Origin of the sequence: Limnohabitans lacus (assembly GCF_030053395.1) — a bacterium.
Taxonomy (GTDB): Bacteria; Pseudomonadota; Gammaproteobacteria; order Burkholderiales; family Burkholderiaceae_C; genus Limnohabitans_A; species Limnohabitans_A lacus.
This window is the reverse complement of sequence record NZ_JASGBH010000006.1, coordinates 56,724-111,746: the sequence shown is the minus strand read 5'-3', so window position 1 is coordinate 111,746 and position 55,023 is coordinate 56,724. Positions and strand designations below refer to the sequence as shown.

Below are 55,023 nucleotides of genomic sequence, written 5' to 3'. Positions count from 1 at the left end.
TGGGCAGACCAAGCTGGTCACCCCCCCGGCCACAGCAGCGGCCATTTCGCTCTCGAGCATGCCCTCGTGTTCTTGGCCGGGCTCGCGCAAACGCGAGGCCAAGTCCACCAGACCAGGGGCCACGATGCAGCCTTTGGCATCGATCACGCGGTTGGGGTTGAAGTCAGCGGGCACCTGGCCCATGGCCACAATGCGGCCCGCCGCAATGGCCAAGTCCACCTTTTGGTCAAAGCCGCTGGCGGGGTCGATGACGCGGCCGTTTTGAATCAGGATTTTCATGTTCTTGTTCCCCTCAGGCTTCGTTACCGGCCACGATGCTCATCACCGCCATGCGCACCGCGATGCCAAAGGTCACCTGCGGCAAGATCACGCTTTGCTGGCCATCGACCACGGCCGAGTCGATCTCAACCCCTCGGTTGATCGGGCCGGGGTGCATGACGATGGCGTCGGGCTTGGCCAGTTGCAGCTTCTCGGGCGTGAGGCCAAAGCTCTCGAAATATTCTTGGCTCGAGGGCAACAGTGCGCCGCTCATGCGCTCGTTTTGCAGGCGCAGCATGATGACCACGTCGCAGCCCTTGATGCCTTCTTCCAGGTTGTTGAAGACGCGCACACCCATCTGGGCCATGTCGGCGGGCACCAGCGTTTTGGGGCCGACGACACGCACCTCGGCGCAGCCCAGCGTGGTGAGCGCGTGGATGTCCGAGCGGGCCACACGCGAGTGCAGCACATCGCCCACGATGGCCACGGTGAGGTTGGAAAAGTCTTTTTTGTAGTGCCGGATGGTGTACATGTCCAGCAGCGCCTGGGTGGGGTGGGCGTGGCGCCCGTCACCGGCGTTGACCACATGCACATGGGGCGCCACATGCTGGGCGATCAGGTAGGGCGCACCCGACTCGCTGTGGCGCACCACAAAAATGTCAGCGGCCATGGCGCTCAAGTTGGCGATGGTGTCCAGCAGCGACTCGCCCTTGCTGGCCGAAGAGCGCGCGATGTCGAGCGTGTAGACGTCGGCCGACAGGCGGGTGGCGGCGATGTCGAAGGTGGTTCGGGTGCGGGTGCTGTTTTCAAAGAACAGGTTGAACACGCTCTTGCCGCGCAAGAGGGGCACCTTCTTGACCTCACGGTCGTTGACACTCACAAAGCCTTGCGCGGTGTCGAGGATGTGCGTCAGGATGTCCTTGGACAGGCCTTCGGTGGAGAGCAGGTGGATCAGCTCGCCGTTTTTGTTCAGTTGGGGGTTGTTGCGTTTGTAGAGCATGTTGTTGTCACCTCAATCAGGCTTTGTTCTCCACGTCAAAACTGAAGCGCCCTGCCGCATCGCGGGCCAGCGCCAACGATTGCGTCTCGGGCAGGGCCACGCGGGCGGCGGCAAAGTCGGCCTGCACCGGCAGCTGCCGGCCTCCGCGATCGACCAGGACCGCCAGCTGCACACGGGCGGGGCGGCCGTAGTCAAAGATTTCATTGAGCACGGCGCGGATGGTCCGGCCGGTGTAGAGCACATCGTCGAGCACCAAAATGTCCGCGCCATCGACCTCAAACGGCAAGCTGGTCTGGCCACCAGCGGACAAGCCGCGCTGGGCAAAATCGTCGCGGTGCATGACCGAAGAGACCTGGCCCGCTTCACCGGCCAAGCCCAGGTCGCGCTGCAGGCGTTCGGCCAGCCAGGCACCACCCGAGGTGATGCCCACCAGGCGCGTGTTGGCTTGGCACAGGCTGCGCACACCGCGCAGCAGCTCCAGGTACAAGGCCTCGGCATTCAGGGCGAGTGCGCTCATGGCAGGTTCCTCAAAAATTGATCCAGGATGATGGCCGCCGCCGCCGCATCGGCGTCTTTGGCGCCATAAGAATGGGCTTCGGTGGTGGTGTACCGCTCGTCCACCTCGTACACCGGGAGGCCAAAACGGCCCCGCAACTGGCGACCGAACTTGCGGGCGCGCAGCGTGTTTTCGTGTTCGCCACCATCGGGGTGGGTGGGCACGCCGATCACCAGCGCGTCGGGCTGCCACTCTTTGATTCTTTCGGCGATCTTGGCAAACCGGGCATCACCCTCAGCAGCTATGGTGCCCTGCGGGGTGGCCGACTTCATCAAGCGGTTACCCACGGCCACGCCGGTGCGCTTGAGGCCGTAGTCAAAGGCCAAAAAACTCTGCTGGTTGGCGGGAACGGCGTTATCGGGTGCGCTGCTCATGCGTGGCCCGCCTCTGGCGAGAGCATCCAGCTTTTGAGGCCCAGCAAGTCCAAAGCGCGGTCATAGCGCTCGGCCATGGGCACATCGAAGATCACATCGATCGACGCGGGCACCGTCAGCCAGGTGTTCTCGGCCAGCTCCGATTCCAGCTGCCCCTCGCCCCAAGACGAGTAACCCAGCGTGACCAGCACGCGGCGCGGGCCTGCGCCCGACGACAAGGCTTCCAGCACATCTCGGGAGGTGGTCATCTCCAGCCCCCCGGGCACGGTCAGGGTAGAAGCGTAGATCGAGCTTGCATCTTCCTGCGGATCTTCAAGGCGCATCGGGTCGTGCAGCACAAAGCCGCGCTCGGTCTGCACCGGGCCACCGTGCGAGACGGGGTTTTGCATCAGGTCTTCGCGGCGCAGCGGCAAGTCCACCTTGTCAAACAAGTGGCGCATGCTGATGTCGGCAGGTTTGTTGATGATCAGGCCCATGGCACCGCGAGAACTGTGTTCGCACATGTACACCACGCTGCGGGCAAATGTCTCGTCCTCCAACCCGGGCATGGCGATCAGGAAATGATGCTTGAGGTCAATGGAGGCACAATCGGTCATGCCCCGATTTTAACGGCCCCGCCATCTTGGTGAGGCCCAAGGGCCCACTTATTGATCCAACCGGTCAGGCTGTCATGGAAACCACTTTTTCGAGCGGCTTGGTGTGGCTTCGGCGCGACCTGCGCGTGGCCGACCATGCGGCGCTTTACCACGCGCTCAAACACTGCCAGCGGGTGCACGTGGCCTTTGTGTTCGACACCGCCATTCTGGACAAACTGCCCCGCGCCGACCGCCGGGTCGAGTTCATCCGCGAATCGCTGGTCGAAGTCGATGAACAGCTGCGGCAATTGGCCGGGCATCCCCAGGCGGGCCTGATCGTGCGCCACGGTGTGGCGCAAGACAAAATCCCCAAGTTGGCCCACCACCTGCAGGTGCAAGCTGTTTTTGCCAACCACGACGACGAGCCCGAGGCGCTGGCGCGCGACATCCAGGTGCGCGGGCACCTGGCAGACCACGGCATCGTGCTGCACACCTACAAAGACCATGTGATCTTTGAGCGCAACGAAGTGCTGACGCAGATGGGCAAGCCCTTTGCGGTGTTCACCCCCTACAAAAATGCTTGGCTCAAGAAAATCACGCCTTTTGAATTGAAGGCCTACCCGGTCGAAAAATACGCCCAGCACCTGGCCCCGCGCCCGGACAACCTGGCCCAGCCCGTGATGGCTTTGCAAGACATCGACTTTGAAGCTAGCAACCTCCAGGCCCTGAAAATCCCCACCGGCGAGTCGGGCGGCCAGGCTTTGTTGGCCGACTTTCTGACCCGCATCGACCAGTACGAAGACACCCGCAACTTCCCTGCGGTCAAAGGCCCCAGCTACCTGAGCGTGCACCTGCGCTTTGGCACGGTGTCCATCCGCCAGCTGGCCCGCGAGGCGCATGCCCGTATGACAGCTGGCAGTGCAGGCGCGGCGGTGTGGCTGTCTGAGCTGATTTGGCGCGATTTTTATGTGCAGGTGCTGCACAACTTTGGCCATGTGGGGCGGGGCGAGAGCTTCAAGCCCGAATACGACCACATCAAGTGGGAGCACGGCACGCATGCCCACAAGCTGTTTGACGCGTGGTGCGAAGCCCGCACCGGCTACCCGCTGGTGGACGCGGCCATGCGCCAGATCAACCAGACCGGCTACATGCACAACCGCCTGCGCATGGTGGTGGCCAGCTTTTTGGTGAAAGATTTGGGCATCGACTGGCGCTGGGGAGAGCGCTACTTTGCCCAGCACCTGAACGACTTCGATTTGTCGGCCAACAACGGCGGCTGGCAATGGGCCAGCTCCAGTGGTTGCGATGCGCAGCCTTACTTTCGCATCTTCAACCCGATCAGCCAAAGCGAAAAGTTCGACCCCGAGGGCAAGTTCATCCGCCGCTATGTGCCTGAGCTGGCGGCCTTGCCCACGGCAGCGCTGCATGCGCCCTGGCTGGCCAAGCCGATGGAGTTGCAAACGGCTGAGGTGGTGATCGGCAAAACCTACCCCGCGCCCATCGTGGACCACGCCGAGGCGCGTGAAAAAACGCTGGCACGGTACGCCGTGGTCAAGAAAAAAGCCGCCTGATTCAGGCGGCTGGGTTCTTCAAAGTGCAGGTCGGTGGCTTCAGCCCCGACATGGGCTTGTACGCCAAAAGCATGTCGGAGCTGAAGCTCCGACCGACCCGGGTACAAGGTCTTGTGCTACGCTTAGATTGCCACCATCTCAAAGTCTTCTTTGCGGGCCGCGCATTCGGGGCAGGTCCAGTTCATGGGCACGTCTTCCCATTTGGTGCCGGGCGCGATGCCGTGCTCGGGGTCGCCCTCGGCTTCGTCGTAAATCCAGCCGCAAATCAGGCACATCCAGGTTTTGAGTTCCATCACAGTGTCGCAATCAGAGAGTCGAATAGAATGATTTGCATTGTATCGGGCCGCGCAGCAGGCCCGGCTGAAGACCTTCTGAAGCCCATGGCACTTCGCTTAAATGACCGATCACAAACCCGACACGCCCGACACCGAAGAAGCAGACGCTGAAGAGTCAGCAGGCTTGGCCTGCATTTTGTCCTTCAATGCCAACGACCCCAGCGGCGCGGGTGGCCTGACCTGCGACGCCACCGCCATGGCCTCGGTGGGCGCGCATTGCCTGCCGGTGTGCACGGGCGCTTATGTGCGCGACACCAGCAGCATCACCGACTTCTTTGCCATGGACGACGAGGCCGTCCACGACCAAGCCCGCGCCGTGGCCGAAGACGTGCCGGTGCAGGTCATCAAGGTCGGCTTTGTGGGCACGCCCGAGAACTTGGCCATCATTGCCGAACTGGCCGATGACTACGAGGGTGTGCCGGTCGTGGCCTACATGCCCAACCTGTCTTGGTGGGAAGACGACAAGATCGACGCCTACTTGGACGCCTTTCGCGAACTGATGCTGCCGCAAACCAGCGTGCTGGTGGGCCACCACAGCACCTTGCGCCGCTGGCTGCTGCCCGACTGGTCGGGCGAGCGCAACCCCGGGCCTCGCGACATCGCCAAAGCCGCTGCCGAACTGGGCGTGCCCTTCACCTTGGTGACCGGCCTGCCCTTGCCCGAACAACACATCGACAACGTGCTGGCCTCGCCCGAGACGGTGATCAGCCATGAAAGGTTCGAGCGCATCGAAGCCATCTTTGCCGGTGCGGGCGACACCCTAACCGCCGCCCTGGCCGCCTTGCTGGCCACCGGCATGGACCTGACCGAAGCCACCAACGAAGCCCTGCATTACCTGGACCGCTGCCTGGACGAAGGCTTTCGCCCCGGCATGGGCCAGGTCATTCCAGACCGCCTCTTTTGGGCCTTGCCCGACGCTGAAGACGAGGGCGAAACCCAAGACGATGAAGTGCACCCCGGAGCGGATTACTTTGAAGTGCCCTTCAGCGAAACCAAACACTGACCTGAGAGACAAGCCATGACCGATCGCAACCAAGAACTGTTTGACCGTGCCGCCCAAGTGATCCCCGGTGGCGTGAACTCCCCCGTGCGGGCCTTTCGCGCTGTGGGCGGTACACCCCGCTTTGTGCAGCGCGCCCAAGGCGCTTATTTTTGGGATGCCAATGGCCAGAAATACATCGACTACATCGGTTCTTGGGGCCCGATGATCCTGGGCCACGGCAACCCCGTGGTGCTCGAAGCGGTGCAAAAAGCGGCGCTGGACGGTTTTTCGTTTGGTGCCCCTACAGAACGCGAGATCGAGCTGGCTGAAGAAATCCTGAAGCACGTTCCTTCGATGGAGATGGTGCGCTTGGTCAGCTCAGGCACCGAAGCGGGCATGAGCGCTCTGCGCCTGGCCCGCGGCGCTACAGGCCGCAGCAAATTCATCAAGTTTGAAGGCTGTTACCACGGCCATGCCGATGCGCTGCTGGTCAAGGCCGGCTCCGGCCTGGCCACCTTTGGCAACCCCACCAGCGCGGGTGTGCCCCCCGAAGTGGTGCGCGACACCTTGGTGCTCGAATACAACAACATCCAGCAGCTGGAAGAGGCCTTTGCCCTGCACGGCAAGGAACTGGCCTGCGTGATGATCGAGCCGATCGCGGGCAACATGAACTTTGTGCGCGCCAGCGTGCCCTTCATGACGCGCTGCCGCGAGTTGTGCACACAGCATGGCGCCTTGCTGGTGTTTGACGAAGTCATGTCCGGCTTCCGTGTGGCCTTGGGTAGCGCACAAAGCGTTTACGCCAAAGCCATTCCCGGCTTCAAGCCTGACATGACCGTGCTGGGCAAAGTGATTGGCGGTGGGATGCCGTTGGCCGCGTTTGGTGGCCCGCGCGAGATCATGCGGCAATTGGCCCCCACTGGTCCGGTGTACCAAGCTGGCACACTCAGCGGCAACCCTGTGGCCACCGCCTGCGGCTTGACCACATTGCGCGAGATCGCCAAACCCGGCTTCTGGGATGCTTTGAGCGCCCGAACCCAAAGCTTGGTCGATGGCCTGACGGGCGCTGCCGCAGCAGCAGGTGTGCCCTTCAGCGGCGATTGCCAGGGCGGCATGTTCGGCTTTTTCTTGCTGCCCGAGCTGCCGCAAAACTATGCCAAAGTGATGACCAGCGACAGCCCCAAGTTCAATAAGTTGTTCCACGGTTTGCTGGATGGCGGTGTTTACATCGCCCCCGCTTTGTACGAGGCCGGTTTTGTGAGTGCTGCCCACACCGACGCCGACATCGCCGAGACGGTGCGTGTGGCGGCTGACGTGTTCAAGTCGCTCTGAGCCATGAAGCGCGTTGCCTGCTTGATCTGCTCAGGTTGGGCCACTTTGTTGTGCGCGCCCGCACACGCCGAGTTTGAATCCAGCCGCCTGTGGGTCAACGCAGGCTTTTACTCGGCCCACTTTGACGAAGGCAAAGGCCTGCGCAATGCCAACCCAGGCTTGGGTTTGGAATACCGCATCGACGACACCTGGAGCGCCACCGCAGGTCGCTTCATCAACAGCGACAACGCACGCTCCAGTTATGTGGGGGCCTACTACCAGCCTTGGCGCTGGGGCAGCGTCAAACTGGGCGTGGTCGGCGGCGCATTCAATGGCTATCCCAAAGCCTTCAACGGCGGCTGGTTCCCGGCGGTGATCCCGGTGGCCACCTATGAATCAGGCCACTGGGGCTTGAACATGGCCTTGGTGCCACCGCTCAAAGACCGGCTGTATGGCGCGCTGAGTTTCCAGCTCAAGTACCGGTTTGTCGACTGAGGCGACTGACCCTGGCCCCAAACCGGCGATAATCCGCCCCTGCATTCACGTCCGGACCGGGCGCTTGCCTCTCCCTTTAGGACGATCCATGAAAAAGAATTTTCCCCTGCAAGCCGAAGGCAAGCACCCCGACCGCGTGCTCGAATCCGTCAAGCACGAAATCCGCAAATACTTCAAACGCGAACGCAACCGCGACGTGCCCAAGGGTGCAGATTTTTGGGACTTTGACTGCAAAGTGGGCCTGACCGAAGGCAACGCCGAGGTCGTGCGCGTGAGCGCCGTGATCGAAGCCGTGGACGCTGCCGCCAAGTCGGGCGCAGCTTCGGTGTATGTGGAGATTTTGAGCAAGCACGGGGTGCGGGTGCTCAAGCCCGGCGCCCAAACTGGCGATGACAGCGGCGCGTTCAGCGACTCCGACGACGAATGATGCCAAGGCCCCGTCAGGGGCCTTTTTCATGGACGCTCTTGGGCGGCGGCCGCCCGCAACTTATCTTTTTTGCTAGGCCGCTTGCCCTTGATGCCGCCGTTGCCTTGTGGGGCTGGGGGTTCATCGGTCGGATCAAAGCCTGCGATCTGCTCCAAGGCCAGCTCCAGGCTTTCGCGTTTGCAGATCAGCTTCCAATGCGCAAGCGCTTCGGCGGTGACAAAGCTGACCGCGTCGCCATGCGCCCCGGCGCGGCCCGTGCGGCCAATGCGGTGGGTGTAGTCGGTGGCCGAGCGCGGCAAGTCGTAGTTGACCACCACCGGCAGCATGGCGATGTCGATGCCACGCGAAGCCAGATCGGTGGTGACCACCACGTCCCAGCGTCCGGCTTTGAAGTCGTGCAGCACATCTTGGCGCGCGCCTTGGCTCATCTCGCCATGGAAAGGCGTGGCATAGATGCCCGCTTTGTAGAGCTTGTTGGCCACATGCTCACAAGCGTAGCGCGTGGCCACAAACACCAACACCTGCTTCCAGCTGTTGTCAGCGATCAGGTGGCGCAGCAAGGCGGTGCGCGATTTTTCGTCCACCGCGATGGCCCGCTGGGTGATGTCGGGCTTGTGGCCCTCAAAGGCCTCCACCGTGATGCGCACCGGATCGCGCAGCAAGTTGGCAGCCAGCGCCTCCACTTCGGGGGCGAAGGTGGCTGAGAACAACAAGGTCTGGCGCTTGGGCGGCAGCAGCGCCAGCACGCGCTGCAACTCGTCGGCAAAGCCCAAGTCCAGCAAACGATCGGCTTCGTCCAGCACCAAATGCTGCACGTTGCCCAAGTGCACCGCGTTGTGGTCCACCAGATCGAGCAAACGGCCCGGTGTGGCCACCACGATGTCAGCCCCGCCGCGCAGGCCCATCATTTGAGGGTTGATCGACACGCCGCCATACACCACCGACACCTTGAGCCCTGGCTTGTAGGCCAGGTTGCTGAGGATGTCGCCGACCTGCACCGCCAGCTCACGCGTGGGCACCAGCACCAGAGTGCGGATCGGGCGGCGGAAATTGGTCTGGCGCGGTTGCAGCACATGCTGCTGCACCAAAGGCAAAGCAAACGCCAGCGTCTTGCCCGAGCCAGTGGGCGCGGTGGCCCACACGTCAGCAGACCTCAGGACCGCCGGAATCGCCTCGGCCTGGATGGGGGTGGGGGCAAACAAACCCATGTCACCCACGGCGCGCAAGAGCGCCGGAGCCAGGCCCAGTTGTTCAAAGTTCAAAGCAGTCCTATCAATGACACGGATCAATGGCGGAAATGACGCACGCCGGTGAACACCATCGCCACGCCGCGCTCGTTGGCGGCGTCGATCACTTCCTGGTCGCGCATCGAGCCGCCGGGCTGGGCCACGCAGGTCGCTCCTGCGTCCACCACCACGTCGAGGCCGTCGCGGAAGGGGAAGAAGGCGTCGCTGGCGACCACAGTGTTTTGCAGGCTGAGCTTGGCGGCTTCGGCCTTGATGCTGGCGATGCGGGCGGAGTCGAGGCGGCTCATTTGGCCTGCGCCCACGCCCATGGTCATGCCGTTTTTGCAGAACACGATGGCGTTGGATTTGACGAACTTGGCCACTTTCCAAGCGAACAACAAATCGTTGAGTTCTTCAGGCGTGGGTTGTTTGACGGTGACGATCTTCAGGTCGGCCAAAGCCAACTCGTGGTTGTCAGCACTTTGCAGCAGAAGGCCTGAGCCCACGCGTTTGGTTTCGAGCGCGTTGCGCACGTCACCGTAATGGGCGGGCAGCGCGATTTTCATCAAGCGCACATTCACTTTGCTCTTGAACACTTCCAGCGCTTCGGCGCTGAAGTCGGGGGCCATCAGCACTTCGACAAATTGCTTGCTCACGGCTTCGGCGGCGGCTTTGTCCACAGGGCGGTTAAAGGCGATGATGCCGCCAAACGCGCTGGTGGGGTCGGTTTGGAAGGCTTTGCTGTAGGCCTCCAGCGGGTTCGCGCCCACGGCCACGCCGCAGGGGTTGGCGTGTTTGACGATCACGCAGGCTGTGGTGTCAAAGCTCTTCACACATTCCCAAGCCGCGTCGGCGTCGGCGATGTTGTTGTAGCTGAGTTCTTTGCCTTGCAGCTGCACGCCAGTGGCCAAGGACCCTGCAGCTGGGGCCAAGTCGCGGTACCAAGCGGCTTGCTGGTGGCTGTTTTCGCCGTAGCGCAGGTCTTGCACCTTGACGTATTGCTCGTTGAACTGGCCAGAGAACTGAGCCCGCTCGGGCACGTAGTCTTCGCTGAGTTTCTCGGCTTCAAAGTTCACGCTCGACAAGTAGTTGCTGATGGCACCGTCGTATTGGCTGATGCGGTTGAACGCAGCCACCGACAAGGCAAAGCGCAGTTTGTCGCTCAGTTTGCCGTTGGCTTTGAGTTCAGCCATCACGTCGGCGTATTGGCTGGCGTCGGTGACGATGCCCACGTCTTTCCAGTTCTTGGCGGCAGATCGCACCATGGCTGGGCCGCCGATGTCGATGTTTTCGATCGCGTCGGCCAGGGTGCAGCCGGGCTTGGCCACGGTGGCTTCAAAGGGGTAGAGGTTGACAATCAACAAATCGATGGTGTCGATGTGGTGCGCCTTCAAAGCCGCCATGTGTTCGGGCGTGTCGCGACGGGCCAGCAAGCCGCCGTGCACTTTGGGGTGCAAGGTTTTCACACGGCCGTCCAGCATTTCAGGGAAGCCGGTGACTTCGGCCACTTCGGTCACGGGCAGGCCTTGTTCGGCCAAGAGCTTGGCGGTGCCGCCAGTCGAGATCAGGCCCACGCCCAAGGCGTGCAGTTCTTTGGCCAGATCGACGATGCCGGTTTTGTCAGAGACGGAGATGAGGGCTCTCATGGGGACTTTCTTCAAAAATTAAAAGTAGGCAGTAGGTGGCCGAGGTAAAAGGTTTCGGCCTGGCGTATTCAAGGGCTGCGCATCAGCACAGCTCGGTTCATTTGAGGAGCTCGTGCTCCAGCAACTTCTTGCGCAAGGTGTTGCGGTTCAAGCCCAGCCATTCGGCGGCACGGGACTGGTTTTGACCTGACTGGGCCATGACCACGTCCAGCAAGGGCTTTTCAACCAGCTTGACCAGCATGTCGTAAAGGCCTGCGGGCTCGGTGCCGTCCAGGTCGCGGAAATAGGTTTCCAGGTTGCCCCGGATGCAGTGTTCTATCGATTGTGGTTCGCTCATGCCAATGTCTCCAATACCGGCTGCGCCGCCACGCGGGGCAGCCGGTCCATCTGGCTGGCCAAGCCATCCAGAAATTTCGCCACCGCGTCCAACTGCTGCTGCGCGGTCTCCAGGGTGTTCATGTGCTCTCTGAAGGCGTCGCCGTCAGGCAAGGCGCGCACATACCAGCCAATGTGTTTGCGTGCCGAGCGCACGCCGGTGTATTCGCCATACAGGCCGTAATGGTCTTGCAGGTGTTCCAACAGGGCGCGGCGCACTTCGGCCACCAGCGGGGGGGCCAGGTGTTCGCCCGTGGCCAAGAAGTGGCCGATCTCGCGAAAGATCCAAGGACTGCCCTGCGCGGCGCGGCCAACCATCACGGCGTCGGCACCGGTGATGCGCAGCACATCGCGGGCTTTTTCCGGGGAGTCGATGTCGCCATTGGCCACGACCGGGATCTTGAGTGCGGCCTTGACGGCGGCCACGGTGTCGTATTCGGCGAAGCCTTTGTAGCCCTGCTCGCGGGTGCGACCGTGCACGGTAACCATTTGCACGCCGGCGCTTTCCGCCGCACGGGCCAGGCTCAGGGCGTTTTTTTCGGCGTCGCACCAGCCGGTGCGCATCTTGAGTGTGACGGGCACGCCATGGGGCAAAGCGGCCTCGACCACGGCGCTGATGATCTCCAGTGCCAGCGGCTCGTCTTGCATCAAGGCGGAGCCCGCCCACTTGTTGCAGACTTTTTTGGCCGGGCAGCCCATGTTGATGTCGATGATCTGTGCGCCCCGGTCGATGTTGTAGCGGGTGGCGTCGGCCATCATCTGCGCCTCGGTGCCGGCGATCTGGACCGCAATCGGGCCGGGCTCACCGTCGTGGTTGGCGCGGCGTGAGGTTTTGAGCGAAGCCCACAGATCCGGCCGAGATGTCACCATTTCGCTCACCGCATAGCCCGCCCCGAACTGTCGGCACAGCTGGCGGAACGGCCGGTCCGTCACACCCGCCATGGGGGCGACGAACAGGTTGTTCGGCAAGAGGTAGGGGCCAATTTGCATGAAGGAAGGTGCGCAGGAAAAGGGATTGCTTAAAAAGGAGGCACGATTGTAATTGCTTAATATTTCAGCAACTGAAAGGCAGCTGTGTTAAGCATCAACACCTTGGCTTGAAGCACGTGTCCAGCAAGCGCAGGCCTGTGGTGGGTGAGCGGTCTATCGCCAACGAAGGCTTGCCGCCCTCAAACCGGACTTTCCACCTGCGGCAGTTTGGCATCACCAAACAAGGCGCTTGTGAATTGGCGCAGCCATTGGTGGCCTGGATCGCGGTGCAGGCGGCTGTGCCAGAACTGGTGGATCGCGCTGTCGTCCACCACGATGGGCAAGGCCCGCTTGACCAAAGCAAAGGGCCGCAGCGTTCTGTCGGCAAACCGCTCGGGCACGGTGGCGATCAAGTCGGAGTGGCTCAGCACATCGCCCAAGGCCACATAGTGCGGCACCGTCAGGCGAAAGTGTCGGCGCAGTTTTTGCTGCTCCAGGGCCACGTCCACTCTGCCGTGGCCGGTGCCAGAGGCCAGGATGCGCACATGCTCGGCCTGCGTGAAAGCGGTGAGGGTGAGCTTGTTTTTGCCCGCCAGCGGATGGGCCTGGCGCATCAGGGCAATGTAGTGTTGCCGGAACAGCGCTTGCTGGTAAAAGCCCGCCTGCAGCTGTGGCAACAAGCCCATGGCCAGGTCGATGCGGCCTGCGGCCATGTCGTCTTTGAGCGAAGCCTGAGTGACGCTGACCACTTGCAAAGTCACGCCCGGTGCGGCTTTGCCCAAAGCGTCGATCAGCACGGGCAGGAAGTACATCTCGCCCACATCGGTCATGGCCAAAGTGAAGCTGCGGGTGCTGGTAGCGGGGTCAAAGGCGGCACGCACATTGAGTGCTTGCTGCAAGCCATCCAAGGCCACAGCCACTGGCTCGGCCAATTGCAGAGCATAGGGCGTGGGCACCATGCCTTTTTGGGTGCGCAAAAAAAGCTCGTCACCCAAGCTGGCCCGCAAGCGTCCCAAAGCGCTGCTCACAGCCGGCTGGCTCATCCCCAACAGGTCGGCCACCGCCGAGACGCGCTTGTGCAGCAGCAAATGGTGGAAAACCACCATCAAGTTGAGGTCCAGCTTGGAGATGTCCATATTATTTGATTTTCAAATATTTATTATATTGAAAATCCGATTTACTTAATCTCTGCGCATCCGCATGATGCCGCTTAAGTTTTCACGAGGAGAGCGCATGCAAGAACACCCCATTCATTGGGAGACGGAAGGCACCAGCCGCGTTCCGTTTGCCCTGTACACAAATCAGGACAGCCACCAAAAAGAGCTGGAGCGCTTCTTCTACAAGAAGCACTGGAGCTATGTGGGCTTGGAAGCCGAGATCCCCCATCCAGGCGACTTCAAACGCACCGCCATCGGCGAGCGCTCGGTCATCCTGACGCGCAGCCAAGACGGTCAGATCCACGTCGTTGAAAACGTCTGTGCGCACCGGGGCATGGCCTTTTGCCGCGAACGGCATGGCAACAAAAAAGAACTGGTCTGCCCCTACCACCAGTGGAGCTACGCGCTGGACGGCAAGCTGCAGGGCGTGCCCTTTCGGCGTGGTGTGCGCCAGGATGGCAAAGTCAACGGCGGCATGCCCGCCGACTTCGACCCCAAAGACCATGGCCTGAAACAACTCAAAGTGGCCACCCGCAGCGGCGTGGTGTTCGCCTCGTTTGACCAGGATGTGGCGTCGCTCGAAGACTACATGGGACCGACCATCCTGCGCTACTTTGACCGCCTGTTCAACGGCCGCAAGCTCACCATCTTGGGCTACAACCGCCAGCGCATTCCGGGCAACTGGAAGCTGATGCAGGAGAACATCAAAGACCCCTACCACCCCGGTTTGCTGCACACCTGGTTTGTGACCTTTGGCCTTTGGCGGGCGGACAACAAATCGGAGCTGCGCATGGACGCGCACCACCGCCATGCGGCCATGATTTCCACACGCGGCTCAGCAGGCCAAGCCTCAGGCGACAAAGCCCAGGTCACGCAGGTCAGCAGCTTCAAGGAAAGCATGCAGCTGCATGACCCGAGCTTTTTGGACATCGTGCCCGAGCCTTGGTGGCAAATGGGCGATCAGATGCCCACGGCGGTGATGATGACGCTGTTTCCCAGCGTGATCTTTCAGCAGCAAGTCAACAGCGTGTCCACACGCCACATTCAGCCCGATGGCCATGGTGCGTTTGACTTTGTCTGGACGCATTTCGGTTTTGAAGACGACACGCCCGAGATGACCGAGCGCCGTTTGCGCCAGTCCAACCTGTTTGGACCGGCGGGCTTCGTGTCGGCCGACGACGGTGAGGTGATCGAGTTCTCGCAGCAAGCGTTTGAGAGCAAGCCCGAGCACCGCATGCTGGTGGAGTTGGGCGGACGCGATGTGGGCGAGACCGACCACATGGTGACCGAGACCCTGATCCGGGGCATGTACGAATACTGGCGAAAAGTGATGGAGGATTGATCATGGTGGACCTGCAAACCTGGTTCGGTATCCAGCAGCTTTATGCCGATTACGCCAGCGCCGTGGACAGCGGCCACTGGGACCTGTGGCCGGAATTTTTCACCGAGCAATGCGTCTACAAATTGCAGCCCCGAGAAAACTTTGAGCGCGGCTTTCCACTTTGCACCTTGTCTTTCACCAGCAAAGGCATGCTCAAAGACCGCGTTTACGGCATCCAAGAGACCCTGTACCACGACCCCTATTACCAGCGCCACGTGGTGGGCGCGCCCATGGTGCGTCGCGTTGAAGACGGCCGTATCCACGCAGAAGCCAACTACGCGGTGTTTCGCACCAAGCTCGACAAGGAAAGCACCGTGTTCAATGTGGGCCGCTACATCGACACCCTCGTGCCAACCCCTGAAGGCTTGAAGTTCGCTGAGCGCCTGTGCGTGTACGACAGCGAGATGATCCCCAACTCCATCATTTACCCCATCTGATCATGACCCACTGGATTGACGTGGCCGCCGAGGCCGATTTGTTTGAAGGCGCGGGCATCGCTGTGGCCCCCGAGGGCCAAGACATTGCCGTGTTCAAACTCGAGGATGGCGGCGTGCATGCCATCAACAACCTGTGCAGCCATGGCAACGCCAAGTTATGCGACGGCTTTGTCGAAGGCCATCAGGTGGAGTGCCCCTTCCACCAGGCGCTGTTTGATGTGCGCGATGGCACCGTCAGCTGCGGTCCGGCCACCGAGCCGGTCAAGTCATGGCCGGTCAAGATCGAGGGTGGTCGCGTGTTTTTGAATTTACAAACCTGAAAATCACCTCTGGTTTCAGAGGTACTGCACCGACCGCTACACTGAAGCGCATGGAACTTTGGCTCAATCAACTCCTGCAATGGCTGGCCCTGCCCGAATTCGGTCTGAGCACGGTGTTGGTCGTGTCTTTCATCTCGGCGACCTTGCTGCCCATGGGCTCAGAGCCTGCGGTGTTTGGCCTGGTCAAGCTCAACCCCGAACTGTTTTGGTCGGCCATTGCGGTGGCCACGGTGGGCAACACCTTGGGGGGCATGGTCAGTTGGTGGATGGGCTGGGGTTCGCGCAAAGTCACCAAGCGCTGGCGGGCATCGGCCAACCACCTGCGTGCTTTGGCCTGGCTGGAGAAACTGGGCCCCAAAGCCTGCCTGCTGAGCTGGCTACCGGTCGTGGGGGACCCACTTTGCGCCGTGGCCGGTTGGCTGCAACTGCCGCTGTGGCCCTGCACTTTTTACATGGCCATCGGCAAATTCGGTCGCTACCTGTTCATGACGGCTGGGCTGCTTTGGGTGTTTCCAGGGCAGTTTTGACCGTCCATGAAAAAACCGCTCCTGGGAGCGGTTTTTTTCTGATCAAAACGCGATCAGGAGCTGAACAAGAAGTTCATCACGTCGCCGTCCTTGACCACGTAGTCCTTGCCTTCGGCGCGCATTTTGCCGGCGTCTTTGGCACCTTGCTCGCCCTTGAAGGTGATGAAGTCGTCAAAGGCGATGGTTTGGGCACGGATATAGCCCTTCTCGAAATCGGTGTGGATCACGCCCGCCGCTTGTGGACCGGTGTCGCCCACGTGGATGGTCCAGGCGCGGACTTCTTTCACGCCAGCGGTGAAGTAAGTTTGCAAGCCCAGCAAGCTGTAGGCCGAGCGAATCAGGCGGTTCAGACCCGGCTCGTCCTGGCCCAGCTCCTTGAGGAACTCCAGGCGGTCGGCATCGTCCATCTCGGAGAGCTCGGCCTCGATCTTGGCGCAAATGGCCACCACGGGCGCGTTTTGCGCTTGGGCAAAGGCCTTGAGGCGATCCAGGAAAGGGTTGTTCTCGAAACCGTCTTCGGACACGTTGGCCACAAACATGGCGGGCTTGGCGGTGATGAAGAAGAACTGCTTGAGTTCGGCGCGCTCTTCTTTGCTGAAGTCGATGGTGCGCACGGGCTTGGTGTCGTTCAGCGCGGCTTGGCACTTCTCAAGAATCGCCATTTGCTTGACGGCTTCTTTGTCGCCAGAGCGAGCAATTTTGCTCACGCGGTGAATGGCTTTTTCCACGGCTGCCAAGTCGGCCAAGCACAGCTCGGTCTGAATGACTTCGATGTCGGCAATGGGATCGACCTTGTTGGCCACGTGGATCACGTTGGGGTCTTCAAAGCAGCGCACCACGTTGACGATGGCGTCGGTCTCGCGGATATGGGCCAAGAACTTGTTGCCCAAACCTTCGCCGGTGCTGGCACCCGCCACCAAACCGGCAATGTCCACAAACTCCACAATCGCCGGCACCACGCGCTCGGGCTCCACGATCAGGCTCAGCTGGTCCAGACGGGGATCGGGCACTTCCACCACGCCGGTGTTGGGTTCGATCGTGCAAAAGGGATAATTCTCAGCCGCGATACCGGCTTTGGTCAGGGCGTTGAAAAGGGTGGATTTGCCCACGTTGGGCAAACCCACGATGCCGCATTTGAGGCTCATGAAAGGCTTTCGGTGATTCGGGAGATAAGCGGCGATTTTAACGGCTGGGCCCGCCAAGCTTGGCCCTTCATGCTGCCCGTGGCCAAAGACCTGCGGGGGCTGGGGTGCCAAGGGGTCACCCGAGCGGTCTGGCCAGGTCGGCCACCTACAATGCAGCCATGGCAAACCCTCCCGATATTTGCATCCGTGGCGCCGGCATCGTGGGCCGCACTTTGGCGCTGTTGCTGGCGCGTGAGCGCCTGCGCGTGGCCTTGGTCGATGCGCCATCCCAAGCCAAGGGGCCAGATGTACGCGCCTACTCGCTCAACAGCGCAGCCCAGCGCATGCTGCAGGACCTGCGCTGCTGGCCCGACAGCCCGGCTGTGACGCCGGTGCACCAGATGCAGGTGTTTGGCGACCACGGGGGCGCACTGAATTTCGGCGCCCAAGATCTGGGCGCGGGCGAACTCAACTGGATGGTGGACGTGCCCGTGCTCGAAGAGCGCCTGGCCGCGGCCGTTCAGTTTCAGCCCCTGATTGAAGTGCTGTCCTCTCCCGTGGCCGCGCCACTCACCGTGGTTTGCGAAGGCCGTGCCAGTCAGACCCGCGCCGAGTTGGGCGTGGCGTTTGACATCACCGCTTACGAACAACACGCCCTGGCCACGCGCTTGCGCTGCGAGCTGCCCCACGGCGGTGTTGCGAGGCAATGGTTCACCTGGGGACAGGTGCCTGGCCGCACGCAAGCCCAGGCAGAGATCTTGGCCCTGCTGCCCTTGGGCGGCGAGGGTGGCCATGAAGTGGCGCTGGTGTGGTCCGTTCACCCCTTGCGCGTGCCGCATCTGCTGGGCCTGAGCGAACAAGAGTTTGCCGATGAACTGGCCCAGGCCTGCGGCATTGCCTTGGGGCCCATGACGGTGACCGCGGAGCGCGCCGTTTGGCCCTTGCAGCTGGCCCGGGCGTCGCGCTGGATAGGCGAGATGCCCGGTAGCAGCAAGCAAGCGTTTGTATTGGCCGGTGACGCGGCCCACGCCCTGCACCCCTTGGCAGGCCAAGGCCTGAACGTCGGCCTGGCCGATGTGGCCGAGCTGGTGCGCGTGATCCAAGGCAAAGAGTTCTGGCGCCCGCTGCACGATGCCAAGCTGCTGCGCCGCTACGAACGCGCACGCCAAGCCGATGTGCAGGCCATGGGTTGGGTCACCGACGGCCTGCAACGCCTGTTTGCCCAGCCCGGCCCGGTCTGGCAAAACCTGCGCAACTGGGGCATGCGCGGCTTTGACCGCAGTGGCCCCTTGAAAAACTGGATGACCCGCCAAGCCATGGGCGGCGATGCGCCCAGCGCCCACTGAACACACCACCCTCCTGCGTTTTTGACACGGAACCTGCCCTCATGACACTCATTCGCGCACTGACCCTCACTGTTTTCGCACTGGCCATCAGCCCGGTCTTCGCTCAGGAAGCCACCATCCGCAAAAGCCTGACCGAGCGCCTGCCCAACTTGCCCAAGATCGACGAGATCAGCAAAACGCCCATGAACGGCCTGTACGAAGTGCGCATGGGCAGCGACATCATGTACAGCGATGCCGAGGGCAGCTTCCTGATCCAGGGCAACCTGATCGACGTCAAACAGCGGCGCAACCTGACCGAAGAGCGCGTCGAAAAACTCTCGGCCATTGCCTTTGACCAATTGCCCCTGAAGAACGCCTTCACGCAAGTGCGTGGCAATGGCAAGCGCAAACTGGTGGTCTTTGCCGACCCCAACTGCGGCTACTGCAAGCGCTTTGAAAAAGACCTGCAAAAACTCGACAACGTGACCATTCACCACGTGCTCTACCCCATCTTGGGCGAAGACTCCAAAGTCAAATCCAAAAACATCTGGTGCGCCAAAGACAAGGCCAAGGCCTGGAACGACTGGATGATCAATGGCAGCACACCGGCTGTCGCCAGTTGTGACACAGCAGCAGTCGATGCCAACGTGGAGTTTGGCAAGAAATACCGCATCACCGGCACGCCCACCCTGTTCTTTGCCGATGGCACCCGCGTGCCCGGTGCCGTGCCGATCGCCCAAGTCGAAAAACTCCTGGCGGACATCAAATGAACCCCATCAAGCACCCTGAAGACCCCACCTGGCGTTGGATTCGTCGCCTGGGCTTTGCTGGTCTGATCCCTTTTGTGTTTTTGGCCCTGTGTCTGTGGCTGGTGGGGCCTGAGCTTCACCCATATGTGGCACTGGCCATGCAAGGCTATGGCGCGGTGATCGTGTCGTTTTTGGGCGGCATCCATTGGGGCGTGGGCTTTCGCAACGCACTGATCACCCCCCACGCACCGACGATCCATTTCACCTGGGGCGTGGCCCCATCCATCCTGGCTTGGGTGGGCGTGATGATGCCGGCCTTTGCCGGTCTGCCGCTTTTGGGCTTTGTGTTGATCGGCTGCTACGTGATGGACCGTCGCACCTGGCCTGCCGCAGGCTTGGCGCCCTGGTTGCCCATGCGATTGCAGTTGACCATCGTGGCCAGCCTGAGCTGCTTCTTGGCCGCTGGAGCGACCTGAACCCATGAACGCCTTGCACTACGCCGTGGAAGCGGCCGATCTGAACGCCCACCTGTTTCGCATCACGCTGACCATCCCGCAAGCCGCCGCCGAGCAAACCGTCTCGCTGCCGGTGTGGATCCCAGGCAGCTACATGGTGCGCGAGTTTGCCAAACACCTGCAAAACTTGCGGGCCCAACAAGGCCGCCGCCAACTGGCCTGCACACAACAAGACAAATGCACTTGGCGCATCAGCTGCCGCGCAGGCGAGCCGCTGGTGCTGAGCTACGAGGTCTATGCCTTTGACAACTCGGTTCGCACCGCATGGCTGGACAGCCAGCGGGGCTTTTTCAATGGCACCAGCCTGTGCCTGCGGGTGCACGGCCAAGAGCAGCAGCCGCACCATTTGCAATTGCACACGGTCAAAAGCCAGCCCAAGTGGCAAGCAGCCACAGGCTTGGCTCCGGTCAAGGTCGACAAACGTGGCTTTGGCCTGTATGCCGCGGCCGACTACGACGAGCTGGTCGACTGCCCGGTGGAGCTGGGCGCCTTCTGGTCAGGTGCATTCACAGCCTGCGGCATCCCGCACCGCTTTGTGGTGGCCGGCGCCATGCCTTCCTTCGATGGGGACCGATTGCTGGCGGACACGCAAAAAATTTGCGAAACCGAAATCCGCTTTTGGCACGGCTCGGGCAAAACAGCCGGACAAAAAGCCCCGTACAAAAGATATCTCTTCATGCTCAACGCCGTGCACGACGGCTATGGCGGGCTGGAACACCGAAACAGCACCGCGCTGATCTGCAACCGCAGCGACTTGCCCCGCCAAGGCGGCCCCCGCAGCAGCGAGGGCTACACCACGCTGCTGGGCCTGATCAGCCACGAGTATTTCCACACCTGGAACGTCAAGCAGCTGCGCCCCGATGCCTTCACCCGTTACGACTACACCCAAGAAAACTACACCCCTCTGCTGTGGTTCTTTGAAGGCTTCACCAGCTACTTCGACGACCTGCTGCTGCGCCGCGCTGGGCTGATCGATGACGCCACTTACCTCAAGCTGCTGAACAAGGCCATCCAGCAAGTGCAGCAAACCCCTGGCCGCCATGTGCAAACGGTGGCGCAAGCCAGCCGTGATGCTTGGGTGAAGTACTACCGCCAGGACGAAAACACCCTCAACGCCACGGTGAGCTACTACACCAAGGGCTCGATGGTGGCGCTGTGCCTGGACCTGAGTTTGCGCCAAACCGGCCACACACTCGATGCCGTGATGCGCGGCCTTTACAAGCGCTGCAAGGCGGGCCCGATGCGTGAGCAAGACCTGCTGGACGAGTTGCAAGCCCAAACTGGCCGCAATTGGCAAGCTGAGATCAAGGCCTGGGTGCACAGCACCGACGAACTGCCAGCGGCCAAACTGCTGGAGAGCCAAGGCGTTCAGATCCATGTGGAGTCGTCCAGTTTTGCTGAACGCCTGGGCCTGCGCCACAACGACAGCGCCAGCGGCGTGCAGGTCAAAGCGGTGCTGCGCGGCAGCGCGGCAGAAGCTGCGGGCATGGCCGCACGCGACGAATGGTTGGGCATCGAGGTCGGCGCCAAAGGCCAAGGCGGCAGCTGGCGCGTGAACAAGCTGTCCGACGTGCCTGAGCTCTTGGGCAAAGAGCGCAAGTTCACCGCGCTGGTCTCGCGCGACCGGCAGCTCTTGCGCTTGCCTTTCACCGTGCCGCAGCAAAGCTCAGTCTGGCGCCTCGAAGCGACCCCTGACCGCACAGCCCCCTGGCCCGCTGCCTGAAAAGCACCCCCATGTTCCGTGCATTTTTTGGCAGCAAACGCTGGTGGGTTTGGGCTTGGCTGGGCAGCGCCCTGATCTTGATGGGCACTTGGTACAAGGTGCAGCTGAGTGTGCAGATCAATGATTGGTTTGGTGCGTTTTACGACTCGGTGCAACAAGCCTTGAGCCAACCCGGCTCCATCAGCGAAGCGCGCTATCTGGGTTTGTTGCTGAGCTTCTTCCAAATCGCTGGCATCTTTGTGTTGGTGGCCGTGCTGCAAGAGTTCTTCTCCAAGCACTTCGTTTTCCGCTGGCGCACGGCGATGAACGATTTCTACATCGCCCACTGGGATCGCTTGCGGCAGATCGAAGGCGCTTCTCAGCGTGTGCAAGAAGACACCATGCGCTTTGCGCGTCTGATGGAAACCTTAGGTCTTGGCCTGATGGACAGCATGCTCACCCTGCTGGCCTTTTTGCCGATCTTGTGGACCCTGTCCGAGAAAGTCACCGCCCTGCCCTGGATCGGTCCCGTGTCGCACTCTCTGGTCTATGTGGCTTTGTTGTTTGCGATTTTTGGCACGGTGCTGCTGGCCGGTGTGGGTGGCAAATTACCGGGGCTGGAATACGCCAACCAGCGCGTGGAAGCGGCTTACCGCAAAGAGTTGGTGATCGGCGAAGACGACCCCACACGCGCTGCGCCGCCCACGCTCAAGGACCTGTTCAGGGCGGTGCGCACCAACCACTTTCGCATGTACTTCCATTACATGTATTTCGATGCCGCGAAATGGAGCTACCTGCAAGCGGGCGTGCTGGTGCCCTACATCGCGCTGGCCCCCAGCATCGTGGCGGGCGCCTTCACCTTGGGGGTGATGGAGCAGATTGCACGGGCATTCTCGCAAGTGCAAGAGTCCTTTCAGTACCTGGTGCGCAGCTGGTCGAGCATCGTGGAGCTGGTCTCGGTGTTCAAGCGCTTGCGGGCTTTTGAAAAGACACTGAAGGAAAGCTGAGCACGCATCGCCGTTGTACAAACAGTGATGCGCCTGTCATTGAAAAACCCCGACCGGTTGCCCGTCGGGGTTTTTCTTTGAGCGAAACAAGCTTTACTTGCCGCGCAAATCCACCACGCGTTTGGCCTTGCCTTGGCTGCGCTCCACGCCGCCTTCGGCTTTGAGCTCGATGGCCACGCTCGATCCAATGTAGACCTTGATCTCGTGCTGCAGCATTTTCGCGGCAGCGCGGGCTTCGATGCTGTCGGGCGCCACACCAGGCTTGGTCTCGATCAACACCTTCAGGTTGTCCATCGGTCCTTCGCGGGTCAGCACGCACTGGTAGTGCGGTGTCAGTTCGGCCCGCTTCAAGATCAACTCTTCAATTTGACTGGGGAAAACATTCACGCCGCGGATGATCATCATGTCGTCGCTGCGGCCGGTGATTTTTTCCATGCGGCGCATGGTGCGGGCCGTACCGGGCAACAAGCGCGTCAGGTCGCGCGTGCGGTAACGGATGATGGGCAGCGCTTCTTTGGTCAGGCTGGTGAACACCAGTTCGCCCATCTCGCCGTCGGCCACGGGCTCGCCGGTTTCGGGGTTGATGATCTCAGGGTAGAAATGGTCTTCCCAAATGGTGGGGCCGTCTTTGGTCTCGATGCATTCGCTGGCCACACCAGGCCCCATGACTTCAGACAAACCGTAAATGTCCACGGCATCAATCGCCATGCGTTTTTCAATCGCCGCACGCATGTCGTTGGTCCAAGGCTCGGCGCCAAAGATACCGATGCGCAGCGAGCTGGTCTTGGGGTCGATCCCTTGGCGCTCAAACTCGTCGGCAATCGCCAGCATGTAGCTGGGGGTGACCATGATGATGTTGGACTTGAAATCTTGGATCAACTGGACCTGGCGCTCGGTCTGTCCGCCGCCAAAGGGCACCACCGTCAAGCCCAGTTTTTCGGCACCATAGTGTGCGCCCATGCCACCGGTGAACAAGCCATAGCCGTAGCTGATGTGCACCATGTCGCCAGGCTTGGCACCACCCGCGCGGATGCTGCGGGCCACCACGTTGGACCAGGTGTCGATGTCTTTGAGGGTGTAGCCCACCACCGTGGGTTTGCCGGTGGTGCCGCTGGACGCATGGATACGGGCGCAGTTCTCGCGCGGCACGGCGAACATGCCAAAGGGGTAGCTGTCGCGCAGGTCCGACTTGGTTGTGAAAGGGAACTTGGCGATGTCGCTCAGGCTTTTGCAGTCGTCGGGGTGCACGCCTGCCGCATCGAACTTGGCGCGGTACACCGGCGAGTTGGCGTAGGCATGCTGCAGGGTTTGCTGCAAGCGCTTGAGCTGCAGGCTGCGCAACTCGTCGATGCTGGCCTTTTCAATCGGCTCGAGGGGAAAAACTTTTTGACTCATAAAAACTCCAATGGATCAGTTGGGACAGTTGAAAAAGACTGCCTCGTTCATTTATTCAGGGACCACACTGCCTGGGATTTGCGCACTCTTGCCACGGAACATGGCGATGACTTCGCCGTTTTGGTTGGTGACCTTCATGTCGTAAATGCCGTGCCGCCCGCTCAGGGTCTGCTCGATGCCCTCACAGGTCAGCACATCCCCCAGCTTGCCGGGCTTTAAGAACTCGATGCTGCAACCGGCTGCCACCGCGTTTTTGTTGTAGCTGTTGCAGGCAAAAGCAAAAGTCGAATCGGCCAAGGTGAAGATGAAGCCGCCGTGGCAGATCTTGTGGCCGTTCAGATGCAGCTCCTGGACCACCATGCGCATCAGCGCGCGACCTGGCTCGCAAGCCAGCAGCTCCATGCCCATGGTGTCTTTGGAAGCCACGTCGACCGCGAACATGGTCTCGCCCACCAGGCGGGCGAGCGCTTTGGGATCTGTTGTGCTCATCATTCGCCTTTGAATTGCGCGGGGCGTTTTTCGAGAAAAGCTTGCACCCCCTCGAAATAATCGTGTGTGCGGCCCAGGGCCGATTGGGTGTCGCGTTCTTCGTCCAGGTGCTGCGACAACGTGCGCGTGGTGGCCGACTGCAACAAAGCGCGGGTGGCCACCAAAGCCTTGGTGGGCATGACCGCCAGACGTTCGGCCAGCGCCAAGGCCGCGGCCAAGGCGTCGTCGGCCACATCCCAAATCATGCCCCAGTCTTTGGCTTGCTGAGCACTGAGTTTGTCGCCCGTCATCGCCAATGCCATGGCACGGGCCAGGCCCAGACGCTCCACCAACAGCCAGCTGCCGCCAGCGTCAGGAATCAGGCCGATCTTGCTGAAAGCTTGGATGAAACTGGCGTTGGGTGCAGCAATTGCAATGTCACAGGCCATGACCATGGACGCGCCCGCGCCCGCAGCCACGCCATTGACCGCCGCGATGGTGGGCATGCGCAGCGACTGCAGGCGGCGTGTGCTGGGGTTGAAAGCTTGGTCAATGATGGGGCCCGGGTCGGCACGCTCAACGCGGTTGGGGCCAGGTGTGAAATCGAAGTCCGACAAATCGGCCCCTGCACAGAAACCACGCCCTGCGCCGGTGATGACGGCTGCGCGGATGGTCGGATTGGCTTCGGCTTGATCCAGAGCAGCCCACAAGTCGTGGTGCATCTGTCGCGTGAAGCTGTTCAGTGCTGTTGGGCGGTTGAAAGTGATCACGGCAACAGCGCCGCGCTCTTCGTAAAGCACTGTGGAATCAGTGGTTTCTGTCATGGAATATCTCCTTAGCCTGCGAATTTACCATTAACCGACCGATCGGTTGGTTAATGTTTTCCCCTAGTGTCCATCGCCGTCGCTCCAGTGGCTGCGCCCCGTTTGACAGGCTCTGTGCAGGTGGCATGGTTATAGTGGCTACTGAATTTCACATCCCTTTTGGAGAAGTCCGTGAGCTACGAAAACATCGAAGTCCGCACCGAAGGCGGCAAAGTCGGCATCATCACCCTCAACCGTCCCAAGGCGCTCAACGCCCTGAACGGCCCCCTCATGGACGAGCTGGGCGCCGCGCTCAAAGCCTTTGACGCTGACGAAGCGATCGGCTGCATGGTCATCACCGGCAGCGAAAAAGCTTTTGCCGCCGGCGCCGACATCGCGGCCATGGCCAAGTACAACTTCCACGAGGTCTACAAAAACGACTTCATCACCCGCAATTGGGAAACCATCCGCACGATTCGCAAGCCCGTGATCGCCGCGGTGGCCGGCTTTGCCTTGGGCGGTGGCTGCGAGCTGGCCATGATGTGCGACTTCATCATTGCCGCTGACAACGCCAAGTTCGGCCAACCCGAAATCAAGATCGGCATCATCCCCGGCGCCGGTGGCACGCAACGCCTGCCCCGCGCCATGGGCAAGTCCAAAGCCATGGACTTGGTGCTGACTGGCCGCATGATGGACGCCCAGGAAGCCGAACGCGGCGGACTGGTCAGCCGCGTGGTGCCACTGGACAAGCTGATGGACGAAGCCCTGGGCGCTGCCCTCATGATCTGCGGCTACGGCCAACTGGCCACCATGGCCGCCAAGGAAAGCGTCAACCGCGCGTTTGAAAGTGGCCTGAGTGATGGTGTGATGTTCGAGCGCCGCATCTTCCACGGTCTGTTTGCCACGGCCGATCAAAAAGAAGGCATGGACGCCTTCTTGAACAAGCGCCCACCGAACTTTGTGAACGGCTGAGCCCTCGCCTCCCAAAAGAAAACCCACCGGCGCAAGCGGGTGGGTTTTTTTGCGGCCTGCATGCAGACCAAGCAGCTTCAAGCTTCAAGCTTTGGCTTTGGCTTCGGCTGCGGCTTGCTCGGCCAGAGTCTTCTTGCGTGCTTCCAATAAGCTTTTCGCTTGGGACAGGCAAATTTCCAGATCTTGAATGGCGATTTCGTAGGCGCCATAGCTGATGGCGATGTTGCCTTGGTCTTCGAACACCACGCGGCCGTCGTCCTGGACTTCTTTGATGAACCCAATGCACAGGTGAAAACCGTTGTCGTCCTGGAAAGGCACCAGTCGTGCTTCACGGGTGTTTTGTGGTGCTGCGTCGCTCATGGCATGTCTCCGAAAAGGGTTGAAAAACCAAAAAGCCCGCAGACTTGCGACTGCGGGCTTTGAATTTGGTGGTGGTACCGGGATTTGAACCTGGGACATCAGCATTATGAATGCTGCGCTCTAACCAGCTGAGCTATACCACCGAATACTGAGAGGGCTTGTGCCGTCAGGAACGAAATTATAACCAGGTTTTTCAGGGTTTCCGACCCACCAGAGGATCAAACGATCTTGACGCTCAGGTTTGGAAAACCGTCGACGTGCATCTCGATCACGTCACCGCGCACCACCGGGCCCACATTCTCGGGTGTGCCCGAGTAAATGATGTCGCCCGGGAACAGCTCAAAGGCCTCCGACAACTGCGCGATCTGCTCGGCCACCGACCAGATCATCTGGTTCAGGTTGGCGTTTTGCTTGGTCACGCCGTTGACCTTGAGCCAGATGCTGCCTTGCTCAAAATGCCCAGACTGCGCCACCTTGCGGATGGCCCCAATCGGGGCGGACTTGTCAAAGCTCTTGCCGATCTCCCAAGGCTTTTTCTGGTCGCCCATGCCGCGCTGCAAATCGCGCCGCGTCATGTCCAGGCCCAGGGTGTAACCATAGACATGGTCCAGCGCTTTGTCCTTGGGGATGTTGCGCCCGCCCTTGCCCAGCACCGCCACCAACTCAGCCTCGTAGTGGTAGTTTTTGGTCAGCGTGGGGTAGGGGTGATCGGCCACCGTGCCCGCCTTCACGAACTGGATGGCGTCGGTGGGTTTTTGGAAAAAGAAAGGCGGCTCACGCGTCGGGTCCGAGCCCATCTCACGGGCATGGGCCGCGTAATTGCGGCCGATGCAATAGATGCGTCGCACCGGAAACATATCGTCCGTGCCCTCGATGGGGATGTACGTCGCAGGCACCGCAAACGGCGTTTTGGGCTGGCTTTGCGCCATGCCCGGCGTGGCGCATCCGACCACCGCACCGGTGGTCACCAAGGCGCTGCTTTGAAAGAAATGACGGCGATCCATGTCTGTCTCCTCAAGATAAAGCCTAGTGAAATTTGGACTCTGTTTTCAGTTGATCCCGTTTTGTGGGAGCTTGCCCTGCAAGCGAAAAGCCTGTGACCCACAAGCACCCCATCGCCAGCAGGGCTGGCTCCCACAAGGTGAAAGTTTGACGCATCCAGCCCTCTTCACAAGGCCTGGTCCATCCGCTGCGAAAAAAACCACGCCGATCAGGCCTGCGTCTTGAGCGCCTCCAATGAAAAACCAGCGATTTTTTTATAGTCATCGGAAATTTGGCGCAACTCAGCTTGGCTGATCACATCGTCGATGTGCCGGAAAGGTTGACCACCGGTGAGCTCATCGACCTTGATGTTGATGAAGTCTGGCGGCGTGGTTCGGTTGGTCTGCACCACCTTGGCGGTGATCGGCCGGCGCACGGCCTCGTAGCGGTGCAGCGCAGGCAGGGGGTCGGCATCGCCTTTGGCCAACTCATCGGCCAAGGTGCGGGCATCGATCAGGGCTTGCGCCGAACCGTTGGAGCCCCGGGGGTACATAGGATGTGCTGCATCACCCAACAAAGTCACGCGCCCAAAGGTCCATTGGTCGATCGGGTCCTTGTCCACCATGGGGTACTCCAAGATCGAGTCCGCCTGGGCAATCAATTGGGGCACATCCAGCCAATCGAAGGTCCAGTCCTTGAACAACTTCAACACGTCTTCGGCCCGGCCCGCACGGTTCCAGTCGTTTTGCGTCACGCCCTCTTCCATGCGGATCTCGGCCATCCAGTTGACCAGTTGGTGGCCTTGTGCATCGACTTGGTCCACGATGGGGTAGATCACCATCTTGCCCGTCTCGATCGAGCCGATGCGCATATAGGTCTTGCCCGTCAAGATGGGGGCAAAGCGCGTCACGCCGCGCCAGGTGTTGATGCCGGTGAACACCATCTGCTCATCGGGGTAGAACACACGGCGCACCGCCGAGTTCACACCATCCGAGGCGATCAGCACCCGGCTGCGCACGGCGGGGCGATCCTGGCCTTGCGGGTCCTTGAAGGTGATGTCCACATGGCCCTCGGCTTGCACCATGCGGTCAAAGCGGTAACCGGTGTGCACATGTTCGGGGCCCAAACGCGCCACAGCGGCGTCGAACAAGATCTTGTGCAACTTGCCACGGTGGATGCCCACCTCGGGCAGAGGGTAACCTGCATGTCGGCCCCGCAGCTCGCTGTAGATGAACTGGCCGTGGCGATTGAAGAAGGCGCTTTCGTAGTTTTCGATGCCCACCGCTTCGATGGCCGATTGCAAGCCCAAAGCGGCCAGCTCGCGCATGGCGTGGGGCAACAAGGTAATGCCCACGCCCAATTCGCGCACCTCGGCCACCGCCTCGAACACATGGCAGGGCACGCCCCGCGCATGCAAATGCAGCGCCAGCGCCAGGCCGCCAATGCCACCACCCACGATGGCGATGTCTGCTTGCTTGATGTTCATGTCGCTCATCATTCCGCCGAGATCTGTTTGGTGCGGATCACCGCGCCCCAACGGGGGTAGTCCTTGGCCACAATGGCCGCCAATTCAGCCGGCGTGGAGGCCACGGCATCCAGACCGGCTTTGCCCAGCTGTTCCTTGACGTCGGCTTGTCGCAAGATGGCCGCCATCTCGGTGTTCAAACGGGTGACTACGGCAGCCGGTGTTTTGCTGGGCACAAAGAAGGCGTACCAAAGGTCCACATCGATGCGCTTGACGCCCACTTCTTCAAAAGTGGGCACATCGGGCGCGACCGGGTGCCGCTTGGGGCTGCCCAAGGCCAGCGCATTCAAGCGGCCGTTTTTGACAAAGCCCTGCGCAATGTGCACCGGCAAAAAACCCACGTTCAACTCGCCTGCCAACAGGTCCTGTGTGTAGCCCGCCGTGCCACGGTAAGGCACGTGCAGCATGAAGGTGTTGGTCTCCAGCTTGAACAGCTCCATGGCCATGTGGTGGGGCGTGCCCACACCGGGCGAGCCAAAGCTGATCGCGCCGGGGCGCGCTTGCACCTGCTTGACCAAATCGGCCACCGACTTGATGCCGGTTTTCGGGTTGGCCACCATCATCAAAGAGCCATAGGCGGCCATCGAAACCGCCGAGAAATCCTTGACCGGATCAAAGCTCGCGTTCTTGTACATCTGCGCGGCCATCAGCATGGTGTTAGCCCCCATCAAGATGGTGTGGCCGTCAGGTGCCGATTTGGCCACCGCATCGGCACCGATGTTGCCGCTGGCGCCCGGTTGGTTTTGCACCACCACCGACTGCCCCAGCCGCTCGGCCAGGCGCGGCGCCACCACACGGGCGATGGTGTCCATGCCGGTGCCCGGCGTGAAGGGCACGATGATCTTGAGGGATTGGCTGGGGTAAGTGCCTTGCGCTGACACACCCAGGCCGAGGGTGCTGAGCATGAGCGCGGCAATGGCCGTGATTTTCTGGCGGTGTGTGAAGTTCATGAAGGTCTCCTGTCGATGGGATTCAAACGGACGGGGTGGCTGATGGGATCTTGAACAGCCGCTCAGCGTTGTCCTGGAAGAACGCCTGGCGCACCTGCGGCGCCATGTCCAAGCCTTCCAGAATGCCCACTTCTTCGGGGGCGTATTGGTAGGGGTAGTCCATCGCATACAGCACGCGGTCGGGCCCCATGAAGTCTTGTGTGAACTTGAGCGCAGCGCCCCAGGCTACACCGCTGTTGGTGATGTGGAAGTTCTCGCGCAGGTAGTCGCTGGGTTTTTTCTGGGTGGGCTGGATGCTCGGGTAGCGCTTGGACTTGACGGTGGCCGCGTGCATGTAATCCAAGCGGTACGCCCAAAACGGCAAGGCCTCGCCCATGTGGCCCAAAATGATCTGCAGCTTGGGAAAGCGGTCGAACACGCCCGAGGTGATCAAACGGAGCGCGTGCAAACCGGTCTCCACACCAAAGCCATAAATCGCACCATCCAAACCCGCTTCGATGAAGTGCTGGATCATGCTGGCCGGCATGGCATTGGGGTGCAAATAAATCGGCGTACCCATCGCTTCGGCGGCTTCAAAGATGGGCCAGAACTTGGTGTCTGACAAGTATTCGCCCTGTGTGTGCGAGTTGATCACCACCGAATGCATGTTCAGCTGGTTCACGCCGCGCTGGATTTCTTTGGCGGCTGCGGCTGGGTCTTGTGGCGCGACCGCGATCATGCCCACCAAGCGATCGGGGTGGCGACGCATGGCCGCCGCCAAGATGTCGTTGGCCACCGGCGCAAACGACACCGCCGTGTCTTTGTCCATGATCTGCACGCCGGGCGAGGTCAGGCCGATGACCTGCACATCCACGCCCGCTTCGTCCATGTGCTGCAGGCGCAGATCGTCCAGATCGACCAGACAACGCATGATGTGCTGCGCCCGTTCGCTGGGGCTGCTCATGTAAAAACCCATCAGGTGCTTGAAGCCCACATCCACATCGCCCTTGGCCAGGATCTTGTTGTAGATCTCCAGCATCTCAGGCGGGCAAAACGCCTCCTCGGTGGCAATGCGGCGATAAGGCCGATGGGGCAAATCGATCAAGGTTGGGCTCATGGTGTTTCTCCAGACTCGTAGCGCTGGCCCAGTGCCAGCAACTCAGGGGTCTCAATGACGGCGTTCAGGCCATCAAAATCCAGCATCTGGTTTTGCCAGGGCCGTGTGGTCTGGTGGGTGTGCAAGCTGGCGTAATAGCCTTGCAGCGTGTGCAGCACCGCCCGCGCCGTGCCACCCGGAAAAATCACGATCTTGAAACCACGCGCACCCAACTCGGCCGCGCTTTGCACCGGCGTCTTGCCGCCTTCCACCATATTGGCCAACAGCGGCACGCGGTGGGCAAACTGGGCGCAGGCACGGTTCATTTGCTCGTCTGAACGCAAGGCTTCGATGAACAGCGCATCCACGCCGCATTCCAGATAGCGCTCGGCCCGCTCCAGAGCCGCGTCCAGGCCCTCCACGGCCACGGCATCGGTGCGGGCCAAGATCAAGGTGTTCTTGTCGTGGCGGGCGTCGAGTGCCGCACGCAGCTTGCCTTGCATCTCACCCACTGGCACCACGCCTTTGCCATCCAAGTGGCCGCAGCGTTTAGGGAAAGTCTGGTCTTCGATCTGGATCATTGCGGCACCGGCCCGCTCGAAGTCGCGCACGGTGCGTTGGGTGTTGAGCGCGTTGCCAAAGCCGGTGTCCGCGTCCACGATGACCGGGATGTTCACCCGATCGGTGATGTGGGCCAAGGTCTGCGCCACTTCCGTTGCCGTGGTCAGACCGATGTCCGAGCGGCCCAGACGCGTGTAAGCGATCGATGCGCCTGACAGGTACACGGCTTCAAACCCGGCTTGCTGTGCCACCAGCGCGGTGAGCGCGTCGTACACGCCGGGCGCAAGAAGCGCCTGGCTCTGTTGCAGGCGTTGGGCCAAATGGTGTGTCTGGCTCATCGTGCCGAATCCTTCAAAAGTTGTTGTGCCATGTGTGCAGCCGTATGCGCAGCGATGTGCCCGCCCGCAATGGCGCTGAGCAAGCCATTGCCCGACAAATAGCCCCAGACCGCCTGACCCGACACACCCCGTGCCGCGCCGCCTGCGGCCAGCACATTGGGCAAGGGGGTGCCGTCTTCACGCAGCACGCGGGCTTGCGCGTCGATGTCCAAGCCGCCCTGGGTGTGGAACAAAGCGCCTGTCACCTTGATGGCGTGGAAAGGCGCTTGCAGGGCGCGTTTGAACGTGCGGCCTGTGACCGCGTCGGTGCCCGGCTGCACCGCGTTCAAGGTGGCTTGCAACACGTCTGGCGGGCAGCCAATCAGTTGGGCCAGTGCCACCGCATCGCCTGCGTGCTGCACCGCGCCGGCGCCTTGGGCCGCCACAAAATCTGGAAACCCTTGCGCAAAATTCAGGAGCGCATCGTCGAACACATTCCAAGCCACGCCACCGGGTTGGGCCAGCACATGCACCGCCGCCTCCGAATAGCCCTGGGTCTCGTCGTGAAAGCGCTGGCCTTGGGCGTTGATCTGCACACCGCCTTCCATCATCAGCGCCCATGAGATCAAAGCGCCTTGTGGCACCGCCCAAGAGCCGTGGCCTTGGTACGCACCCAAATCGGCCAATCGCGCACCGAGTTGTTGGCCCCAAGCGATGGCACTGCCGTCGTTGCCCACATGGCCCGCATAAGTGGCCTCGGCCATCTCGGGCAACAGCTCTTCGACCATGGCCGCAGCGCCGCCAAAACCATTGCAAGCCAAGATCACCGCATCGCAGCGGATGCGCTCGGTCTGGCCGTCGGGCCTGACAAAACCCACGCCGTGGATGCGCTGCGCGGCGTCGGCCCACAGCTCGGTCACTTGCGCTTGCGTGAGCACCACCACGCCTGCGGCGTCGGCCGCTGCTTGCAAGCGGCTCATCAAACCCGTGCCGGTTTTTTCGGGCACGGCGTGCATGCGATGGGCGCTGTGGCCGGGGTACAAAAAGTTGTCCAGCACCTGCCAAGGCAGGCCATGGTGAACGGCCAACGCGTCCATAGCGGGGCCGATGTGTTGGGCATAGGCCTGCACCAGGTGGGGCGCGGCCTGACCGTGGGCCTTGGCCTGAATGTCAGCCGCAAACTGCGCCACGCTGTCGCTGATGCCTTGGGCCTGTTGGGCTTGCGTACAAGGCGCGGGCACAAAGCCCGAAGACAAAGCGGTGGAGCCCGCTGCAAACGCATCGCGCTCCAGCACCACACAGTCAACTCCCAAGCGGTGCAAGGCCAGCGCTGCCGTGAGGCCACAAGCGCCTGCACCCACAATGACCACCGGTGTGTGGTCGTCGGCTTGCAACTCGTTCGCAGGCAGAACTTGCGGCAGCGGCGCGTTCATGGCTTCAACCCAGTTGTTTCAAAAAAGCGGCACTGTCCATGACATCGGCCACCGAGCCCATGTCGGCCAATGCGGCTTGGTGCGCGGCATCGCTGAAGGCGGCGCAACCGTCAGACAGCACGATCACATGGTAGTCACGCACATGCGCGTCGCGCACCGTGCTGGCCACGCCACCGTTGCTGACGATGCCACACACCACCAAGGTGTCGATGCCCGATTTCTTGAGCACCCAATCGAGCTGCGTGTTGAAGAAGGCCGAATACGCCACCTTGAACACCGACACATCCACCAGCGGTGCGAGCAGGTCCACATTGGCTTGGCCACGGCTGCCGGGTGAAAAGTCGCCCTTGCGCAAAAACGGGCGGCGCTCTTGGAGGTGGGCCGAGATCATCGGCTCGCCTTGCGCGTTGGGCCACAGCGTGAACAAACTGGCCGTGACCAAGCCGCCATGGGCCTTGATGGCTCGCGCCACCGGCGCCATGCGCTCGGGCAGCTTCACCGCCTCGGCGCTCAGGGTATTGCCCCGAGCGTAAGCACCATCGGGCGCCAGAAAATCGTTTTGCAGGTCCACGATGACCATGCCCAATTTGGCGGTTTTCAGGTTCATGCTGTGCGCTCCACCAAGAGGTTGCCCAGTTTGTCGACACGGCCGTCAAAGCCGGGTTCGAGCCAAACGGTCGTGTCGGGCTGCTCCAAAATCGCCGGGCCTTGCACCACAGTGCCCACGGGCAAGCTCAAGCGCTCGTAGCGCTGCGCGGTCCACCACTGGCCTTGGTGGTAAACCTGCTGCTCGCCCAGGGGAGTCGTGCGGCCATCGCCTTGTGGCGCCAGCACCGCCAAATCAAACTTGGGACGCCGCCCGATGCGGGCATAGCGCAGGTTCATCACGCGGATCACCGGGCCTTGAAGCACACGGCCAAAGGCATGTTGGTAAGCGGCCTCAAACGCGGCCAGCACACCGGCGGCATTCAATTGCTCGCGCTTCACCGGCACTTGCAGCGTGTGGGTCTGGCCCATGTAGAGCATGTCAAAGCTGATGACTTCGTCCACGCGCACAAAGTTCACACCGGCGGAATCCAAGCGCACCTGGCAAGCCTCGGCCAGGCTGTCCACGCGCTGCAGCAATGCCGGCCAGGCCACATCGGCCAGCGCCACGTTCAGCGTTTGCACCGCGTCGTGGCGCATGTCGGCCATCACGCAGCCCAGCGCAGAGGTCACGCCCGGGTAACGCGGCACGATGCCGGTGGTCACGCCCACCTCGCGCATCATGGCGCACACATGCAAACCGCCGCCACCACCAAAAGGCATGTAGGCGAACTGGCGCGGGTCGTGGCCGCGCTCAATGGACACCACACGGATCGCGCCCGCCATGCGGGCATTGGCCACCGTCAAAATCGCCTCAGCCGCAGCCAGCGCCGTCAAACCCAAGGGCTCGGCCACATGCTGGGCAATGGCTGTTTCTGACAAACCCGAATCGAGCTTTTGCAACAGGCCGCCGCCCAAAGGCCGGTCGGCCGCGATGCGGCCCAGAAGCACATTGGCATCGGTCACCGTGGGGCGGGTGTTGCCTCGCCCATAACAGGCTGGGCCCGGAATGCTACCGGCCGACTCGGGGCCCACTTGCAGCATGCCGCCCGCATCAACCGAGGCGATCGAGCCGCCACCGGCGCCGATGGTCTCGATCTGGATCATGGGCGAGCGCACCACCAAGCCAAACTCAATCGAGGTTTGCGCGGCGAGGGCCGCTTCGCCTCCGGCCACCAAGGACACGTCAAACGACGTGCCGCCGATGTCGCCAGTGATCACGTTCTCAAAACCCGAAGCACGCGCAATTTCGGCACAGGCCATCACGCCTGCCGCCGGGCCAGACAGCGCGGTGCGCACCGGCACATCGCAAGCGGTCTGGCGCGACATCACGCCGCCATTGCTTTGCACAATCAACAATTCGCCACCAAAGCCCTGGGCGCGCAAATCGCCATCGAGGCGCTGCAAATAGCTGCCCACCACAGGCTGCAAGGCGGCGTTCAGCGTGGCGGTGGAGCAGCGCTCAAACTCACGGATCTCGGGCAGCACTTCGCTGGCCGACGTCACATAACTGTTGGGCCAAATCTCGCGCACTGCCGCCACAGCGGCTTGTTCGTTGGCGGGGTTGGCATAGGCATGCACAAAGAACACACACACCGCCTCGCAGCCTTCGGCCAGCAGGGCGCGGGCTTGTTCGCGCACCTGATCCAGATCCACCGGCGTGTGCATCTGGCCATCGGCCAATACACGCTCGTCCACTTCCAGACGCCAAGCGCGGGGTACCACCGGGGTGTAGCTGCCGCGCAGGCCCCAGGTTTGCGGGCGGTCGCGGCGGCGCATCTCCAACACATCCCGAAAACCCCGTGTGGTGATGATGCCGGTGCGGGCAATCTTGCGTTCGAGCAAAGCGTTGGTGCCCACCGTGGTGCCGTGCACGATGGTGGCAATCTCTTGAGCGCCATCGGCCCCGGTGTTGCCGGTGACCTTGGCAATGCCGTTCATGAAGCCTCGGGCTTCTTCACCGCGCGTCGAGGGCACTTTGACGATGCGGGCCTGGCCGGTTTTTTCGTCCAGCACAAACAGGTCGGTGAAGGTCCCGCCCACGTCCACGCCGACCACCCAATGCGCTTGGTTCACTGCTGCCTCGCTCATGCTTGTTCCTTGGTGTAACCGAGTGCGCTGTCTTTGGCACGGTCTTGCGCCGATCGCTCAGCGGGCGATCCCCAGCCGCCGCCGCCCGGGGTTTGCAGGCGCACGCGGTCGCCTTTTTTGAGGTGAATGCCCAGCATCTTGGAGACCATGGGCGGACTCTTCCACTCGCCGTTTTGGCAATACTCGAACACATTGGGCAGCGCAGGCTGGCCGCCATGAATGCCCTTGGGGGCCGACTTGCCGCGCTCGCCAAAGATGAAGGCTTCGGCGCTGTCTTCGAGCAACTCGATCTCGTAAATCGCCCCCAGACCACCTCGGTGCTGACCGTCACCACCCGAGCCGGGACGCAAGGCCCACTGCGTGAAGCGCACCGGGTAGGCCGCTTCCAGAATCTCCATGGGCGGGATCGTGGCCGTGGAGATCGGCGCGTTGCCGTGCGACAAGCCATCGCCATCCGAATGGCCACCGTGCCCGCCGCCAAAGAAGCTGAACATCACCCAGCGCTGGCCCTTGCGCTTGTCGTCGGTGCGGTGCCCGGCGATCGACAAGGCGTTGATGGTGCCGTAGGCATGGGCCACGGCCCGCTGCGGATCGGCCAGGGCCGTGGCGCTGAAGATCACGTCGATCATGCGCAAAATGGTTTCGGTGTAACCGCCCACCGGGCGCGGGCGCGAAGCGCTGATGACCAAGCCATCGGGGATCACAAAATCCACCGCATCCAGCACGCCCGCGTTGGCGGGAACATCGGGGAACACGTGCTTCAAAGCCACATAACAAGCAGCGACCGCTGTGGCACGCGAGATGTTCACCGGCCCAGCGCACTGCGCCGAAGTGCGCGAAAAGTCCAGCGTCAGCCGGTCACCGGCCACCGTCATGTCGAGCGCAATGGTGAGCAGCTCGTCTTTCACGCCGTCGTTGTCCAGCACGTCTTCAAAGCTGTAGCGGCCATCGGGCAGGCTGGTGATGTGCGAGCGCATCAAGCGCACAGCGCGTGTGCGCAGCTCCACCAGGGCCTGCGCCACTTTGGCGTCGCCGTATTCATCGAGCAGTCCGTCCAAGCGGCGTGCACCCAATTCGAGTGCGGCCAGCTGACCATTCAAGTCACCCCACAGGCTGTCGGGCAAGCGGGTGTTGGCCCGCAAAATGGCCAGCACGTCGTCGTCGAGCACGCCACCGCGCAAGATCCGCACCGGCGGAATTTGCACCGCTTCTTGCCAGCATTCGGTGGCCGCTGGGTTGTAGTTGCCGGGTACCGCACCGCCCACATCGTGCCAGTGCGCGGCTGACGCCAAAAAGCAATACAGCTGACCATTGCGAAAGCAGGGCTTGACCAGCTTGAAGTCGTTGGCGTGGGTGCCGCCTTCGTAGGGGTCATTGAACAACCACACATCGCCCGGCTGCATGCCGCCACGCTCAGCGGCCACGCGCATGGCCGCTCTCACGGCAAAAGCCATGGCACCCACAAACACGGGCAAGCCCGACTTGCCCTGGATCAGGGTGTCGCCGGTGATGGCGTCGTACAAGCCGTGGCATGCGTCGTGCGCCTCGGCAATGATGGGGTTGAAGGCGCTGCGGTAAAGCGTCGCGTCCATCTCGTCGGCAATTTGTTCCAGTCGGCCGCGCAGCACGGCCAAGGTGACCGGGTCCATGACAGGATCCATCACGGGGTCCATCGGGTTCATTGTGAATTCCTTTTTTTGAGCAGTGGCAACAAGCCGCCTGCCTCGACCATGTCCATCAAAAAACCGGGGATAGGGGCACACACCAAGCGCTGACCATTGGCACGCAGCACCAGGGGCGTTTCCCCATCAAACGTCAAACTCAACCGCTCGCCTTCTTCGATCTGCACGGCCTCAGGGCAAGTGAGCAGCAGCAGTCCGAGGTTGAAAGCGTTGCGGAAATACAGGCCGCTGTAAGACGGCGCGATCACCGCCGCCACGCCCAAATGGCGCAGCACGCCAGCGGCTTGTTCGCGCGATGAGCCGATGCCAAAGTTGGCCCCGGCCACCAGCACATCGCCTTCGCGCACGCCCTGGGCAAAGTCGGCACGCACCGCTTCCAAACAGTGCTGACCGATCACATCCAGACCGTGCTTCATGTAGGCACCGGGCGCCAGGACATCGGTGTCCACATCGGCCCCCAAGCGCCAGACGCGTGCCTGATGGAAACCCACTGCGCTCATGCCAGCACCTCCCGTGCATCGCTGATGCGCCCGCGCAAGGCCGATGCCGCGACGGTGTAGGGCGAAGCCAAATACACGTTCACACTGGCCGGGCCCATGCGGCCTTTGAAATTGCGCGCGGTGCTCGAGATCACGGTGGCCCCTTCCGGGAATGTCGCGCCGTAGCCCGCGCAAGCGCCGCAGCTGTTGGGCAGCACGGTGGCGCCTGCGTCTTGCAAAATTTGCATCACGCCTTCTTTGTGGGCCTGGGCTTGGTCGCGGGCACTGGCCGGCGCCACCATGAGCTGCACGCCGGCGGCCACGCGCTGCCCCTTGAGCACCGATGCGGCGGCGCGCAGGTCTTCGAGCTTGGCGCCGGTGCAGGCACCGATGTAGGCAATGCTGGGCACCACGTCTGAAAACTCGGCCACATCGCGCGTGTTGGCCGGGCTGTGCGGTGCCGCCACTTGGGGGCTCAAACGCGTGGCATCAAACATGTGCTGCTCGAAATCGGCGTCCTCGTCGGTGAACCATTGCCCGGCACTTTCCAGGTGTTCTGGCGCCACCCCGATCGATTGCAGGTGGTTCAAGGTGGTGGCGTCCGCTGCAATCAAGCCCGCTTGCGCCCCCATCTCGGCGCTCATGTTGGACAAGGTCATGCGCTCGGCCATCGACATGGCTTGCACCGCCGTGCCAGAAAACTCCACCGCTTGGTATTGGCCGCCATTCATGCCAAAGCGGCCGATCATGTGCAGCATCATGTCCTTGGCCGACACACCGGCTTGCAAGCGTCCATGCCAGTGCATGCGCAAGGTGCGCGGCACCTGCACCCAGATCTGGCCGGTCACGCACACGCCCAACATTTCGGTGGCCCCAATGCCAAACATGTAGCAGCCAAAAGCGCCGCCCGTGGGTGAATGCGAGTCACCGCCCACACAGAACATGCCGGGCTTCAAATGCCCGCGCTCGGGCAGCACCACATGGCAAATGCCTTCGCTGTCGATCACATGCGGCAGCTGCCACTGTTTGGCAGTGTCGCGGGTGATTTGGATGATCTTTTGCGCATCGGCGTCTTGTGCGGGTACATAGTGGTCCAGCACCAGCACCACTTTGTTTTTGTCCCAGATCTCGGCGCCCAATTCGTCGAGCATGGGCTTCAGACGCCGGGGGCCGGACGAGTCGTGGAACATGGCCAAGTCCACGTTGCAAGTGACCACCTCTCCGACGGCGACATGGCTGCGTCCGGCGGCGCGGGCGATGAGTTTTTGCGCCAGCGTTTGTGGCAAAGGCTTGTTGTCAAGCATGGTTGACCTCACATGCCCAAATAAGCCTGACGCAGCGTATCGCTGGCCAACAGCTCGGCGGGTGTGCCCGCAAAACGGATCGCGCCGTTTTCCATCACATACGCGCGGTCGGCGATGTCCAGCGACTGGCCCACGTTTTGCTCGACCAGCAAGACCGCCAGACCCGTGCTGCGCAATTGGGCGATCAGCGCAAACATTTCCTCGACCAAGAGCGGCGACAAGCCCAGCGATGGCTCGTCCAAGATCAACAAACGCGGCTCGGCCATGAGGCCCCGGCCAATGGCCAGCATCTGCTGCTCGCCACCGCTGAGCGTGCCCGCCAACTGCGTGACGCGCTCTTTGAGGCGCGGAAAGGTCTCGTACACCTTGTCCAAGTTTTGCGCCCGTCGCTCGCGGCCTCGAGTAAAGGCGCCCAGCTCCAGGTTTTCGTGCACGCTCAGGTTGGGGAAGACCTTGCGGCCCTCGGGCACGTGGATCAAACCATGGGCCACCACCTCGCGCGAATGCCACCCGGTGATGTCTTGGCCATCGAACTGCACCTGCCCACCCCGTGTGGCCACCAGGCCACTGAGCGTGAGGTTGAGCGTGGTTTTGCCTGCGCCATTGCTGCCCAAGAGCGCCACGGTTTCGCCGGGCATGACCTGCAGGTCCACACCGCGCAAAACCTCGACCGCGCCGTAGCCCGATTGCAGACCCTGCACATTCAACAAAGCGTTCATGGCTGGGCCTCCTGGGCGGCTTGGGCTTGGGCCACGTTCTTTTGCAAACGCTCGGCCGTGCCGTGGCCCAGATAGGCCTCGACCACGGCTTTGTTGTTCGTCACTTCGGCGGGCGTGCCGTGGGCAATCAATTGCCCTTGCGCCAGCACCCAGACTTCTTGCGCCAAGCTCATCACGGCTTGCATGACGTGCTCGATCATGAGCACCGTCACGCCGCTTTGCGCAATGCTTTGCACCACCGGGATCATCTCGGCAATTTCTTGCGGGTTCAGCCCGGCCAGCACTTCGTCCAGCAGCAAGAGGCGCGGCCGTGTGGCCAACGCACGGGCCAACTCCAGCCGCTTGCGGCCAGCCACCGTCAGGTCACTCGCCAATTTGTCCAGCTGAGGCGTCAGGCCCACTTGGCCCGCCACCGACTCGGCAAACTCAAGGGCTTGCGCACGGCCCGGCAGGTGCAGGTGGGCACCCACGGCAATGTTTTCACGCACCGTCTGCGCGGCAAAGGGCTGCACGATCTGGAAGGTGCGGGTCAAGCCCATGCGGGCGTTCAGGTGCGGTGCTTGGCCGGTGATGTCTTGCCCGGCAAAACGCACGTGGCCGGTGTCGGGCACGATGAAGCCCGACATCAGCGCAAACAAGGTCGTCTTGCCTGCGCCGTTGGGGCCGATCAAAGCACTCAGACGCCCTTCGGTCACCGACAGGCTGACGTTTTGCACGGCCTTGAGGCCCCCAAAGGATTTGCCCACGCCGTCGATTTGCATCAGCGTGCTCATGATTGGCCTCCGTGTTTGTCGGCTTCAGCAGCCTTGCTGCCGCGCCACCACTGCAGCGGCGTGATGGTGCCCAAGCCTGCAATGCCGCGGGGCAAGAACATCACGATGACGATCAGCACCACGCCGTAGATGACCATGTTGATGCCCGGCAATTGACCGAACAAATTGCGCGTCACATCGGCCAAGATGTGCAGGCTGACTGCCCCAAGCAGCGGGCCCCACAAGGTGCCCAAGCCGCCCACGATCGCGCCCACCAAGGCCTCAACCGAGGTGTGTGAGCCAAAGGCAATGCCCGGATCGATGTACTGGAAAACTTGCACATAAAACGCACCGCCAGCGCCCATCAAACCGCCCGACAAAATGGTGGCCACCAGCTTGACTTGGAAGGGGTTGACACCAATCGCGCGGGCCGCGTCTTCGTTGTCGCGCACCGCTTGCAAATACGCCCCAAAGCGCGACGCCTTGAGCCAGGCCGTGACGCACAGCGCCAGCGTGACCAGGCCCAGCATCAGCCAAATGAAACCCGCACGACTGACAAACTGCATGTTGGCGGCAGACTCCTTGAGCGGCAGCATCAAGCCCACCCCCGCGCCGGTGAAGGGCACCGAGGTGGCCACGATGCGAAACACCTCGGCAAAAGCCAATGTGACCAGCGCAAAGTAAGACCCCTTGAGGCCATAGCGAAACGATGCCGCGCCCACAAAGGCGCCCACACCGGCGGCAAAAGCCATGGCCAGCGGCAAGGCCACCCAGGGGCTCAAGCCCCACTGCATTTGCGCGATGGCCTGCACATAAGCGCCCGTGCCAAAAAACAGCGCGTGTCCGAATGAAAACTGCCCACCAAAACCACCCAGCACATTCCACGCTTGCGAAAGCAAGCAAGCGTACAAAGCGGTCATCACAAAATTGAGCACCACACCCGACTGGGTGAAGAACGGCACGGCCCCGATGAGCAGTGCAAACAGCGCAATGCGGCGAAAGTCTTTCATGCTTTCGCTCCAAAAAAGCCCTGCGGTCTGAACATCAGCACCACAATGAAAATCACAAAAATACCCACCTGGCCCAGCGACTCACCCAGCAACAAACCACCCAGCGACTCCACCACACCAATGAGCAAACCGCCCAGCAATGCCCCAGCAAAGCTGCCCATGCCGCCCAGCACCACGATGGTGAAGGCCACCAGCACAAAGCCATTGCCCACCTGCGGGTTCACGTAATAAGCAGGCAACAAAAAGCAGGCCGCAGCGCCCAGACTGGCCAGGCCCAAGCCAAAGCACATGGCATACACATGGTCCACATCGATGCCCATCAAACGTGCGCCTTGCTTTTCTTTGGACACGGCACGGATGGCGCGGCCCAAATCGGTTTTTTGCACGATGAGCAGCAGCACTGCCGACACCACCAAGGCCCCGGCAAAGGCCACCAGCTTGGGCAATGCGATGAAGGCCGGGCCGATCTCGACCGTGCTCAAGGTGTAGGCGGTGTCGATGCTGCGTGTGTCCGACTTGAAAAACAGCAGCGCCAGGTTTTCCAGCACGATGGACAAGCCCAGCGTGACCAGCAAAATGTTTTCGTCCTTGCCATGGCTGGCGCGGTTGATGACCCCGCGCTGCAAGGCATAGCCCAGCACGAACATGGCGGGCACCATGATCGGCAAGGCCATGTAGGGATCGACCCCGAGCTTTTCCTTGAGCAAGTACACGCCATACAGCGACACCATCAAAGCCGCGCCATGCGCGAAATTGATGATGTGCAGCACGCCATAAATCAGCGTCAGGCCCAGCGCAATGAGCGCATACACGGCACCGGTGGTGATGCCGTTGAGCACGGATGGGAAAAGGATGTTCCAGTCGAGCATCGGGGTCCTTGTGGCTTAGCCCTTGAGTGGGAAGACCGGTTCCACTTCGCGGTAGTCGCGCGGCACGATCACCTTGATGTCGCCCTTGTGGACCTGCGTCATCAAAGGCTGTGCGCCCATGTTCTGGCCGTTCACAAACTGTGTGGGGCCGTAGGGCATGATGTGGTTTTCAAACTTGCTCGAAGCCAAAGCGTCGATGATGGCGGCGCGGTCAGGCGACTTGGCGCGCTCGATCGCATCGGCCAACAGCATCATGGCGGTGTAGGTCATGAACACTTCGTAGCTGAAGAACTGACCTTGGGCTTCGACACGCTTTTTCAGTTCAGCCGAGCGCTTGTCTTTGGGGTTGAACCAGTGGTTGCAGTCGATGATGCCGTTGGCCGCCTCTGGGAACTCCTTGACGAACTTGTAGCTCGACGCCGCACCACCCAACACCGAATAGATGGCCTTGGGCGTGATCTTTTGCTGCTGCAAGGTGCGCACCAACAGGGCGTATTCGTTGTAGTAGTTGGCAGGGATCAAGATGTCGGGATTGACCTGCTTGATGCGCAGCGCGATGTTGTTGAAGTCACGCGTGGGGTTGGCGTGCTTGATGATCTCTTTGACCTCGTAGCCATAGCCGGGCAGCTCTTTGGCCAGCAAGTTGGCGGTGCCTGTGCCAAACAGCGACTCTTCGTGCACGATCATCACGGTGCGGGCGGGCTTGCCAGCGGCGGTGTTCAGGGCGTGCAGGCTGGCCACGGCGACTTCGGCGCACTTTTTGTAGCCAGGGCCAAAGCGGAAGGTGTTCTTCAGGCCGCGCTCAACGATCTGGTCGGCCACGCCGACATCGACCACGTGGGGCAAGTTGTACTTGGCAGCCGCTTGTGTGGTGGCCAGACAAATGGCGGATGCGAAGGCACCGACGACAGCGCTCACACCGGCTTCGTTCATCTTCTCGATTTCAGCAATGCCCGCTTGCGGGTTGGACTGGGCATCGCCCAGCATGGCTTCGAGCTTGGCGCCGCCCAGCGACTTGATGCCGCCGGCCTTGTTGATGTCTTCGATCGCCATTTGCGCACCCATGCGGCACTGCTGGCCCGAGTAAGCCAAGGCGCCCGTGACGGGGTGCAAAACACCGATCTTGATGGGCTTGGGTTGTGCCCCTCCCACCAACGGAAACGCGAGTGCCGAAGCCGCAGCAGCGGACTGGCCCATAAAGGTACGACGTGTGGTCATGGAAACATCCTTTGTGTGAAGGTCAATGAAAGTTGGCGGACAACTCCTGGCTTACCCACACCTTGGCATCGATGCTGCCAACGCGCGACAACTGCATTTGGTATTCGTACCGGTCCGGGCGGTACAAGCCATGCAGCCATTGGACGGGACGGTCGTCCTCGTCGTAGATCAAACGTCGTACCGCCAACAAGGCCGATCCGACAGCAACATCCAGGTGCTGGGCCATGCCCACATCGGCCAAGCGGGCCGAAATGGTTTGCTCAGCACGCCCCACCTTGACGCCCGACTCTTCGAGCAACACCAAGATGGGCTTTTGCATCAGTTCACGTTTGCCAAAGCCCGACGAAATGGACTCGGGCACCCAGGTGGTGATGTGCGACAAAGGCCCTTCGGGCGTGCTGCGCACACGCTCGGCCTTTTGCACAGCCGCACCGGCTTGCAACTGCAAAGCGGCCGCCACATCCACCGGCGCACGCATGCGCTCGACCGACAAGACCTTGACCTTGGTGCGCAGGCCCATGGTGACCAGGTTCTCCAGCAAGCCCGTCAGTCGCGCCTGCTGGCCTGTGGCCATGGTGGAAGCCTGCATCTGCACCTCGTTGGCACGCGCCACCACGGGGCGGGTGCCGCGACCGGGCTCGCGGCTGATCAGGCCTTCTTGCGCCAACTGCGACAAGGCACGGCGCACCGTGACGCGGGCCACACCAAACTGGTCCATCAAAGCCATCTCGCCCGGCAAGCCGGCATCAAAGCGGCCCTCGCGCAGTTGCTCGCGCAGCACCAGATAAATCTGGTGGTACTTGGGCAAAGGCAGGTTGGCATTCATGGGGGCTATCGTTCATCAGTCCTAATGTCCTGTCAATAGAACAATCAGGTCCTATCGGTAGGACATTTCACTGGGGATTTCCCGTAGACGCGATCAACGACAGCGACAGGTTCAAGCTCTGAGCTGTTGCAAAATCAGGGGCACAAGCCATACGAAACTTCTACGTCTGGCTGTCTCCTTTCCTCTAAAGAACACATGCAAGCAAGCGATATCGGCCTGGTGGGCCTGGGCGTGATGGGTGAAAACCTGGCCCTGAATCTGGAGCGCAACGGCTTTGCCGTCAGCGGTTTTGATCTGGACGCGGCGCGGCGTCAAAGCTTTGCCCAACGCACCCAGGGCCTCAAGGCCCACACGGCCGAGTCATTGGCCCAGCTGGTGGCCAGCCTGCAAGTGCCGCGCCGTGTGTGGCTGATGGTGCCCGCAGGTGCACCGGTGGACGCCGTGCTGGCCGAGCTGCGCCCCCTGCTGGCTGCGGGCGATGTGGTCATCGACGGCGGCAACACCTTGTTCACCGACACCCAGCGGCGCATGGCGGCGCTGGAGGGCTCGGGCATCTTGTATGTGGGCGCAGGCGTGAGCGGCGGCGAAGAAGGTGCCCTGCGCGGCCCGGCGCTCATGCCCGGCGGCTCGCCCGAGGCCTGGCCCCTGGTCAAGCCCCTGCTGCAAGCCATCGCCGCCAAAGCCGACGACGGCCAGCCCTGCTGCGACTGGATGGGCCACGGGGGTGCCGGTCACTTTGTGAAGATGGTGCACAACGGCATCGAATACGCCGACATGCAAATGATCTGCGAAGCCTATTTCTTGATGCAGCAATGCCTGGGCATGAGCGCCGCCGAGATGAGCCCAGTCTTTGCGCACTGGAACGAAGGCGAGCTGGGCAGCTACCTGATCGGCATCACCGCCGACATCTTGAAGCAAACCGACCCCGAGACCGGCGACGCCTTGGTCAACGTGATCTTGGACACCGCCGAGCAAAAAGGCACCGGCAAATGGACCAGCCAGATCGCGCTGGACATGGGCGTGACCGCGCCCACGATTGCCGACGCTGTGTTTGCCCGCACCGTGAGCGCCATCCAGCCCGAGCGCGTGACTGCGTCCAAAATTTTGAAAGGCCCTGTGGCCAAGGTGGCGGGCGAGCGCACTGCCGTGCTGCCCAAGATCCAACGCGCCTTGCTGGCCGCCAAGCTGTGCGCCTATGCGCAAGGCTTTGCGCTGCTCAAAGCCGCTGACCGCGAACACCAGTGGGCACTGCCCATGGCCAAGGTGGCCTCGGTCTGGCGTGCGGGGTGCATCATCCGCGCCCACCTGCTGGAAGACATGCGCCGCGCCTTTGCAGCGAACAACGATTTGCGCAACCTGCTGGTGGACAGCCACTTTGCCAGCGTGATGGCCGACTGCGAGCAAGACCTGCGCGAAGTGGTGGCCATGGCCGCGCTGAGCGGCGTGGCCGTGCCCGCCTTCATGAGCGCCCTGTCGTATTACGACGCCTACCGGTCCGCCCGCCTGCCCGCCAACTTGCTGCAGGCACAGCGCGACTACTTTGGCGCACACACCTACCAGCGCACCGACAAGCCCGGCAAGTTCCACACCCGCTGGGGCAGTTGAGCGCCCCCACTTGAGCGCCCCGGCCTGGCGATGCCTCAGGCGTAACGCACCCGCAAATCCCGCTTGAGCAGTTTGCCGCTCGGGTTCTTGGGCAGCGCGTCCGTGAAGACCACGCGCTTAGGGCACTTGAAGCCCGCCATCTGCTGGGCGCAATGCGCCATCACCGCCGCCTCGTCCAGCGCCTGCCCGGCCTTGACCACGATGACCGCCGTCACGGCCTCGACCCACTTGGGGTCGGGCAATCCAATCACGGCCACTTCGCTCACTTGCGGCAGTCGGTAGATCATCTCTTCCACTTCGCGGCTGGCCACGTTTTCACCGCCGGACTTGATCATGTCCTTCTTGCGGTCCACCACGGTGATGTAGCCCTCGTCGTCGATGATCCCCAAGTCCCCGCTGTGGAACCAGTCACCCTCAAAGGAGGCCTTGGTGCGCTCGTCGTCGTGAAAGTAGCCCAGCATCAAATGCGGCGAGCGGTGCACGATCTCGCCCACCTCGCCCACGGCCACGTCCTGCATGTCATCGTTGACCACACGGGTCTCGACGTTGCGCACCGCTTTGCCGCAGGAGCCGGGTTTGCGCAGTTGGTCGTCAGGGCCGAGCATGGTGGCCAAGGGCGCAATTTCGGTCTGGCCGTACAGGTTCCACAAGCGCACCTTGGGCAGTCGAGAGGCCAGCTCTTTGAGCACCTCGACCGGCATGATGGACGCGCCGTAATAGCCCTTGGCCAGTTGAGAGAGCTTGTCAGCGTCGAGCAGCGGCGAGCGCAGCAGCGCGATCCACACCGTGGGCGGCGCAAAGAAACTGGTGATGCCAAACTTTTCGAGCATGGGCAGCAAGTTGTCAGGCGTGGGCTTGGACGTGATGACGTTGGTGCTGCCCATGTAAATGGCCGGGCCAAAGAACACATCGAGCTGGGCGCAGTGGTACAGCGGCAGCGCGTGCAGGGCCACGTCGGCCTCGGCAATTTCGGCATCGATCACGCAGCTGACGTATTGCCACAGCACCGCATCGTGTGTGAGCTGCGCGCCTTTGGGCGACGACTCGGTGCCGCTGGTGTAGACGATCTGCGCCACATCGTGGCTGCCCAGCTGCACCTCAGGCAAGGCATCGGTGCAGGCGGCCAGCGTGTCAAAGCTGTGCATGCCCGCCACGGGCTGGCTTGGGTCTTCGGAAGGCAGCCAAATGAACTGCTGCACTTGTGTGTCCAGCTTGCTGGCAGCCTGCGCCAGCTCGGCCAGGCCGCTGTCGGTGGCCAGGGTCTTGGCGCCCGCGTGGCGCAAGATATAAGCCACCTCTTCGGCCTTGAGCATGAAGTTGATCGGCACCATGACCGCACCCCGACGGGCCAACGCAAACCGCAAGGCGCCAAAACCGTGCGAGTTGCGGGCCAGCACCGCGACCTTGTCGCCCTCGGCCACGCCGATGCTGGCCAAGCCAGCGGCCAGGCGGCTCACCAGCGCATCGAACTCGGCATAGGTCCAAGTGGTGGCACCACACACGATGCCGGTTTTGTGAGGCAGGCGGATCGCGGTGCGGCGCAGGGCATCGGCAATGGTCTGGCGGCGAACAGCGGGGTGGATGTTGTGGGACATGGCGCAGGCTCCTGCATCGATATGATCGGAAGATTGAACACCAGACCCGCGAGAATTCCATTGGCACTACCCCCAGCATCCCCCCGAAAACTGTCACATACGCGAACCGTGGTCTACAACGGTTATGACCGCGAAGACGGCCTGTGGGACATCGAAGCCGAACTGACCGACGTGAAAACCTTTGGCTTCAGCGTGCCCAACGAGCGCCCCTTCCCGGCCAACGAACCGATCCACGGCTTGAAGATCCGCGTCACGCTGAACAACAAAATGGTCATCCAGGACATCGTCACCGCGATGGACGACATCCCCCACCCCGAATGCGCAGGCGCACCGCATGGCATGCACAAACTCATCGGCCAAACCATGGGCCCGGGCTGGCGCAAGGTGATCAACGAACACGTGGGTGGCACCGAAGGCTGCACCCACCTGCGAGAACTTTTGTTCAATATGGCGACCGCTGCCTACCAAACCCTGCCCGCAGGCCAATGGCACCGCCGCGAACAAGCCGGCCAGCCCCAACCCGAAATCACCAAACCGCCCTACCACCTGGGCCAATGCCACAGCTGGGCCTATGACAGCCCGACGGTGCAGAGGGCTTACCCGATGTTTTTCAAGCCGAAGGTGATTGAGACACCGGGGAACTGAGCTGGGGCTGGCCTGCGATAATCTGCCACTTCCAAAGCGCATCCGCGCTTTTCTTTTTCACAGCCTCTGGATCTACACCATGAACCGCTGCACTCTGGCCCTTCGCGGGCGTGCTTTGCTTTGCCTTGACTTCATCACCTCCCTGACTGCCGTGGAGGCCGCATGAGCAAGAAGGTCTTCATCAAAACCTTTGGCTGCCAGATGAACGAGTACGACTCGGACAAGATGGCCGATGTGCTGGGCGCGGCCCAAGGCTACGAGCCCACGCAGGACTTGGACGAGGCCGATCTGATTTTGTTCAACACCTGCTCGGTGCGCGAGAAGGCGCAAGAAAAAGTGTTCAGCGATCTGGGTCGGGTGCAGCACCTGAAAGCCAAGGGCGTGCTGATTGGCGTGGGCGGCTGCGTGGCCAGCCAGGAGGGCGCCGAGATCATCAAGCGTGCGCCTTATGTGGACGTGGTGTTTGGCCCGCAGACCCTGCACCGCCTGCCCGAGATGCTGGCAGAGCGCGAGCGCAAGCAGCGCCCGCAGGTGGACATCAGCTTCCCCGAGATTGAAAAGTTTGACCACCTGCCACCCGCCAAGGTGGAAGGCGCCACCGCCTTTGTGTCGATCATGGAAGGTTGCAGCAAATATTGCAGCTATTGCGTGGTGCCCTACACCCGTGGCGAAGAGGTCTCTCGCCCGTTTGACGATGTGCTGGTCGAGATCGCAGGGCTGGCAGCGCAGGGCGTGAAAGAAATCACCTTGCTGGGCCAAAACGTGAATGCTTACCGGGGCAAGATGGGCGGCACCTCAGACATTGCCGACTTTGCGCTGCTGCTGGAATACGTGGCCGACATGCCAGGCATCGAGCGCATCCGTTACGTGACCAGCCACCCCAACGAGTTCACGCAGCGCCTGATCGACGCTTACGAAAAAATCCCCAAACTGGTGAGCCATTTGCACCTGCCGGTGCAGCACGGATCAGACAAAATTTTGATGGCCATGAAGCGCGGCTACACCGCCATGGAATACAAGAGCACGATCCGCAAGCTGCGGGCGATTCGCCCCGACATGTCGCTCAGCAGCGATTTCATCGTGGGCTTCCCCGGCGAGACCGAAGACGACTTCAACAAGATGATGAAGCTGATCACCGATGTGGGTTTTGACACGAGTTTCAGCTTCATCTTCAGCCCCCGCCCCGGCACACCTGCGGCCAACCTGCATGACGACACGCCGCACGAAGTGAAGCTGCGCCGCCTGCACCACCTGCAAGCGACCATCGAAGAGAACGTACAGCGCATTGGCGACAGCCGCGTGGGCACGGTGCAGCGCATTTTGGTGGAGCGCCCTTCACGCAAGGACGCCACCGAACTGGCCGGGCGCACCGAGTGCAACCGGGTGGTCAACTTCCCCGGCGGCCCCAACATGGACCGCCTGATCGGTCAGATGGCCGATGTGCGCATCACCCAAGGCCTGTCGCACTCGCTGCGGGGTGAGTTGGTGATTCGGGATTGATTTGATAGGAGCCCACCCTGTGGGCGATCGCTTGCAGCGTTGCGGAGGGTTCATCGCCCACAGGGTGGGCTCCTACGCAGTACGGTTAGGACTCACGCCCGACTTCGCGAATGTAGCGGCGGTAGTCGCCGTGCGGGATGGGCCTGCAGCCTTCGGTCGGGCAGTTGTAGACATAGGTCTGCACCCTTTGGCCTTGCAGCGGGCCACCAACCACCGTGAATCCCTCGCGCCAGTATTGCGAGGCGGCGCGGTCCCCAGGCACCATGTCTTCCACTGCATCGAGCCGCGCCAGGTGCGCGTCATCGACTTCATAGACTTCGCCGGTGACTTGGCCCTCGCCGTGCAGCAAGCCTGGGTAGCGCCCCAGATCGACCAGTCGGCCCGGCACCTGAGCTGCCCCCATGAAACGGGCGCCGCGCATTTCGGCCTCCAGACGCAAACCGGGCATCAAGGTGCCGTAGATGAAAAGAGCGTGTTGCATGGGCTGGATTTTGCGCCAATGTGGTCCACTTTGACCGCCTCGAATTGACACGCGTCAAGCCACGCCCACCGTGTCGCCTGTTGGCAGGCCGGGCCCACGTAGCCGTTTAAACTGTTCTCCGAGAGACAAGCGTGACCCACCACGGTGAGTGCATGCACCAGGCAAACACCAGGCACAAGCCAGAGGCGCCCATGAAAGCAGAACAAAACGAACTCATCACCCGCATCGGGCCAGGCACGCCGTGCGGTGCGGTGATGCGCCACTATTGGCAGCCCGTGGCGCTGGTGGACGAGTTCAACCCCGCGCTCGATCCGTGCATGGCGATTCGCCCCGTCAAAGCGGTGCGCCTATTGGGGCAGGACTTGGTGCTGTTTCGCAACGCGCAGGGCGACTACGGCTTGCTCGACCGCGACTGCCCGCACCGGGGCGCGGACCTGGCCTTTGGCCGCAACGAAGGCGATGGCCTGCGCTGCCCATTCCACGGCTGGAAGTTCGACGTGACAGGCCAGTGCATCGAAACCCCTGCGGAGCCCACCGGCAGCACGCTGTGCAATCGTGTGCGCCAGCGCAGCTACCCCATCATCGAACGCAGCGGCATTTTGTTTGGCTGGTTTGGCCCCGAAGGCCAGACCCCGCCGCCACTGCCGGGCATCGACGCCTTCAGTGCCCCGGCCACCCACACCTTTGCCTTCAAAGGGCTGTGGCACTGCAACTGGCTGCAGGCCTTTGAGGTGGGCATTGACCCGGCACATGCGTCGTACCTGCACCGCTTTTTCAATGACGAGTCGCTGGAAGGCAGCTATGGCCGCCAGTTCCGGGGCGCGAGTGCGGGCGATGTGCAAGGCGAGCGCTGGCCCATGACGCGGGTGATGCGCGAGCTGGACCAGCCCGAGATTTCATTTGAGCCCACCGACGCGGGCATGCGATTGACGGCCCTGCGCCCGATCAACGACGCACTCACGCATGTGCGGGTGACCAACGCACTGTTCCCACACACCTTTGTGATTCCACTGTCCGAGAGCATGACCATCACGCAGATGCATGTGCCGGTAGACGACACGCACACCTATTGGTATTCGGTGTTCACCAGCTTTGACGGCCCGGTGGACAAAGAAGCCATGCGCAAGCAGCGCCTGCCCTCGGTCACGCTGCCCGACTACATCCCCAAAGCGGGCAAACACAACCACTGGGGCTTTAACCCCGAAGAGCAAGTTTCGCGCACCTACTTGGGCATGGGCGAAGACGACATCAATGTGCACGACCAGTGGGCCTGCGAGAGCATGGGCGCGATCCAAGACCGCACCCGCGAACACCTGGGTACCAGCGACAAGGTGATCATGGCGAACCGGCGCATTTTGCTCAAAGCCATAGAGACCGTTCAGGCCGGTGGCTTACCACCAGGCTTTGCACAAGACGCCGTGGCCAGCCAGCGCATGGGGCCTGACACGGTGGACGGCATCGCCCCCAGCGGCCAGTGGCCACAGTGGTGGCGCGAGGCCTGCGATGCCAAGCGCCGCGGCGCACCGTGGGACGCAGCACTGCCGGGTGATGTGGCTGCTTCTGCCGACACGAGCGCAGCATGAGCTTCGTTGAACGCTGCGACCTAAACAGCCGCGAACGTGAAACCGCTTGCGAGCAGTTATTGCGGCAGGTCGAGGCCTCGGGCATCGAGCTGATCCGCCTCGGCTGGTGCGACCTGCACGGCGTGGTGCGCGGCAAAACGATCGTGGCTTCGCAGCTGCGCCAGGCACTGGCCAACGGCATCGGCATGGTCAGCACCTTGCTGCTCAAAGACAGCTCGGACCGCACCGCCTTCAAAGTGTTCGAGCAGGGCATCGAAGAGACCCTGCCCGGCTTTGCCGGGGCGAGCAACTTCACGCTCATGCCCGACCCGGCCAGCTGGCATGTGCTGCCCTGGACCGAAAAAACCGGCTGGCTGCAGTGCCAGCCCTTTTTTGCGGATGGCCGCATCGTGCCCCTGGACTCGCGCCATGTGTTGCAGCAAGCCGTGCAGCGCCTGACCGATCGCGGATGGCAGATGCGCTGCGGGCTGGAAGTGGAGTTCCACATCTACCGCCTCAAAGACCCGCTGCACGGCGCAGACCTGGACCCGGACCGCGCCGACTGGCCCGGCCCTGCGCCCGAAGTCAACCTGATCCACCCGGGCTACAACCTGCTGACCGAGGGCTGGTTTGACCGGGCCGAAGAGCCGCTGCGCATCGTGCAGCGCACCGCGCAGGCCCTTGGCCTGCCGCTGATCTCGCTTGAAATCGAACTGGGCCCCAGCCAGGTGGAGGCGGTGTTTGACGTCCGCGATGTGCTGACGGCCGCCGACCACATGGTGCTGTTTCGCAACGCCACGCGCCAGGCCCTGCGCCGCGCTGGCTACCACGCCACCTTCATGTGCCGCCCGCCGTTTGAGCACATCATGTCGAGCGGCTGGCACCTGCACCAATCCCTCTGCGAAGCAAGCACTGGCCGCAACGTGTTCATGCGGGATGCGGCCGCACCAGGTGGTGCGCTGGATGCGCGGCAGGTGCTGAGCGATATGGGTGCGTCTTGGCTGGCGGGTCTGCTGTCGCATGCCCCAGCGCTCACGGCCCTGTGTACCTCCACCAGCAATGGCTATGGACGCTTCAGGCCCAACGCCATGGCGCCGCAGTCGATTTTGTGGGGACGCGACAACCGGGGCGCGATGCTGCGTGTCATTGGCGCACCCGGCGACAACGCCACCCGCATTGAAAACCGCTTGGGCGAACCCGCGGCCAACCCTTACCTGTACATGGCCTCACAAATCCATGCGGGACTCGATGGCTTAGACGCCCAACTGCAAGCGCCACCCGCCACCGAAACACCGTACTCTGCAGGCGCTGCCACCATTCCGACCAGTCTGGCCCATGCGGTGCAGGCGCTGCAAGCCGATGCCGCTTTGTGCCAAGCCATGGGCCAGCCCTTTGTGGACTACTACAGCACCATCAAAAAGGCCGAGCACCAGCGCATGGTGCAAGCCGAGGACGCGACGGAGTTTCACAAGCGTGAATACTTCGGCCGAATTTAGAAACCACTGAGAGCGCGCATTTGAGCGCGATGCATTGATGATCACGATCCACCTGCAACCCCACGACCCGACCCAAACCGCGCACACCCTGCAAGCCCAGCCCGGCCAAAGCCTGATGCAAGCGGCTGTTGATGCGAATTTGCCTGGCATCCAAGCCGATTGCGGCGGGCTGCTGACCTGCGCCACTTGCCATGTGGTGGTGCAAAGCGATTGGCAATCCAAACTGCCGCCGATGAGCAGCGACGAAGACGGCATGCTGGCCTTCACCGCCCAAACGCGTGAGGCGGGGAGTCGCCTGTCGTGTCAGATCGAGCTGACCGAAGAACTGGACGGCCTGCAGGTCACACTGCCCGCAAGCCAGTACTGAATCAGCGCGGCATGCCGGGGAAACCCCCGCCGCCGCCCATCATGCCTTTCATGGCGCCCATGCGTTTCATCATTTTCATGAGGCCGCCGCCCTGCATTTTTTTCATCATGTCCTGCATTTGCTCAAACTCTTTGAGCATGCGGTTGACGTCGTGCACCTGAACACCCGCACCTGCGGCAATGCGGCGCTTGCGCGTGGCCTTGATCAACTCGGGCTTGCTGCGCTCTTTGGGCGTCATGCTGTGGATGATGCCTTGCTTGCGGGCGATGTCTTTCTCGACCTTGTCCATGTCCATCGCGCCGGCCTTGGCGGTCAGCTGGCTGGGCAGTTTGTCCATCAGGCTGGACAGGCCGCCCATTTGTTTCATCTGCTGGATCTGGGCCAAAAAGTCGTTCAGGTCGAAACCGCCACCGCTCTTGACCTTGGCGGCCAGCTTTTGGGCGGCCTCCATGTCCACACCGGCAGTGACTTGCTCCACGAGCGCGACGATGTCGCCCATGCCCAAGATGCGACCGGCGTGGCGCTCGGCATCGAACACTTCCAAGCCGTCGATCTTTTCGCTGGTACCGGCAAACTTGATGGGCGCGCCGGTGATCTGGCGCACAGACAGTGCCGCACCGCCGCGTGAGTCACCGTCGAGCTTGGTCAGCACGATGCCGGTCAGGGGCAGCGCTTCGCTGAAGGCTTTGGCGGTGTTGGCCGCGTCCTGGCCCTGCATGGCGTCGACCACAAACAGAGTTTCCACAGGTTTGAGTTCTGCGTGCAGGCCCTTGATTTCGGCCATCAGGGCTTCGTCAATCGCCAGGCGACCGGCAGTGTCGACCAGCAGCACATCAAAAAAGTGCTTGCGGGCGTAGTCGATGGCAGCTCGGGCGATGTCGATCGGCTTTTGGTCGGGGGTGCTGGGGAACCATTCGGCACCGGCTTGTGCGGTGACGGTTTTGAGCTGTTCGATGGCGGCGGGGCGGTACACGTCGCCCGAGACCGTGAGCACTTTCTTTTTGCGCTTTTCGATCAGGTGCTTGGCCAGCTTGGCGGTGGTGGTGGTTTTAC

The 55,023-nt window shown here is 61.9% G+C and carries 57 protein-coding genes and 1 tRNA gene (2 of these 58 running past the window's edge); 21 read left to right on the top strand and 37 right to left on the bottom strand.

The window, feature by feature from the left end; all coding sequences use genetic code 11:
• The 5 genes in view from QLQ16_RS09495 to QLQ16_RS09475 are tightly spaced (at most 16 nt apart) and all read right to left on the bottom strand, a layout consistent with a single transcriptional unit that may run on beyond the window.
• On the bottom strand, positions 1 to 279 hold the start of the coding sequence (locus QLQ16_RS09495; RefSeq protein WP_283224452.1) for a dihydroorotase. The gene continues 1,017 nt to the left of window position 1, outside the view; 279 of the gene's 1,296 nt are visible here — the first part of the coding sequence; its start codon is at positions 277 to 279; its stop codon lies beyond the left edge, outside the window.
• Positions 280 to 292: 13 nt separating this feature from the next.
• Positions 293 to 1,258, bottom strand: a complete 966-nt coding sequence (locus tag QLQ16_RS09490; protein WP_283224451.1) for an aspartate carbamoyltransferase catalytic subunit — start codon at positions 1,256 to 1,258, stop codon at positions 293 to 295.
• 16 nt (positions 1,259 to 1,274) lie between these two features.
• Positions 1,275 to 1,775, bottom strand: coding sequence for a bifunctional pyr operon transcriptional regulator/uracil phosphoribosyltransferase PyrR (gene pyrR, locus QLQ16_RS09485; RefSeq protein WP_283224450.1), 501 nt, complete (start codon positions 1,773 to 1,775; stop codon positions 1,275 to 1,277).
• Positions 1,772 to 2,188 (bottom strand): Holliday junction resolvase RuvX, encoded by a 417-nt coding sequence (gene ruvX / locus QLQ16_RS09480; RefSeq protein ID WP_283224449.1) that lies wholly within the window; start codon positions 2,186 to 2,188, stop codon positions 1,772 to 1,774. Before ruvX ends, pyrR begins: the two co-directional genes overlap by 4 nt.
• Complete coding sequence (locus QLQ16_RS09475; RefSeq protein ID WP_283224448.1) at positions 2,185 to 2,784, bottom strand: YqgE/AlgH family protein; 600 nt, start codon at positions 2,782 to 2,784, stop codon at positions 2,185 to 2,187. The genes ruvX and QLQ16_RS09475 overlap by 4 nt, the downstream gene beginning before the upstream one ends.
• Before the next feature lie 74 nt (positions 2,785 to 2,858).
• Here QLQ16_RS09475 and QLQ16_RS09470 point away from each other — a divergent pair, with 74 nt between their 5' ends.
• Positions 2,859 to 4,334, top strand: a complete 1,476-nt coding sequence (locus tag QLQ16_RS09470; protein WP_283224447.1) for a cryptochrome/photolyase family protein — start codon at positions 2,859 to 2,861, stop codon at positions 4,332 to 4,334.
• A gap of 122 nt (positions 4,335 to 4,456) precedes the next feature.
• Here QLQ16_RS09470 and QLQ16_RS09465 read toward each other — a convergent pair whose 3' ends face one another.
• Complete coding sequence (locus QLQ16_RS09465; RefSeq protein ID WP_089958888.1) at positions 4,457 to 4,627, bottom strand: rubredoxin; 171 nt, start codon at positions 4,625 to 4,627, stop codon at positions 4,457 to 4,459.
• 103 nt (positions 4,628 to 4,730) lie between these two features.
• Here QLQ16_RS09465 and thiD point away from each other — a divergent pair, with 103 nt between their 5' ends.
• From thiD to QLQ16_RS09445, 4 genes are all read left to right on the top strand, one after another.
• Entirely contained in the window at positions 4,731 to 5,672 is a 942-nt protein-coding gene (thiD, locus tag QLQ16_RS09460; RefSeq protein ID WP_283224446.1) for a bifunctional hydroxymethylpyrimidine kinase/phosphomethylpyrimidine kinase, read from the top strand.
• Between the two features lie 15 nt (positions 5,673 to 5,687).
• Positions 5,688 to 6,983: a glutamate-1-semialdehyde 2,1-aminomutase gene (gene hemL / locus QLQ16_RS09455; RefSeq protein ID WP_283224445.1), complete on the top strand. Its 1,296-nt coding sequence runs from the start codon at positions 5,688 to 5,690 to the stop codon at positions 6,981 to 6,983.
• Between the two features lie 3 nt (positions 6,984 to 6,986).
• A complete protein-coding gene (locus QLQ16_RS09450) occupies positions 6,987 to 7,457 on the top strand; it encodes a hypothetical protein (RefSeq protein WP_283224444.1) in 471 nt (156 codons plus the stop codon).
• Between the two features lie 88 nt (positions 7,458 to 7,545).
• On the top strand, positions 7,546 to 7,884 hold the full coding sequence (locus tag QLQ16_RS09445) for a DUF6172 family protein (protein ID WP_283224443.1): 339 nt from the start codon (positions 7,546 to 7,548) through the stop codon (positions 7,882 to 7,884).
• A 26-nt stretch (positions 7,885 to 7,910) separates the two neighbouring features.
• Here the strand turns inward: QLQ16_RS09445 and QLQ16_RS09440 are convergent, their stop codons facing one another.
• From QLQ16_RS09440 to QLQ16_RS09420, 5 genes are all read right to left on the bottom strand, one after another.
• Entirely contained in the window at positions 7,911 to 9,146 is a 1,236-nt protein-coding gene (locus QLQ16_RS09440; protein WP_283224442.1) for a DEAD/DEAH box helicase, read from the bottom strand.
• A 23-nt stretch (positions 9,147 to 9,169) separates the two neighbouring features.
• Positions 9,170 to 10,756: a bifunctional phosphoribosylaminoimidazolecarboxamide formyltransferase/IMP cyclohydrolase gene (gene purH, locus QLQ16_RS09435; protein WP_283224441.1), complete on the bottom strand. Its 1,587-nt coding sequence runs from the start codon at positions 10,754 to 10,756 to the stop codon at positions 9,170 to 9,172.
• A gap of 97 nt (positions 10,757 to 10,853) precedes the next feature.
• A complete protein-coding gene (locus QLQ16_RS09430; protein ID WP_283224440.1) occupies positions 10,854 to 11,093 on the bottom strand; it encodes a Fis family transcriptional regulator in 240 nt (79 codons plus the stop codon).
• Positions 11,090 to 12,121, bottom strand: coding sequence for a tRNA dihydrouridine synthase DusB (gene dusB, locus QLQ16_RS09425; protein ID WP_283224439.1), 1,032 nt, complete (start codon positions 12,119 to 12,121; stop codon positions 11,090 to 11,092). The genes QLQ16_RS09430 and dusB overlap by 4 nt, the downstream gene beginning before the upstream one ends.
• Positions 12,122 to 12,300: 179 nt before the next feature.
• A complete protein-coding gene (locus QLQ16_RS09420) occupies positions 12,301 to 13,236 on the bottom strand; it encodes a LysR family transcriptional regulator (protein WP_283224438.1) in 936 nt (311 codons plus the stop codon).
• Positions 13,237 to 13,333: 97 nt separating this feature from the next.
• On the opposite strand from QLQ16_RS09420, the gene QLQ16_RS09415 reads away from it, so the two are divergent.
• From QLQ16_RS09415 to QLQ16_RS09400, 4 genes are read left to right on the top strand one after another with little or no spacing between them, the layout of a single operon-like run.
• On the top strand, positions 13,334 to 14,599 hold the full coding sequence (locus tag QLQ16_RS09415) for an aromatic ring-hydroxylating dioxygenase subunit alpha (protein WP_283224437.1): 1,266 nt from the start codon (positions 13,334 to 13,336) through the stop codon (positions 14,597 to 14,599).
• Between the two features lie 2 nt (positions 14,600 to 14,601).
• A complete protein-coding gene (locus QLQ16_RS09410) occupies positions 14,602 to 15,075 on the top strand; it encodes an aromatic-ring-hydroxylating dioxygenase subunit beta (RefSeq protein ID WP_283224436.1) in 474 nt (157 codons plus the stop codon).
• 2 nt (positions 15,076 to 15,077) lie between these two features.
• Positions 15,078 to 15,395 carry a non-heme iron oxygenase ferredoxin subunit gene (locus tag QLQ16_RS09405; RefSeq protein WP_283224435.1) on the top strand — a complete coding sequence of 106 codons (318 nt, stop codon included), beginning with the start codon at positions 15,078 to 15,080 and terminating at the stop codon, positions 15,393 to 15,395.
• Between the two features lie 50 nt (positions 15,396 to 15,445).
• A complete protein-coding gene (locus QLQ16_RS09400) occupies positions 15,446 to 15,922 on the top strand; it encodes a YqaA family protein (RefSeq protein ID WP_283224434.1) in 477 nt (158 codons plus the stop codon).
• Between the two features lie 53 nt (positions 15,923 to 15,975).
• Here the strand turns inward: QLQ16_RS09400 and ychF are convergent, their stop codons facing one another.
• Positions 15,976 to 17,067, bottom strand: a complete 1,092-nt coding sequence (gene ychF, locus QLQ16_RS09395) for a redox-regulated ATPase YchF (protein WP_283224433.1) — start codon at positions 17,065 to 17,067, stop codon at positions 15,976 to 15,978.
• Positions 17,068 to 17,225: 158 nt separating this feature from the next.
• Here ychF and QLQ16_RS09390 point away from each other — a divergent pair, with 158 nt between their 5' ends.
• Genes QLQ16_RS09390 through QLQ16_RS09370 form a run of 5 tightly spaced genes read left to right on the top strand, consistent with a single transcriptional unit; the run spans position 17,226 to position 22,344 of the window.
• Positions 17,226 to 18,392 carry an FAD-dependent monooxygenase gene (locus QLQ16_RS09390; RefSeq protein WP_283224432.1) on the top strand — a complete coding sequence of 389 codons (1,167 nt, stop codon included), beginning with the start codon at positions 17,226 to 17,228 and terminating at the stop codon, positions 18,390 to 18,392.
• Between the two features lie 41 nt (positions 18,393 to 18,433).
• A complete protein-coding gene (locus QLQ16_RS09385; protein WP_283224431.1) occupies positions 18,434 to 19,141 on the top strand; it encodes a DsbC family protein in 708 nt (235 codons plus the stop codon).
• Positions 19,138 to 19,596, top strand: a complete 459-nt coding sequence (locus QLQ16_RS09380) for a DUF3429 domain-containing protein (RefSeq protein ID WP_283224430.1) — start codon at positions 19,138 to 19,140, stop codon at positions 19,594 to 19,596. Before QLQ16_RS09385 ends, QLQ16_RS09380 begins: the two co-directional genes overlap by 4 nt.
• A gap of 4 nt (positions 19,597 to 19,600) precedes the next feature.
• Entirely contained in the window at positions 19,601 to 21,358 is a 1,758-nt protein-coding gene (locus QLQ16_RS09375; protein ID WP_283224429.1) for a M61 family metallopeptidase, read from the top strand.
• An 11-nt stretch (positions 21,359 to 21,369) separates the two neighbouring features.
• Positions 21,370 to 22,344 (top strand): putative transporter, encoded by a 975-nt coding sequence (locus QLQ16_RS09370; RefSeq protein ID WP_283224428.1) that lies wholly within the window; start codon positions 21,370 to 21,372, stop codon positions 22,342 to 22,344.
• A gap of 93 nt (positions 22,345 to 22,437) precedes the next feature.
• On the opposite strand, the gene paaK is transcribed toward QLQ16_RS09370, so the two are convergent.
• From paaK to QLQ16_RS09355, 3 genes are read right to left on the bottom strand one after another with little or no spacing between them, the layout of a single operon-like run.
• Complete coding sequence (paaK, locus tag QLQ16_RS09365) at positions 22,438 to 23,739, bottom strand: phenylacetate--CoA ligase PaaK (RefSeq protein ID WP_283224427.1); 1,302 nt, start codon at positions 23,737 to 23,739, stop codon at positions 22,438 to 22,440.
• 51 nt (positions 23,740 to 23,790) lie between these two features.
• Positions 23,791 to 24,228 carry a hydroxyphenylacetyl-CoA thioesterase PaaI gene (gene paaI / locus QLQ16_RS09360; protein WP_431310403.1) on the bottom strand — a complete coding sequence of 146 codons (438 nt, stop codon included), beginning with the start codon at positions 24,226 to 24,228 and terminating at the stop codon, positions 23,791 to 23,793.
• Entirely contained in the window at positions 24,228 to 25,031 is an 804-nt protein-coding gene (locus QLQ16_RS09355) for an enoyl-CoA hydratase-related protein (RefSeq protein ID WP_283224425.1), read from the bottom strand. The genes paaI and QLQ16_RS09355 overlap by 1 nt, the downstream gene beginning before the upstream one ends.
• 171 nt (positions 25,032 to 25,202) lie before the next feature.
• Here QLQ16_RS09355 and QLQ16_RS09350 point away from each other — a divergent pair, with 171 nt between their 5' ends.
• Complete coding sequence (locus QLQ16_RS09350; RefSeq protein ID WP_283224424.1) at positions 25,203 to 25,982, top strand: enoyl-CoA hydratase; 780 nt, start codon at positions 25,203 to 25,205, stop codon at positions 25,980 to 25,982.
• 84 nt (positions 25,983 to 26,066) lie between these two features.
• Here QLQ16_RS09350 and QLQ16_RS09345 read toward each other — a convergent pair whose 3' ends face one another.
• The 19 genes from QLQ16_RS09345 to QLQ16_RS09255 form a co-directional block, all read right to left on the bottom strand.
• Entirely contained in the window at positions 26,067 to 26,342 is a 276-nt protein-coding gene (locus tag QLQ16_RS09345; protein WP_283224423.1) for a hypothetical protein, read from the bottom strand.
• 66 nt (positions 26,343 to 26,408) lie between these two features.
• A tRNA-Met gene (locus tag QLQ16_RS09340) sits at positions 26,409 to 26,485 on the bottom strand.
• A gap of 75 nt (positions 26,486 to 26,560) precedes the next feature.
• Complete coding sequence (locus QLQ16_RS09335) at positions 26,561 to 27,346, bottom strand: fumarylacetoacetate hydrolase family protein (protein WP_283224422.1); 786 nt, start codon at positions 27,344 to 27,346, stop codon at positions 26,561 to 26,563.
• Positions 27,347 to 27,552: 206 nt separating this feature from the next.
• The gene (locus QLQ16_RS09330; RefSeq protein WP_283224421.1) at positions 27,553 to 28,809 is read right to left on the bottom strand and encodes a flavin-dependent oxidoreductase; all 1,257 of its coding nucleotides are present in this window, start codon (positions 28,807 to 28,809) and stop codon (positions 27,553 to 27,555) included.
• 8 nt (positions 28,810 to 28,817) lie between these two features.
• A complete protein-coding gene (locus tag QLQ16_RS09325; RefSeq protein WP_283224420.1) occupies positions 28,818 to 29,798 on the bottom strand; it encodes a tripartite tricarboxylate transporter substrate binding protein in 981 nt (326 codons plus the stop codon).
• Between the two features lie 22 nt (positions 29,799 to 29,820).
• On the bottom strand, positions 29,821 to 30,894 hold the full coding sequence (locus QLQ16_RS09320) for an amidohydrolase family protein (protein ID WP_283224419.1): 1,074 nt from the start codon (positions 30,892 to 30,894) through the stop codon (positions 29,821 to 29,823).
• Positions 30,891 to 31,772, bottom strand: coding sequence for an isocitrate lyase/PEP mutase family protein (locus QLQ16_RS09315; protein WP_283224418.1), 882 nt, complete (start codon positions 31,770 to 31,772; stop codon positions 30,891 to 30,893). Before QLQ16_RS09315 ends, QLQ16_RS09320 begins: the two co-directional genes overlap by 4 nt.
• Entirely contained in the window at positions 31,769 to 33,184 is a 1,416-nt protein-coding gene (locus tag QLQ16_RS09310) for an FAD-dependent oxidoreductase (protein WP_283224417.1), read from the bottom strand. The genes QLQ16_RS09315 and QLQ16_RS09310 overlap by 4 nt, the downstream gene beginning before the upstream one ends.
• Before the next feature lie 4 nt (positions 33,185 to 33,188).
• Positions 33,189 to 33,791, bottom strand: coding sequence for a cysteine hydrolase family protein (locus QLQ16_RS09305; protein WP_283224416.1), 603 nt, complete (start codon positions 33,789 to 33,791; stop codon positions 33,189 to 33,191).
• On the bottom strand, positions 33,788 to 35,860 hold the full coding sequence (locus QLQ16_RS09300) for a hydantoinase/oxoprolinase family protein (RefSeq protein WP_283224415.1): 2,073 nt from the start codon (positions 35,858 to 35,860) through the stop codon (positions 33,788 to 33,790). Before QLQ16_RS09300 ends, QLQ16_RS09305 begins: the two co-directional genes overlap by 4 nt.
• On the bottom strand, positions 35,857 to 37,521 hold the full coding sequence (locus tag QLQ16_RS09295) for a hydantoinase B/oxoprolinase family protein (protein WP_283224561.1): 1,665 nt from the start codon (positions 37,519 to 37,521) through the stop codon (positions 35,857 to 35,859). The genes QLQ16_RS09300 and QLQ16_RS09295 overlap by 4 nt, the downstream gene beginning before the upstream one ends.
• Before the next feature lie 17 nt (positions 37,522 to 37,538).
• Positions 37,539 to 38,042, bottom strand: a complete 504-nt coding sequence (locus tag QLQ16_RS09290) for a LeuD/DmdB family oxidoreductase small subunit (protein WP_283224414.1) — start codon at positions 38,040 to 38,042, stop codon at positions 37,539 to 37,541.
• The gene (locus tag QLQ16_RS09285) at positions 38,039 to 39,325 is read right to left on the bottom strand and encodes a 3-isopropylmalate dehydratase large subunit (RefSeq protein ID WP_283224413.1); all 1,287 of its coding nucleotides are present in this window, start codon (positions 39,323 to 39,325) and stop codon (positions 38,039 to 38,041) included. Before QLQ16_RS09285 ends, QLQ16_RS09290 begins: the two co-directional genes overlap by 4 nt.
• Positions 39,326 to 39,333: 8 nt before the next feature.
• On the bottom strand, positions 39,334 to 40,044 hold the full coding sequence (locus QLQ16_RS09280) for an ABC transporter ATP-binding protein (protein WP_283224412.1): 711 nt from the start codon (positions 40,042 to 40,044) through the stop codon (positions 39,334 to 39,336).
• Positions 40,041 to 40,817 carry an ABC transporter ATP-binding protein gene (locus QLQ16_RS09275; protein WP_431310402.1) on the bottom strand — a complete coding sequence of 259 codons (777 nt, stop codon included), beginning with the start codon at positions 40,815 to 40,817 and terminating at the stop codon, positions 40,041 to 40,043. The genes QLQ16_RS09280 and QLQ16_RS09275 overlap by 4 nt, the downstream gene beginning before the upstream one ends.
• Complete coding sequence (locus QLQ16_RS09270; RefSeq protein ID WP_283224411.1) at positions 40,814 to 41,806, bottom strand: branched-chain amino acid ABC transporter permease; 993 nt, start codon at positions 41,804 to 41,806, stop codon at positions 40,814 to 40,816. Before QLQ16_RS09270 ends, QLQ16_RS09275 begins: the two co-directional genes overlap by 4 nt.
• Positions 41,803 to 42,675, bottom strand: coding sequence for a branched-chain amino acid ABC transporter permease (locus QLQ16_RS09265; protein ID WP_283224410.1), 873 nt, complete (start codon positions 42,673 to 42,675; stop codon positions 41,803 to 41,805). Before QLQ16_RS09265 ends, QLQ16_RS09270 begins: the two co-directional genes overlap by 4 nt.
• A gap of 15 nt (positions 42,676 to 42,690) precedes the next feature.
• Positions 42,691 to 43,893 (bottom strand): ABC transporter substrate-binding protein, encoded by a 1,203-nt coding sequence (locus tag QLQ16_RS09260; RefSeq protein WP_283224409.1) that lies wholly within the window; start codon positions 43,891 to 43,893, stop codon positions 42,691 to 42,693.
• A gap of 22 nt (positions 43,894 to 43,915) precedes the next feature.
• Positions 43,916 to 44,719 (bottom strand): GntR family transcriptional regulator, encoded by an 804-nt coding sequence (locus tag QLQ16_RS09255; protein WP_283224408.1) that lies wholly within the window; start codon positions 44,717 to 44,719, stop codon positions 43,916 to 43,918.
• 195 nt (positions 44,720 to 44,914) lie between these two features.
• On the opposite strand from QLQ16_RS09255, the gene gndA reads away from it, so the two are divergent.
• Positions 44,915 to 46,324 carry an NADP-dependent phosphogluconate dehydrogenase gene (gndA, locus tag QLQ16_RS09250; protein ID WP_283224407.1) on the top strand — a complete coding sequence of 470 codons (1,410 nt, stop codon included), beginning with the start codon at positions 44,915 to 44,917 and terminating at the stop codon, positions 46,322 to 46,324.
• A 35-nt stretch (positions 46,325 to 46,359) separates the two neighbouring features.
• On the opposite strand, the gene QLQ16_RS09245 is transcribed toward gndA, so the two are convergent.
• A complete protein-coding gene (locus QLQ16_RS09245) occupies positions 46,360 to 47,919 on the bottom strand; it encodes an acyl-CoA synthetase (protein WP_283224406.1) in 1,560 nt (519 codons plus the stop codon).
• A gap of 108 nt (positions 47,920 to 48,027) precedes the next feature.
• On the opposite strand from QLQ16_RS09245, the gene QLQ16_RS09240 reads away from it, so the two are divergent.
• Together QLQ16_RS09240 and miaB are read left to right on the top strand one after the other, a co-directional pair.
• Positions 48,028 to 48,564 (top strand): DUF2889 domain-containing protein, encoded by a 537-nt coding sequence (locus QLQ16_RS09240; RefSeq protein ID WP_283224405.1) that lies wholly within the window; start codon positions 48,028 to 48,030, stop codon positions 48,562 to 48,564.
• 162 nt (positions 48,565 to 48,726) lie between these two features.
• On the top strand, positions 48,727 to 50,064 hold the full coding sequence (miaB, locus tag QLQ16_RS09235; RefSeq protein ID WP_283224404.1) for a tRNA (N6-isopentenyl adenosine(37)-C2)-methylthiotransferase MiaB: 1,338 nt from the start codon (positions 48,727 to 48,729) through the stop codon (positions 50,062 to 50,064).
• Positions 50,065 to 50,149: 85 nt separating this feature from the next.
• Here miaB and QLQ16_RS09230 read toward each other — a convergent pair whose 3' ends face one another.
• Positions 50,150 to 50,545 (bottom strand): gamma-glutamylcyclotransferase family protein, encoded by a 396-nt coding sequence (locus QLQ16_RS09230; RefSeq protein ID WP_283224403.1) that lies wholly within the window; start codon positions 50,543 to 50,545, stop codon positions 50,150 to 50,152.
• Positions 50,546 to 50,736: 191 nt separating this feature from the next.
• Between QLQ16_RS09230 and QLQ16_RS09225 the strand changes: the two genes are divergently transcribed.
• From QLQ16_RS09225 to QLQ16_RS09215, 3 genes are read left to right on the top strand one after another with little or no spacing between them, the layout of a single operon-like run.
• Positions 50,737 to 52,128, top strand: coding sequence for a Rieske 2Fe-2S domain-containing protein (locus tag QLQ16_RS09225; protein WP_283224402.1), 1,392 nt, complete (start codon positions 50,737 to 50,739; stop codon positions 52,126 to 52,128).
• Entirely contained in the window at positions 52,125 to 53,603 is a 1,479-nt protein-coding gene (locus QLQ16_RS09220; RefSeq protein WP_283224401.1) for a glutamine synthetase family protein, read from the top strand. The genes QLQ16_RS09225 and QLQ16_RS09220 overlap by 4 nt, the downstream gene beginning before the upstream one ends.
• Positions 53,604 to 53,640: 37 nt before the next feature.
• Positions 53,641 to 53,970, top strand: coding sequence for a 2Fe-2S iron-sulfur cluster-binding protein (locus tag QLQ16_RS09215; RefSeq protein ID WP_283224400.1), 330 nt, complete (start codon positions 53,641 to 53,643; stop codon positions 53,968 to 53,970).
• Between the two features lies 1 nt (position 53,971).
• Here QLQ16_RS09215 and ffh read toward each other — a convergent pair whose 3' ends face one another.
• Positions 53,972 to 55,023 carry the 3' portion of a signal recognition particle protein gene (gene ffh, locus QLQ16_RS09210; RefSeq protein ID WP_283224399.1) on the bottom strand. The gene runs 334 nt beyond the window's last position, so only the last 1,052 of its 1,386 coding nucleotides appear in the window; its start codon lies off the right edge, out of view; the stop codon is at positions 53,972 to 53,974.

Bases quoted from the DNA above. Each gene is read 5' to 3' on its own strand.
- QLQ16_RS09260 (WP_283224409.1), bottom strand. From the start codon at position 43,893: ATGACCACACGTCGTACCTTTATGGGCCAGTCCGCTGCTGCGGCTTCG.
- QLQ16_RS09295 (WP_283224561.1), bottom strand. From the start codon at position 37,521: ATGGATCCTGTCATGGACCCGGTCACCTTGGCCGTGCTGCGCGGCCGA.
- QLQ16_RS09380 (WP_283224430.1), top strand. From the start codon at position 19,138: ATGAACCCCATCAAGCACCCTGAAGACCCCACCTGGCGTTGGATTCGT.
- QLQ16_RS09475 (WP_283224448.1), bottom strand. From the start codon at position 2,784: ATGACCGATTGTGCCTCCATTGACCTCAAGCATCATTTCCTGATCGCC.
- ruvX (WP_283224449.1), bottom strand. From the start codon at position 2,188: ATGAGCAGCGCACCCGATAACGCCGTTCCCGCCAACCAGCAGAGTTTT.
- QLQ16_RS09470 (WP_283224447.1), top strand. From the start codon at position 2,859: ATGGAAACCACTTTTTCGAGCGGCTTGGTGTGGCTTCGGCGCGACCTG.
- QLQ16_RS09405 (WP_283224435.1), top strand. From the start codon at position 15,078: ATGACCCACTGGATTGACGTGGCCGCCGAGGCCGATTTGTTTGAAGGC.
- QLQ16_RS09410 (WP_283224436.1), top strand. From the start codon at position 14,602: ATGGTGGACCTGCAAACCTGGTTCGGTATCCAGCAGCTTTATGCCGAT.
- QLQ16_RS09385 (WP_283224431.1), top strand. From the start codon at position 18,434: ATGACACTCATTCGCGCACTGACCCTCACTGTTTTCGCACTGGCCATC.
- QLQ16_RS09325 (WP_283224420.1), bottom strand. From the start codon at position 29,798: ATGAACTTCACACACCGCCAGAAAATCACGGCCATTGCCGCGCTCATG.
- QLQ16_RS09355 (WP_283224425.1), bottom strand. From the start codon at position 25,031: ATGACAGAAACCACTGATTCCACAGTGCTTTACGAAGAGCGCGGCGCT.
- QLQ16_RS09305 (WP_283224416.1), bottom strand. From the start codon at position 33,791: ATGAACCTGAAAACCGCCAAATTGGGCATGGTCATCGTGGACCTGCAA.
- QLQ16_RS09215 (WP_283224400.1), top strand. From the start codon at position 53,641: ATGATCACGATCCACCTGCAACCCCACGACCCGACCCAAACCGCGCAC.
- thiD (WP_283224446.1), top strand. From the start codon at position 4,731: ATGACCGATCACAAACCCGACACGCCCGACACCGAAGAAGCAGACGCT.
- QLQ16_RS09465 (WP_089958888.1), bottom strand. From the start codon at position 4,627: ATGGAACTCAAAACCTGGATGTGCCTGATTTGCGGCTGGATTTACGAC.
- QLQ16_RS09335 (WP_283224422.1), bottom strand. From the start codon at position 27,346: ATGGATCGCCGTCATTTCTTTCAAAGCAGCGCCTTGGTGACCACCGGT.
- paaI (WP_431310403.1), bottom strand. From the start codon at position 24,228: ATGAGCACAACAGATCCCAAAGCGCTCGCCCGCCTGGTGGGCGAGACC.
- QLQ16_RS09300 (WP_283224415.1), bottom strand. From the start codon at position 35,860: ATGAGCGAGGCAGCAGTGAACCAAGCGCATTGGGTGGTCGGCGTGGAC.
- QLQ16_RS09490 (WP_283224451.1), bottom strand. From the start codon at position 1,258: ATGCTCTACAAACGCAACAACCCCCAACTGAACAAAAACGGCGAGCTG.
- hemL (WP_283224445.1), top strand. From the start codon at position 5,688: ATGACCGATCGCAACCAAGAACTGTTTGACCGTGCCGCCCAAGTGATC.
- ychF (WP_283224433.1), bottom strand. From the start codon at position 17,067: ATGAGCCTCAAATGCGGCATCGTGGGTTTGCCCAACGTGGGCAAATCC.
- QLQ16_RS09315 (WP_283224418.1), bottom strand. From the start codon at position 31,772: ATGAGCCAGACACACCATTTGGCCCAACGCCTGCAACAGAGCCAGGCG.
- QLQ16_RS09400 (WP_283224434.1), top strand. From the start codon at position 15,446: ATGGAACTTTGGCTCAATCAACTCCTGCAATGGCTGGCCCTGCCCGAA.
- miaB (WP_283224404.1), top strand. From the start codon at position 48,727: ATGAGCAAGAAGGTCTTCATCAAAACCTTTGGCTGCCAGATGAACGAG.
- dusB (WP_283224439.1), bottom strand. From the start codon at position 12,121: ATGCAAATTGGCCCCTACCTCTTGCCGAACAACCTGTTCGTCGCCCCC.
- QLQ16_RS09310 (WP_283224417.1), bottom strand. From the start codon at position 33,184: ATGAACGCGCCGCTGCCGCAAGTTCTGCCTGCGAACGAGTTGCAAGCC.
- gndA (WP_283224407.1), top strand. From the start codon at position 44,915: ATGCAAGCAAGCGATATCGGCCTGGTGGGCCTGGGCGTGATGGGTGAA.
- QLQ16_RS09230 (WP_283224403.1), bottom strand. From the start codon at position 50,545: ATGCAACACGCTCTTTTCATCTACGGCACCTTGATGCCCGGTTTGCGT.
- QLQ16_RS09245 (WP_283224406.1), bottom strand. From the start codon at position 47,919: ATGTCCCACAACATCCACCCCGCTGTTCGCCGCCAGACCATTGCCGAT.
- QLQ16_RS09280 (WP_283224412.1), bottom strand. From the start codon at position 40,044: ATGAACGCTTTGTTGAATGTGCAGGGTCTGCAATCGGGCTACGGCGCG.
- QLQ16_RS09220 (WP_283224401.1), top strand. From the start codon at position 52,125: ATGAGCTTCGTTGAACGCTGCGACCTAAACAGCCGCGAACGTGAAACC.
- QLQ16_RS09370 (WP_283224428.1), top strand. From the start codon at position 21,370: ATGTTCCGTGCATTTTTTGGCAGCAAACGCTGGTGGGTTTGGGCTTGG.
- purH (WP_283224441.1), bottom strand. From the start codon at position 10,756: ATGAGAGCCCTCATCTCCGTCTCTGACAAAACCGGCATCGTCGATCTG.
- QLQ16_RS09255 (WP_283224408.1), bottom strand. From the start codon at position 44,719: ATGAATGCCAACCTGCCTTTGCCCAAGTACCACCAGATTTATCTGGTG.
- QLQ16_RS09270 (WP_283224411.1), bottom strand. From the start codon at position 41,806: ATGAAAGACTTTCGCCGCATTGCGCTGTTTGCACTGCTCATCGGGGCC.
- QLQ16_RS09415 (WP_283224437.1), top strand. From the start codon at position 13,334: ATGCAAGAACACCCCATTCATTGGGAGACGGAAGGCACCAGCCGCGTT.
- pyrR (WP_283224450.1), bottom strand. From the start codon at position 1,775: ATGAGCGCACTCGCCCTGAATGCCGAGGCCTTGTACCTGGAGCTGCTG.
- QLQ16_RS09375 (WP_283224429.1), top strand. From the start codon at position 19,601: ATGAACGCCTTGCACTACGCCGTGGAAGCGGCCGATCTGAACGCCCAC.
- QLQ16_RS09390 (WP_283224432.1), top strand. From the start codon at position 17,226: ATGGCAAACCCTCCCGATATTTGCATCCGTGGCGCCGGCATCGTGGGC.
- paaK (WP_283224427.1), bottom strand. From the start codon at position 23,739: ATGAGTCAAAAAGTTTTTCCCCTCGAGCCGATTGAAAAGGCCAGCATC.
- QLQ16_RS09265 (WP_283224410.1), bottom strand. From the start codon at position 42,675: ATGCTCGACTGGAACATCCTTTTCCCATCCGTGCTCAACGGCATCACC.
- QLQ16_RS09320 (WP_283224419.1), bottom strand. From the start codon at position 30,894: ATGAGCCCAACCTTGATCGATTTGCCCCATCGGCCTTATCGCCGCATT.
- QLQ16_RS09275 (WP_431310402.1), bottom strand. From the start codon at position 40,817: ATGAGCACGCTGATGCAAATCGACGGCGTGGGCAAATCCTTTGGGGGC.
- QLQ16_RS09330 (WP_283224421.1), bottom strand. From the start codon at position 28,809: ATGAACATCAAGCAAGCAGACATCGCCATCGTGGGTGGTGGCATTGGC.
- QLQ16_RS09430 (WP_283224440.1), bottom strand. From the start codon at position 11,093: ATGAGCGAACCACAATCGATAGAACACTGCATCCGGGGCAACCTGGAA.
- QLQ16_RS09445 (WP_283224443.1), top strand. From the start codon at position 7,546: ATGAAAAAGAATTTTCCCCTGCAAGCCGAAGGCAAGCACCCCGACCGC.
- QLQ16_RS09285 (WP_283224413.1), bottom strand. From the start codon at position 39,325: ATGCTTGACAACAAGCCTTTGCCACAAACGCTGGCGCAAAAACTCATC.
- QLQ16_RS09225 (WP_283224402.1), top strand. From the start codon at position 50,737: ATGAAAGCAGAACAAAACGAACTCATCACCCGCATCGGGCCAGGCACG.
- QLQ16_RS09345 (WP_283224423.1), bottom strand. From the start codon at position 26,342: ATGAGCGACGCAGCACCACAAAACACCCGTGAAGCACGACTGGTGCCT.
- QLQ16_RS09420 (WP_283224438.1), bottom strand. From the start codon at position 13,236: ATGGACATCTCCAAGCTGGACCTCAACTTGATGGTGGTTTTCCACCAT.
- QLQ16_RS09450 (WP_283224444.1), top strand. From the start codon at position 6,987: ATGAAGCGCGTTGCCTGCTTGATCTGCTCAGGTTGGGCCACTTTGTTG.
- QLQ16_RS09290 (WP_283224414.1), bottom strand. From the start codon at position 38,042: ATGAGCGCAGTGGGTTTCCATCAGGCACGCGTCTGGCGCTTGGGGGCC.